The following is a 57,671-nucleotide window of genomic DNA, read 5'->3' on the forward strand; positions in this document are numbered from 1 at the left end:
AAACCTCCCATCTCGAGGACTTTATTTTCCAGTCCAAGAAATGGGAGGCAGTTCAATGCCGCCCGGCGCTTTTGTTGTTCGCTCCGTCGTCCGCCCGGCCGCCGGCATGGAAGAGAGCAGGTGCCATGATCGAGTTTTCGCACGTCATCTCCGATGCCGAGGGGTTGCATGCCCGGCCTGTGGCGCTTGTGGCGTCCGCCGTTCACCCATGGGAGAGCTCCGTGACCGTGACATGTCGGGGCGCGTCGACCTCTGCGCGCGACCTCATGGGGCTGATGGGGTTGTGCGCCCGCCGTGGTGACGAGCTTGCGGTGCGTGTTGAGGGGCCAGACGAGGAGGCTTGCGCCGCCGCGCTCCGCGAGGTGTTCACGTTCTAGCTCACGCGGCGCATGCGGCGAACGCCGTTTCAATCTCGTGTATATGGGGCACTCCATAAAGGTGGAGTGCCCCGCCGTGTCTATAATGGAACAATTGCATGTTCACCATCGAAAGGGGCGCCACATGGCACTCACTGAGGATGACGTGCGCGGGATCGCGGAATACGCGACCATCGCGCTCGATGAGTCGGAGCTCACGGAGATGACCGCGTACCTCAACGACGCGGTCGAGATGCTCGAGCCGATTCTCCAATACGCCGCCGAGGATGTGGAGCCTACGTTCCATCCCATCGGCGATTTGTCGAACGTGATGCGTTCCGACGCCGTGGACGCGGATCGCGCACTTGCGACCGAGGACGCCCTGGCGAACGCCGGCGCCGCGCGCGATGGGCAGTTCCGCGTTCCCTCGATTTTGGGCGGGGGCGATCGATAATGGGTATTTCGCTCGATACACTCACCGCCGCTCAGATTGCCGCCGGTGTCGCCGCAGGCAAGTTCACGGCAACGGAAGTCGCTCGCGCCGCCCTCTCCGCAATCGAAACGCGTGAGGCCGATGTCCAGGCCTTTTTGCAGGTGACTCCCGAGCTCGCCCTCGAGGCGGCCGCTCGCATCGACGTCGCACGTGCGGCCGGCGAGTCTCTGCCGCCGCTCGCCGGCGTGCCGCTGGCAATCAAAGACAACATGAATCTGGCAGGCACGCGCACCACCTGCGCGTCGCGCATGCTCGAGAATTACGAGTCCCCGTACACCGCGACGTGCGTGCGCCGCATGCTCGATGCGGGTTGCCTGCCTGTGGGCAAGGCGAATATGGATGAGTTCGCGTTCGGTTCCTCAACGGAGTCCTCCGCCTTCCATCGTACGAATAACCCGTGGGACCTCGAGCGCGTCCCCGGCGGATCCTCCGGTGGTTCTGCCGCTGCGGTCGCTGCGGGCATGACCGCGCTCGCCTTGGGCTCCGATACCGGCGGATCGATTCGCCAGCCCGCCGCCCTGTGCGGCGTGGTTGGCATGAAGCCCACGTACGGCGTGGTGTCGCGTTACGGCGTGGTGGCCTTTGGATCCTCGCTCGACCAGGTGGGTCCGTTCGGCCGTACGGTCGAGGACGTCGCGCTCGCGCTCGACGCGCTCACGGCGGGCGGGCGCGACCCGTTCGACGGTACGAGCCAGGAGGCCGAGGGCGGGTTCGCCGCGCACATCGATGACGACATCGCCGGCCTGCGCGTGGGCGTTATCCCGGCGTTCATGGAAGCAGAAGGGCTGGCCCCCGAGGTCAAGGCCGCCGTTGAGGGCGCTTTGCGTACGCTCGAGGCCCAAGGTGCCAAGCTGGTCGAGGTCGACCTGCCACACCTCGATGCCGCCATCGCCGCGTATTACGTGATCGGTCCCGCCGAGGCGTTCTCCAACCTCGCTCGTTTTGACGGCGTTCGTTACGGTTATCAGGAGGCCGGTTGCACCAATTTGGCCGAGCAGAGCTCCAAGAGCCGTGCCCATGGTTTTGGCGCGGAGGCCAAGCGCCGTCAGATGCTCGGTGCCTATTTGCTGTCGTCCGGCGTGTATGACAAGTATTACTACGCGGCGCAAAAGGCCCGCTCGCTCATCACCGAGGACTACGCGCGCGCCTACGAGCAGGTGGACGTGATCCTCATGCCGGCGAGCCCCACCACGGCGTTCAAGTTCGGCGAGCTGTCGGACCCCACGCAGATGTACCTCTCGGACATGTTCACCATCTCCATCAACATCGCGGGCAACGGCGGCATCACCGTGCCGTGCGGTGTGGGCGCGGATTCAGGCTTGCCGGTTGCCGTGCAGTTGGTGGGTCGCGCATTCGACGACCGCCGTCTGCTCACGTTCGCGCGCGCCGTGGAGCGCGGCCACGCACAGGCCGCCGGTGTGCCGGGGTGCGTTGTGGCACCTGATTTCGCCGGGAAGGGAGGCGAGCTCGCATGAGGGAGCTAACCGAGGTCCTTAAGGACTGGGAGGCCGTCATCGGTCTGGAGATCCATACCGAGCTGACCGCGCTCGACACCAAAATGTTCTGCGGCTGCAAGCTCAGCCACGACGACGCGCCCAACACCAACGTATGCCCGGTGTGTCTGGGCATGCCGGGTGCTTTGCCGGTGCCCAACCGCCGGGCCATCGAGAGCATCGTCAAGGCGGGTCTCGCCACCAACTGCGAGATCCAAAAGCACTCGATGTTCTATCGCAAGCACTATTTCTATCCCGACATGGCCAAGAACTTCCAGACCACGCAGGGCCCGGTCGCGTTTTGCATGCACGGCAAGCTGAATCTCGAGGTGACGGGTCGCGGGGCCGCGGAGCGCCCCTTGTGTGCGTTCGGCGATGGAGAGGCCGCGAGCCTGGCGAGTGCCAGCGCGAACGCCGAGGGGCTGTCGCGCCAGATGGCCGAGGGGCTTCCCGAGCGGGCGGGGGGCGCGCTCGCCGGCATGGCCGCCTACGACACGGCCGATCTCGCGGTGGCTGAGCGCCATGAGGACGGCTCCTATACCGTGCCCATCCGCATCCTGCGCATCCACATGGAGGAGGACGCCGCCAAGATGGTCCATGTGGGCGGCGAGGAGGGTCGCATTGGCGGCGCGGCAGAGAGCCTCATCGACTACAACCGCTGCGGTACGCCCCTCATCGAGCTCGTGACCGAGCCCGACCTGCGCACTCCCGAAGAGGCACGCCTGTTCATGGAGAAGCTCCGCCGCATCTTCCTCACCATCGGCATTTCCGATTGCTCGATGGAGAAGGGCTCCATGCGCTGCGACGGCAACGTCTCCATCCGCCGTCGCGGCGAGACGGGCCTGGGCACCAAGACCGAGCTCAAGAACCTCAACTCCTTCAAGGCGCTGCACGACGGCCTTGCATACGAGATCTGCCGCCAAGCCGAGGTCTTGGAAGAGGGCGGCACCATCTACCAGGAGACGCGCCACTGGGAGCCCAGTCGCAAGCGCACCGTGGTGATGCGCGTGAAGGAGACGGCCGACGACTACCGCCTGTTCCCCGACCCGGATCTGGCGCCGTTCGACCTTTCTGACGAGTTCATCGAGCATTGCCGCGCCGAGCTGCCCGAGCTGCCCGACGCCAAGCGCGATCGCTTCGAGGCGGACTTTGGCATCAAGCGCGCCGACGCCGAACAGCTGGCGGGCGACCCGGAGACGGCCGAATTCTTCGAGGCGGCAGCGGCGGGTCTTTCCGGCAAGGCGGCGCAGACGGTCGCCAACCTCGTCGTGAACGAGCTGGCTGCCTACCTCAAGGGCGTCGGTGTGGCGCTCGCCGCCAGCGGTATCGCGCCCGCGCAGGTGGCGTCCCTGGCGAAGCTGCTCGCCGAGGACGCGATCTCGAGCAACCAAGCTCACGAGGTCTTCGAGGCGATGGCCGAAAGCGGCGACGACCCGGCCAAGATCGTGGACGAGCGCGGCATGCGCCAGGTGAGCGACACGTCGGCGCTCCAGCCGATCGTGGACGAGGTCCTCGCCGCCTGCTCCGACCAGGCGCAGCAGTACCGCGACGGCAACCAGAAGGTCATCGGCTTCTTGGTGGGCCAGTGCATGAAGGCCAGTCGCGGCACGGGCAACCCCAAGCTCTTCAACGAGCTCCTGCGCCAGGCGCTGAGCTAACTCGACGTGCCGCCCGCCTCGATCTCCTCGCGGCAGATCGCGGTGAGGCGGCGCACCGTCTCCCACATGTCGTGCTCGGTCGCCTCCGGGTGCGGGGCGCAGATGCGCGCGTTGAGGGCGTCCCTCGCGGTCTCATCCATGCCCTCGGGGCTGTACCGGAAGTTGACCATGGCCATCTGCGCGGGCGAGACGACCTCGATGAGGGGATTGCGCCGCACCTCGTCGAATTCATCGCCGCGACCCGAGAGTTCTTTGGTGTGGAAGCGTGACCCCGCACAACAAGAGGCCTGCGCGCGAAGAGAATGCCGATGGGCAAGCAGCTCCCGAGCCCGTGATATTCGTTTCAAGATTCGGAAAATCACGAACGGATAATTCGGAACATCAATAACGAAACATTCGGAAAACCTTGAGTCGATAATTCGGAGCTGGTGGTAAGCGATTATGCCATAGTGAGATGGCGAGTTCGAGGACCCTTGCCCGGGGCGATTGTGTGAGCTCATCTGCGCTCGATGTAGGAGTGCGCAAACTCGGTTTTTGCAAAATGATCATTAAGCCTCGGGCGAGATGGGCGCATGTCATTATGATGCTGTTCGACGCTGTCCAGTGTTGACGCAGCCCTTCGAGAAGGGGTTGACTGCTTAAAGATGGGAGACACCATGAGCGATCAGCTCGTCATTCGATTGGCCACCGAGGCGGACGCTCCGGCGCTTGCGGCGATATACGCGCCCTATGTGCTGGAGACGGCCATCACGTTTGAGTACGAGCCGCCGACTGCGGAGGAGTTCGCCGAGCGCATGCGCGCGACCCTCGCGTTCTTTCCCTATCTGGTAGCGGAGCTGGACGGTCGTCCGGTGGGGTATGCCTACGCAAGCACGTTCAAAGGAAGGCCCGCGTACGACTGGGCGGTCGAGACCTCCATTTACGTGGCGCAAGGCTACTCAGGGCGCGGTATTGGCCGTGCGTTGCACGACGCATTGGCGCGAGCCCTCAAGGCGCAGGGCATCCTGAACATGTACGCGTGTATTGCGGTGCCGTGCGGTGCCGACGACGAGACCCTCACCCGCAACAGCGAGCAGTTCCACGCCCATTTGGGGTACCGATTGGTGGGCGAATTTGAGCGGTGCGGCTACAAGGGCGGTCGATGGTACAGCATGGTCTGGATGGAGAAGATGCTGGGGGAGCACCGCCCCGACCAGCCGCCCGTGACACCGTTTCTGCAGGTTGAAGCGCAGCAGCGTGTCTAGCGCACCAGTGCGCCCGGTGCGCCTGGTGTGCCCGGGGTGCCCGGGGTGCCTGTTGTAGTTGATGCGCCCAGTGTGCTCCGGATTGCCTATGATCGGCCGGGTATTTGCTTGAGGCTGAGGCATTGCAAGCACGGCGCGCACGCCATGCGACATTTTGCTTTTGCTGAGCATGCGCTTTAGCGTGGTGCGTTGGCTGCATGTTGGCCCTATGGTAAGGTTTTCGCGTCGGGGGGCCGACACGATGAACAAGTGATGCCGAGCGGCGCCCGGGTGGCGCGGACACCACGCTCGGGTGCGCGAGGAAGCCGGAATGGCCAGCGACGATCGCGAGTGTGCGGATGACATCAATACCGTCTGCACCATAGGGGACGTACGCGCCATGAAACGTGCATGCAAAGGGGGCACCCGGAAGTATTCCTGCGCCTGCAGGTCCGGTGTGCGATACGAGGGGGAAAGCGAGGCGTGGGCTCAATTGAAGGCCATGATCAAGGAGGAACTGGACAGGACCGAGGTCGGACAGGCAAATGCCGCCGAAGAGGCCGGGCAGACCAAGGTTGCCGCAAAGTCTGTGCTGGCCGGGGGCCGCAAAGCCACCACCGGCACTGAGCTCGGTGATCCCTTTGCGAGCAAGGATCCCGTTCCCGTACCGTCAGAGGACCGAGCGCCCGGCAAACTTCGTGGCGCCGGCGCACGGTCACCGCTGTTCTGGAAGTTCATGCTCGTCGCCATGGCCTTGGTTTGGGGTTATTCGTTTCTCACCATGAAGACGGTGCTCGACACCGTGCCTACGTTCATGCTGCTTGCGTGCCGCTTCCTTCTGTCGGCTGCCATCATGTTCGTTGTCTTCCATAAGCGTATTAAGGCGCACTTCAACCGCGAGTACCTGGGGTTCGGCGTGCTCATGGGCTGCGTCATCTGGTCGGCGTATGCCGCGCAGACCCTCGGCTTGGTGGACACGACACCCGGCAAGAACGCCTTCCTCACCGGCACGTACTGCATCCTGGTGCCCTTCATCGCGCTTGTGCTGTTCCGCGAGCGCGTCACCAAGTGGCATATCGGTTCGGCGCTATTGTGCCTAGTGGGCGTGGGCTTTGTTGCACTCGACAACTTCAGCATCCAGATAGGCGACCTCATGACGTTGGTGGGTGCAGTCTTTTTCGCTGTGGACATGGCGGTGGTGGGCCACATCGGCCGCACGCGCGACGTGAGCGTCCTCACCTCGTGGATGTTCCTATTCGTGGGCACGTTCTCGCTTATCGCGACCATCGCGGTCGAGCCGCGCGTTCCTGCCGAGCAGTGGACGCCCGAGATCATCGGTCAGCTTGTGTTTCTCGCCGTAGTGTGCACCACTATCGGCCTGCTCCTGCAGAATCAGGCGCTTTCGCACGTGCCGCCGGCGACCGGCTCGCTACTTCTTTCGCTCGAGAGCCCCTCGGGTGTGCTCTTCTCCGTCCTCATGGCGGGCGAGGTCCTCACCGGCAAGTTGATCTTCGGATTCGCGCTGATCTTCCTGTCGATTGTGCTGTCCGAGACGCACTTCAGCTTCTTGCGGAAATGGTTTCCCAAACGATAAAAGGAAAGGCGCCCGTCACAGGGCGCTTTTCTATGAGCGGTGTATGGTTCCGGTCCGTGGCCCATCGGTGCGCTAGAGGGCGGAGATGAACCCCAAAAGCTCCTCGACGTGCTCGGGCTGGCAGGCCCAGCTCGTCACAAAGCGCAGGACGACTCGGTCGCGCCCCGTGGGGTCCTTGGCGGGCGTGACTTCGGCACCGCTGGCTTCGACGATGCGGACGGCCGTATCGGAATCGAACCAGAAGAACTGCTGGTTGCCGGTTGTACGCACATATGGCTCGTAACCGGCGGCCTCGAGGCCATTGGCGAGCATGACGGCGCATTCGTTTGAGCGTTTGGCGTGGGTAAAGTAGGGGAGAAGCCCCTCGGCGTCGCGGAGCTCGGGGTCAAACACTGCCTCATACTGGATGCCCATGAGGCGGCCCTTGGCGGTCATGTGCCCGCTGCGTTTGGTGAGGTAGGGGATGCGCTCGATTGCGCGCCGCCCACGTGCGGTGCGCGGGCTCACTACGAGGGCTTCGCCGAACAGCATGCCCGCTTTGGTACCACCGAGCGTGAAGGCATCGGCGCGCGAAGCGAGATGCTCGAGCGTGAGGTCGCCGTCCGCGGCGGTCAGCGCGCTCGCCATGCGGGCACCGTCCACGTACACGGCGAGGTCGAGCTTCTCGGCGACATCGCACAGCGAATCGAACTCGGCGCGCGTGTAGACGTGCCCGAGCTCGCTGGTGTTGGAGAAGTAGAGCATCGCGGGGCGCGTGGTATGGCAGCCGCCGGCGATGGACGCGTGGTACACGCGCTCGACCTCAGCGGGGGCGAGCACGCCGAAGGCGTCGGCTGTGGCGAGGATGCGGCGGCCGCAGGCCTCGATGGCACCAGTCTCGTGCGCGGTGGGATGCGCGTCGGCGGCGAGAATCGGTCCCTCGAAGTCGTCGGTGAACGCGGAGATGCAGACGGCATTCGCCGCGGTGCCGCCGGGGATAAAGCGAACGTAGGCGTCGGGCTGCCCGCAAACCTCGCGCAGCAGCGCGGCGGCTCGCTCGCAATGTTCGTCGGTGCCGTAACCGGGCGTTTGCTCGGCATTGGTTTGAATGAGCGCCTCGAGGACCTCGGGGCAAGCGCCCTCGGAATAGTCGTTGCGGAATTGGTGCATGGTCGGCTCCATTTTGAATATGCCCTGACAGTCAGGGGCCTGCGGACGATCGAGTATGCCTCAATGGTACGCGCTTCCGCTTGGCTTCGCCAAGGTTCGTTGCATGGTGGGGTACCGTTACGATGGGCGGGGACGTCCGCCTCGCTCGTCCGCCTATGGTATTTCGGAGCCGCTCTTTACGGGCGGTTCCTTTTGTTTGCAGGTATACTGTCTTGATTGAATTCACCAATTCCGGCACCACCCGGGAGCGCATCGGCGCTCGTGGGCGCACGCGAAGGAGACACCATATGCAGGCACAGAAGGCCGAAGGCACCAAGGACCTCATCGGGCGCGAGATGCGCTCTTGGCTCAAGATGCAGGAAGTCGCGGCGGAGGTGTTCGGCCCGTTTGGGTTCGAGCCCATCGAGACTCCGGCGATCGAGCAGCTCGACGTATTCGTCCACGGCATCGGCCAATCCACCGACGTGGTGCGCAAGGAGATGTTCCGCGTTTTCTCCGGCGCGAATTTCGAGCGCGTCCTCACCGAGGGTACCGACGCCAAGCTCAAGGCCAAGCAGCGCCTGGCGCTTCGTCCCGAGGGCACGGCCGGCGTGGTGCGCGCCGTGGTGGAGAACAACCTGGTTCCCCAGGGCTCCGCTCCGTTCAAGGCGTGGTACGCGGAGGCGATGTTCCGCGGCGAGCGCCCGCAGAAGGGCCGCCTGCGTCAGTTCCACCAGGTGGGCATTGAGTGGCTGGGCGCTCCCGACGCCGCCGCCGATGCCGAGTGCATCATCATGCTCATGCGCTTTTACGAGCGCCTGGGCTTCGACCTCTCCAAGCTCCGCCTGCTCATCAACTCCATGGGCGACCCGGCGTGTCGTCCCGCGTATCGCGAGACCGTGCGCCAGTTCATCCTCGACCATGCCGACGAGATGTGCGATGAGTGCCGCGAGCGCGCCGAGATCAACCCGCTGCGCGCCTTCGACTGCAAAAACGAGCACTGTCGCGAGGTCATGAAGGGTGCCCCGCTTATGGGCGACAACCTGTGCGACGATTGCCGCGAGCATTACGAGCAGGTCAAGCGCCATCTCGACGCGGCGGGCATCGAGTATGTTGAGGATCCGACCCTCGTGCGCGGCCTGGACTACTACACCCGCACGGTTTTTGAGGTCGAGGCGCCGGGTGCGGGCGTGGGCTCCATCGGCGGCGGTGGCCGTTACGATGGGTTGGTCGAGCTTGAGGGCGGTAAGCCCACGCCGGGTGTCGGATTCGCCGTGGGCTTTGAGCGCGCCATGCTCGCCCTTGAGGCGTTCGGCAAGGAGATGGCATGCGACGATGAGGGCTGCGTCTTCGTGGCGAATGCCGGTGCCGACCTTCGCGACGAGGTGTTCGCGTTGGCACTCGATCTACGCGCCCGTGGCGTCCGCACCGAGTGCGACTACCAGGGCAAGTCGCTTAAGGCCCAGTTCAAGCTGGCGGATAAGTTGGGCGCGTCCCACATCGTGATCATCGGCGGCGACGAGCTCGCCGCGGGCAAGGTCAAGCTGCGCAACATGGCAACGCATGAGGAACGTTTAATCGATCGCGTTGGGGCCGCTGAAATCATTGCAGCTCTGTAGCGCATTCGACGATGGAAACCCAGGGCGGTGGGAACAAGTGTCCCGCCGCCCTTTCCGTTTGGGGCGGCTGCGCTGCCCGCCGAGAAGCTCATGCCGCCCGCCGAAGTGCGCGAGCCGTCTACCGATAATTTGTTGAAACGTAGGAGATGTACTCCACTTCACTAAAGTATGTGGTAGATACGGGAGAGCCTGCCTATAATAATGCGGTCTGCGAGGTTTATGCGCCTCGTGCTAAGCAATGAAGGAGGTAGTGTGGCAGAGAATACGCAAGCTGGCCAGCGCCTGAGCGAAGCGCTCACCGGCGACATGATCGCTGATGTCATGTCGGGCACCCGTCGTATCGACCTGACCGACCTTGAGGCGGCGGTCGAGGTTCTGTCCGACATCGACATCCCCGCCGAGCTCCGCGACAACCTGGCGCTGTTCCTGCGCCTCGAGCGCCGCATCCTGCGCGAGTACGACGCTCAAGTGCTCGATGTATTCGATGAGCTCATGGTGAGCGTCATTCGCGCGAACGCCGGCGATCCCGGTGCCGAGGCCGATGGCGAGGATGTTGACGAGCAGGGCATGCCCGCGGGGGAGACGCCCTCCGCCCGCGCCTTCCGCGACGCCGTCTCCCTCATCGACGCACTGCCCATCGACCAAGCTCAGGTCATCGTACGCGCCTTCACGGCGTTTTTCCACCTGGCGAACCTCTCCGAGGAGAGCTATCGCGTGGGTATCCTGCGCGAGCGTGAGCGCAGCGTCTCCACCGAGGACGCCGTCGACCCGGCGAACGCCCTCACCGTGGCGTTCCATCAGCTCACCGATGAGGTGGGCGGAGCCAAAGCAACCGAGCTGCTCTCTCGCCTGGAGTTCCATCCGGTTTTCACCGCGCATCCTACCGAGGCGCGCCGCAAGGCCGTTGAGGGTAAGATCCGCCGCATCGCCGGCCTGCTCGAGGAACGTGGGCGCCTGGGCGGCTCCGACCTCGTTGAGAACGAGCGCCACATGCTCCAGGAGATCGATGCGCTCGTGCGCACGAGCCCCATTGCCCTCAAGAAGCCCACGCCCGTCGAGGAAGCCGACACCATCATCGACATCTTCGACAGCACGCTGTTCGATACCATCCCCGTGGTGTACCGCCGTTTTGACGACTGGGTTTTGGGCGAGTATGCCGGCACGGTTCCGCCCGTGTGCCCGGCGTTCTTCCACCCTGGCAGCTGGATCGGCTCCGATCGTGACGGCAACCCCAACGTCACCGCCAAGGTGAGCCGTCAGGTTGCCGCGAAGTACGCCACGCACATGATCGCCAAGCTCGCCGACAAGTGCCGCCGCGTGGGCCGCAACCTCACGCTCGAGGCCGCATACACCAAGCCGTCCGATGAGCTGCTCAACCTGTGGAGCCATCAGGTGGAGATGAGCGAGGTCCTTACCGAGCGTGCCAGCGAGATCTCCAACTCCGAGCCCCATCGTGCCGTGATGCTCGTGATGGCAGCGCGCCTGGACGCCACCGTGGCCCGCAATGCCGACACGATGTACCGCACCTGCGACGATTTCCTCGCCGACCTGCGTGTGGTCCAGCGTTCGCTCGCCGAGGCCGGCGCCGTTCGCGCCGCATACGGACCGGTCCAGACCCTCATCTGGCAGACCGAGACCTTCGGCTTCCACATGGTGGAAATGGAATTCCGTCAGCACTCCGTGGTGCACACCCGTGCGCTCGCCGACATTCGCGAGCACGGCATCCACGGCGAGCTCGCCCCCATGACGCGCGAGGTGCTCGACACGTTCCGCGCCATCGGCTCCATCCAGAAACGCTATGGCACCAAGATGGCGCGCCGCTACATCATCTCGTTCACCAAGAGCGCCCAGCATGTGGCCAACGTCTACGAGCTCGCGCAGCTCGCCTTCGCGCATGCCGAGGACGTGCCGATGCTCGACGTGATCCCGCTGTTCGAGCAGCTGGAGGATCTCGAGGGCTGCGTGGACGTGCTCGAGGAGATGCTCAAGCTCCCCGCCGTTCAGGCGCGCCTGGCGCAGACCGGTCGCCGCATGGAGGTCATGCTTGGATACTCCGATTCCTCCAAGGACGCCGGCCCCACCACCGCCACGCTCGCCCTGCACTCCGCACAGGAGCGCATCGCCGCGTGGGCGGAGAAAAACGACATCGACCTCGTGCTCATGCACGGCCGCGGTGGTGCCGTGGGCCGTGGCGGTGGTCCTGCCAACCGCGCGGTGCTGGCCCAGCCCGCCGGCTCGGTGAACTGCTTCTTCAAGGTCACGGAGCAGGGCGAGGTCATCTTCGCGCGCTATGGCAATTCCACGCTGGCACAGCGCCATGTGGAGAGCGTCGCGGCGGCGACCCTGCTTAACTCTGCGCCCTCTGTGGAGCGCACCAACACCGAGACCACCGAGCGGTATGCCGACATGGCCTCTGTGCTCAACCGTGCGAGCCACAAGCGCTACCTCGACCTGCTTAACGCCGAGGATTTCACCCCGTGGTTCTCGACCGTCACCCCGCTTACCGAGGTCGGCCTGCTGCCCATCGGCAGCCGTCCGGCCAAGCGTGGCCTGGGCGCCAAGTCGCTTGACGACCTGCGTACCATCCCGTGGGTGTTCTCGTGGAGCCAGGCACGCATCAACCTGGCCGCGTGGTACGGCCTGGGTACCGCGTGCGAGGAGCTGGGCGATCTGGAGTTGCTGCAGCGCGCATACCGCGAGTGGCCGCTGTTCAGCACGTTCATCGACAACATCGAGATGTCGATCGCCAAGACCGACAACCGCATCGCTAAGATGTACCTGGCGCTGGGCGACCGCGATGATCTTGCCGCGAAGGTGTTTGATGAGATGATGCTCACGCGCTCGTGGGTGCTGCGCATTGTGGGCGACGCGTGGCCGCTGGAGCACCGCCGCGTGCTCGGCCAGGCGGTGCGTGTGCGCAACCCGTTTGTGGATGCCCTTTCGTTGGCGCAGGTCCGTGCGCTGCGTGAGGTCCGCGCCAACCAGGACGAGCTGTCCGAGGAAGCCAAGGCCGAGTACATGAGCCTCGTGCTGGAGACCGTGACCGGCGTCTCCGCCGGCCTGCAGAACACGGGGTAATCCGGAGTACGATGCTCCCACAGCGCCCCCGCAGGTTGCTTTGCCTGCGGGGGCGTTTTTTTGTTCGCGGCGGTACGTGGCGTCAGCAGGCACCGACCTCGACGCGTGCCGCGCCCGCAGGAGCCGGACCCCGCCACGTGCCGGACCTGTAAGAGCCGCACAACGCCGCGCGCCGGACCTACGGATTGACATTGCCTATGCTGCCCATAGGCAATCCCGGCCTGCCCATAGGCAATCCCGGCCAAGGGCGGAAGCTGATGACGAAACCCGGTTAGTCTATGCGCCACACGGGATCGGCAGCAGTGCCGGTGACCAGCAGCTCGGGTTGGTTTCCGTGCCATGCCAGCGCGTAGTCATCTCGCGCGACGGGGTCGACGCCGTCATCGCACCCGAATGCCGCGTAGTATTCACCGAATCCCACCCCGCCCGGCACGACGTATGCGGTCGTTTCCCCATAGAGCAAAAAGTTGTAATGGACGGCGACAACGCGGTCGCCTGCCGGGCTTGGCGGATTGAGGACGTGGGTAATTTTCAGAGATAGCAGAAGCCCTTCGGCGAATATCGTCCAGACGGATGCGCATAGGGCGCATGTGAGCATGATGCGACTCAGGTGTCGCATGAGATGGCCGGGGCAACGTGCGGCACGGCTCGCGTCTCGTGCGAAACGACCTCGGGGGCGTATGAAGCGGTCCATGCACCGCGCGGAGTGGTCGAGGCTCCGTACGAAATGACCCGTGTGTTGCGTGAAGCGACCCGGGCGCCGATCCCGGGATGTCGGTTCGGCGTCGTCTCGCCGGTGCTTCCGATACAAACGCGAGGCGAGCACCAGCGTGGGGCATGTGAGCGCCACCAGGAATATGGCGAGGCTTCTGCATGACGCGATTGCGACCGGTCCAATGAGGAGGGGCGCATCGAGGGTGCTCGGCACGGAGGCGTGCAGCGCAAGAGCCGCCCCGCCTGCGACGAGCGCCGCGAGATCAGCGCGCATCGGCGCCACGGGAATGGAAATCCCCGTCATGCTCCGGCACGTATTCCAGAATGTCACCTGGCTGGCAGTTGAACTCCCGGCATATGGCTTCGAGCGTGCTGAAACGGATGGCCCGGGCCTTACCGGTCTTGAGGATGGAGAGATTGGTGGTGCTGATACCCACGCGCTCGGACAGTTCGCCGAGCTTCATCTTGTGCCTCGCGAGCTCCACGTCGAGGTTAATCCGAATTCCCATGGCTACACCGTCAGATCTGCATCGTCTTTGAGCTCGGTCGCACGCATGGTGAGGTGGACGAGCGCGAATGCGATGGCACTCAGGCAAAGGCTTCCCATGAGGAGCGACAGGGCAACGATGAGCGAGTAGGGGGCCGCGGCGGCAAGTGGAATCCACAGGAGGGCGCATGCGAGCCACGCGGTCGCGGCGGCTCCGTACCAGAGCGTCGCCCGTGAGAGGAGTCCGGCTGCCCTGCGTTCGAATCCCCCATTATCGCCGACGAGCGTGAACACGCGCCAAATGTGGGAATGGTGCAATTGGGGACGTACCCCAATTGCACCATTTTGCCTTACAGCGCCAGCAATCCCTGGTCAAAGGCGCTGGGGAACAGGAACGTGCGGTGCTTGGGATTGCCGTGCTTGTCCAAGCCCAAGACGACCTCGATGCGTCCGCCCTCTCGGTCGATGTCCACGTTCACTTCTTGCTGCTCTCTATAGGGGCATTTGACTGCTGTCGTACTCGATGGACGCCGCAACGACCCCGTCAAAAGTGAAGTTCAACCGTACGTTGTCATGGGGAATCACATCATACTCCCAGGGTTTACCGTTGTGATCGGCGTTCCATTCGGTAACGGCTCGGCAGTACTCTCGCGCAGCCTTTGCCTTGGCACGAACGTCTTCATTGTCGACGTCCTTCGCCGCTTTGGTTTCGATCATGTAAATGCGATTGTCGGTCTCAACGATGAAGTCGGGCTCATACCGTTTCGTGGCGGCAGAGTCATAGTAGATATTGAACTGCTTCGGCGAGGGTCTCATCCATCGTAGAACAGCGCCATCATTTTCGAGGATTATAGCGAGTGTTCTCTCAGTGTTGCTGTCGAACTTGTATAGGGTGTGGCACGCCTTCTTGAACCCTCCAAAAACCTTTGAGTGCACCTCTCCAACGGGCACGTTGGAGTGCAGGTCGAAAATGTCTTCGGCTGCCATCTTGCTGCCAAAGCCGCTCTCTATCTTCGAGAACGGACGCATCTGGACGGTCTCGTACCCGGTCTCCTCTCGGTAGAAGTGCTCATTCATTTGAAGGTAGATCATCTCGGCGATGCCCTTCTGATGTTCGCGCATCACCTGCTCGGCATCGTCTTCATTGAGGTAGGTGAGAAGGTGTTCCTTGAGCTCGCCGATGAGCGAGTACAGCAGGTCGGCGCACTCGCCGTATTCGATGTTGTCGCGCACGATGATGTGGCGAACGATTCCATTTTCCGGGGTATCGACGTGCGTCTCGGCAGCACTGCTGACGTCCAAGCTTACGGTGCGGCCACCTTCTATGAGTTCGGTGCCAACGAGTTTGTCTCCCGTCGGCCTCCAATTCATGTTTCGCGTGTTCAAATGGAACGGGTGGTAGCCGCGCTTCACTTTGGCGAATGGCAGAACAACAGCCCGGGGGATTGGGATGATGCTGTCGGTGAGCGCCTGCACGCAGGCTTTCATGGTGGTTTTAACGACGGATGTTAGTCTTTCCTCGGAGAGGCTGAGTCCCGGGAACTGGCGCATGGTCTCGTGGGCTACGCTTGTCGTGGCTATCTCGAGGGTTCGCTCATCGCTGATCGCATCGAACGTCCGGACCTGCTTGTTGAGCTCCTCTGTCGTTTTCGATGAGAGGGCGGCGACGAACCGAGCGACTTCTTCCATCTTCTCGGCAGTTTCCGTCTCTTCGGGCGAGGTTGCGCCGACGGCGTCTTTCAACGCCAGGGCGACATGGCCGACAAAGCTCTCATCGCCGGTGGCGGTGTCATAGACCGTGGGCATCTCGACCGTTGTCTGCGCTTGGGGGACATTGCCTCCAAGGGAGGGATCAATGAAGTAGACTTTGCGGACGAGCGAGTTTGGGTCATTCGCCTGCTTGATGATCTCGGCGTATTTGTTGTGGCTCACAATGGTGAGGCGGTCGATATGCTCATCTCCCGTGCGGCTGCCGTAAGGCAGGCGAAGGCCGCGGCCAATCGTCTGCTCAGTGAGGGTGTCGGAGGCGGAGGTGCGCAGCGGAACGATGGTGTAGAGGTTGGTGACGTCCCAGCCCTCTTTGAGCATGTTCACGTGGATGACGATTTCAACTTTGTTGTCCGGTCGCTCGAGGGAGAGCAGAAGCTCAATGTTCTCGTCCTTCTCGGCGCCCTTCTTTGTGGAGTTAACCTCTATGACCTTGCCGTGGTAATAACCCCCGAAGAAATCGTTGGACGTAACGTACTCCATGATGTGCTTCGAGTGCTCCGTGTCTTTTGCGACCACCAATACAAATGGCTTGACGAATGGTTTGCCGAAGGTGCGGGAGTAAACCTCGAGACGGCTTTTTGTGTCCTCGTGGAGGCGCAGACCGTCAAGGAGCTTGATGCGGTCGAGTTGCTCTTCGGTGTAGTCCTCGGGTCGGAAGTTCTCTCGAGTGGCAACGAGGGGCACCTTTACGTACATCCCGTCGTTGAGGGCATGCGCCAGCGAATATTCGTATACGACGTTTCGGAAGTCGATTTTCTTCGCGCCCTTTTGGATCTGAGGGGTCGCGGTCAGCTCCACGCCGAGAATCGGACGCAGGTCGTTGATGACCTCGAAACTCTTGTCGGCATGATAATGGTGGCTCTCGTCCATGAAGATACAGAGGTCGGGAAGGGATTGGAGGTACTCGAAGTAGGACTGGCCGAGTATCTCGTTAAGCCTTTTTGTTCGAGCACCGCCCTTCTTGCCGTCCTTGCTTTCGGAATTGAATTTGGCGATGTTGAAGACGTTGATGACGACGTCGTTGACGCCGAGGGCGCCCTGTCTGAAGTCTCCGTAGTTATCGCCGTCGATGATTCGGGGAGGGTTGACGAACTTGTCGAGCCCGCGGAACACGTACTTTGGGTTTGCAGGGTTGCCGAGATCGTCCTTGAGCTTGCGGTAGATCGTCAGGTTGGGGGCCATGACGAAGAAGTTCCTGATTCCCTTCTCATAGTGTAAGTAGGCGATGCAGGCGCCCATCAGCCTCGTCTTGCCGATGCCTGTGGCGAGGGCGAAGCATATGGAAGGGAAATCGCGCTCGAAGGACGTGAGCGTGGGGTAATGCTCGCGTACATTGCGCAGGTCCTCGTCATAGAACGAGGAATCCGCGTCTGCAGGCTTCTTTGTGAGGCTCAGAATGTCGCAGATCCGCGCGAACACCTCGAGACTCTCGTGCTGAGGGGTGCGTAGAGAGAGCACGTTGCTGATGTACTTTGAGCTATAGCTGTAGTAGCGCTTGCTATAGGGTTCCTTAATCATCTTCCCGCTCCTCGTCGTCGCAGACGGGCAGGTCGACGATGTTCAGGTTGTAGTTGTCCACGCCGTACTCGCACTTGGCGAGGACGGACTGCGGGATCTTCTTAACGGTGATATTGTCGTACCGCTTGTTGAGATCGAGGTCGAATGCCGGGGCGCACACGAGAAGGCTCTCCAGCGGATCCATATCGGAGGCGATCCCATCGAGCATTCCTGCGGTCAGGTATTGCGTGGTGACGTAGATGTAGCTCTTGTCCTGGCTGTAACCCTGTTTCCAGAACACGTCTGGATCCGGGGCGTAGCGGAAGCCGTTGAGCTTGGTGACGGCTGCAACGAGCATCTCAGGGCTGTATTGCTCGGAGAATACAGGGTTGCCGCGACTATCGATTGCTATGAGGCTGGGAGCAAGTTCGAAAAAGCGGTATCCTCCACCTCCACGCCAGCTGACCAAATCGGTAATTCCCGTTTCGTCATTTCCATCGATGACCTTTTTCAATCTCGGTATGCAATGCGTATATGCATGGCCCCCCAGCTCGATGCCAATCCATCTCCTGTTCATCTTCTGCGCAACAGCGGCGGTTGTTCCCGAGCCGAGAAAAGAGTCGAGAACAAAATCGCCCTCATTTGTGCAAAGCGAGATTACTTTCTTGATCAGCCTTTCTGGTTTCTTGCTGTTCGCAAACAGGACTCCGCCCTCTTGGCCGACTCCACCAGTGGTCTTTATATCCAACCAGAGGTCTCCCTGATTCTGAGACAAATTATCCGATGCGAATATCACTTGGACGCGCGGCTGCTTTGCATTCATGTCGACACGCGTATTGACGAGATAGATCAGGCCCGATGATGATGGGACTGCCATAACATCTTGGTCTAGCAGATGTGTGTTCTTTGCTATCTTAAAAACACTTGTCGAGCCTACCGCCTGGATAATGTACTTCGCATGCGCGAACTTCCAAGACTCCTCTTCTTCTTTCGGAAGTCCCAATCCCTTGAAATGCTTTGCGAGCGATACAACCTTGCCTCTTGATAGTATTGAATTGCATCTGTTTAACGTCGCTTCCGTTGCCCCTTCAGAGGAATGCAGTATATTATGCAGCTCGTCGATCTCGTCATCGGAGATGCCAGTGAGAAGCTGCTTGTATTCGTTGTTCCATTCCTGCAAGGGCACTTTTTCAGGAGTAATTAACGGTGGTTGCGCCTTATAATAGACAAGGATGTATTCTTTCAGTTTTGGGAGGCGCTTGTCGGCGTGTGCCATTTTCACGCCAGAAGCCTCACTCATTTTAACGGTTATAGTGTTGAGTCGATTCTTTCTGCCGAATATCTCATCGAGCAGAACCGTCAAATAGGCCTGCTCGTTATCATCTATTTGAACGAACAAGAGGCCATCATCGGCTAATAGACTGCGGAGAATCTCAAGTCGGGGCTTCATGAGATCAAGCCAAATCGAGTGCTCTAGATTGTCGTCATAATATTCGAACGCAGCTCCAGTGTTGTACGGCGGATCGATATAGATGCATTTCATTTTGCCGGCATAGTCCTGTTCAAGCGCCTTGAGCGCGAGCAGGTTGTCGCCGTGGATGAGCATATTACCAGTATCAGGATCTCCGTAGTCCATCGATGGATCGTGGATAAGGATGCGAGGCTCAACCTCAGGCTCTTCGCCCTTACCGATCCAAGTTAGCTCGAGTCTCTGCATATTATTCTCCTATTCAACCTCAAAGGAAATGGTCATGATTCGTTCGAGCTCGCTGTTGCCGCGAAGCTTCTCGCGCATCTCGGCTTGGAGCTGCTCGTTTTGTGCTTCGATTTCGTCCTCACGGTCATAGAGGTCTCGCTGCATCCGCTTTCGCTTACGCTTCAACTCTTCCAGCTCGTCCTTGACGGCAAGCATTTCGTCTAGGGGGAGGTCGGTGCTGTTGCGGAATTCACGGTTCTTTTCGGTGACCGCCTTTTTTATGTCGTTCAGCTCGCGCTGGAGACCTTCCTTTAGGTCCTCGCTGTACGCGTCCAACTTGGCGCATTCGTCTAAGTAGTACTGCTTGTTTGCCGCCTCGATGGCTCGCTGACGCTGTTCGACGCGCTCCTTGCGGAGTGCTTCCACCTCACCGTTAACGGCACCCGCCGCATCGGTCAATTCGGCGGGAAGTTCGAAAAGGGTGTTTACGAGGTCTTCGTCTAGCTGGCGCCCATCGTCCGTGACGGCGGTGATGACCAAATGCTCTTCCTCTCCAATGCCGGAGTAGGAGAGCTTGTCGATCGTGATGACACCCCTGATCCCAGGGTGCTCATCGAGATAAGAGACTCGCCTGTCGCTGTTGCTGTAAAGGAACTTGACCGATCCAAAAGGCAGGTCAATGGACTTCGCCTCATCAATCCAGTGAAGATACCTTGGGTCATCTCGACGCAAGAAGGTGTCGCCTTCATCCTCAGCGTCTCGCCACTGCAGGTTGTACACACGCCCGCTCGGGTCTCCGCCGAATCGGAATCTCAGCTTGTTTTCGGGGGTAACGCGCTCGGCCCCGTGGGCAAGCAGGAAGAACAACGTCCATTGACTGAACTTGTCTAGGCTGGCGACGGTGCTCGTTTGACAGTCCTTGAGACGGGCTGCCACATCTTCGTCGAAGTTCTCGAGGATTGAGTGACGGGCCTCGACCATCTTCTCATCGATGCTCTCGGCGAGCTCGTCCTGCAGCGCGTCGAACTCCGCCTGTATCTCGTCGGAGGTCTTGCACTTCTGATAGATCCCGGCGATGCGTTTCTCGAAGTCGACGCCGGACTCGATGGACCCGATGACCTCGTCCGAGGAGCCGAAGACTCCATTGAAGAGGTTGAACTTCTCGGACAGCAGCTCGTAAACACGGACGTCCGCGGCGTTCCTCTTGTTGAGGAAGTTGATGACCACGACGTCGTTCTTCTGGCCGTAGCGGTGGCATCGTCCGATGCGCTGCTCAATGCGCTGGGGGTTCCAGGGGAGGTCGTAGTTCACGAGCAGGCTGCAGAACTGGAGGTTGATTCCCTCGGCAGCCGCCTCGGTGCCAATGAGTATGCTGGCACGGTCGCGGAATTCCTCGACGACGGCCGCCTTCATATCCGCCTGCCGCGATCCCGATATTGCTCCGTCGCCGTCGTGGCGTTGCTTCCAGTCCTCGTAGATGCGCTTTGACACCTCGTCATTGTTCGAGCCGTTGAGGAATACGATCTTGTCCTCGTAGCCGTTGTCCGAGAGCAGCCTTAGCAGGTATTCCTGCGTGCGTCGCGACTCGGTGAAGATGACCGCTTTGCGTTTTCCACCGAGCTCCTCAATCTTCGCGAAGCCTTTCTCAAGCGCGAAGAGGAGGTTATCGCCCTTTGCGTTGTGTGTGATGCTGTTTGCGAGTGAGGCATACTCGTTCAGTCGCTCGAGCTCGAGGAGTATCTTGTCGCGCTCTTGCACAAGGTTGGGGGCGCCGATGTCTTCCTCGTCTTGATTTCCGTCCATAAGGTCGCCGTACGCGTCGTAGTCACTCATATCCAGATCGCCTTCGACGCCTGCCAGTAGTCCCTCCAGGCGTTCGATCAGCGAAGATAGCGTGCCGGAGATGGCGAACGACGACGAGGCGAGCAGCTTCCGCAGGACCATCGTGATGAGGGTGCGCTGACCTTGCGGGAGCGCATAGAGCTTGTCTGATTGGAGGTAGTCGGAGATGCCGTTGTAGAGTTCTTCCTCCTCGGCAGAAGGAGCGTATTCCTGCAGGATGGCGTGCCTGTTCGTGTAGCGGATGTATTCAGTTACCTGTTTGCGCAGTGTGCGGTGGCAAATGTGCTGGAGCCTGTCCTTAAGGTTCTTGTTCCGCAGATCAACGTTCGAGGCCGTAACATACATGTCTCGGAACGTCCTCGCGTCGCCAAATGCGTGATCATCGATGATGCTGGCGAGGCCATATAGCTCCATGAGGTTGTTTTGAAGCGGCGTTGCCGTGAGAAGTAGTTTTTTGCGGCCGTCTAGGGCGCGCTTGAGCTTCTTACCAGTGACGTTGCTCTTTTTGTAGACGTTTCTCAGGCGGTGCGCCTCGTCCATGATGACAAGGTCCCATGGGACCGTGCGGATTTCGGCATCCTTCCTTGCGGCGAAGTTGTATGAGCAGATCACCACGCGGCCATCGATGTCGAAGGGGTTGGGCTTGCCCTCACGCTTTGCCTTATTGAACGGAGTCGCCTCCATGAGGATGGAGTCGATAAAGAATTTCTCGGTGAGCTCTTGTCGCCACTGCATGCGCAGTGACGCCGGAACGATGAGCAGGATTTTTCTTTTGCGTTCAGCCCAGAACTGGGAGAGCACGAGTCCCGCCTCGATGGTCTTTCCGAGTCCGACCTCATCGGCGAGAAGCGCTCCAGAGGACAACGGGGACCTCAGTGCAAAGAGCGCGGCGTCAACTTGGTGTGGGTTGAGATCGACCTTTGTGCCCGACATTGCGGACGCGAGATTGTCGACGCTGGACTGCGGCCTCTTGAGCGAAAGTTGTTCGGCGAAGTAGCGCGTCTGATATTGGGTGTACTTGGGGGCTGCCATTACCGCATCGCCTCCACCTGCTGAATCGGTCCCTGGCGAACGGGTGCGTTGGGATTCATGTCGAGCATGGCGTTTACCTCGCGCTCGTTGGTAAACACCTCGCCGTGGTCTTGCACCCGCTGCTTTGATTTGACCTGCTGAGCCATGCCATTTCTCCATGTGTACGATATATAGTACAGCAGTGTAGCCCAATTCTGGTATGTACGAAATATCAGACACTGTACGGAATATGAGTCAATACGATGGACTCATGAAGAGAGACGAGACATGTGAGTACGTATGCAAGAAGGTGGGCGAGAACATCGGCCGTCTTCGGGAAGAGCATGAAGTTTCACAGGCTGAGCTTGCCCGGCGAATCGAGGTAAGCCGTCCTAATCTCAATAAGGTTGAAAGCGGCAATCAAAACTTCTCGCTCGACTATCTCGTCCTGATCGCAAATGGTCTGGACATTCCCGTTATCGAGTTCTTCTCCGGCTTGGAAAAAGATTCCCCGCGGGTCATCCTCGAGAAGAGCAGGGCCGCCGACCGGCAATAGGGCCTGTCCGTCGTCCGGTGACAGCGCATTGTCCCTTTATAGCAGCGGATTCTCCCTGCTCATGTGCTCCTAATGTCGAATGGTGGAAGTTCCTAATGTCAGATTTGGGAACATTGCCAACCATTTAAATGGAGCTGGATTAGACCCATGTGCACACAAGCGATGGCTGTTGCAATGTCGAACGTGTCGGCTCGGTTTCAGTCTATGTAGGTCCGATAATGTATCAAATCGTGATTTATATAATCGTGATATGATGAATCCAGATTCTCAAAAAGAGGGTGGGCAGCATGGGCTTGATCGAGTGGAACTTGTTGACGCCGTTGACCTCGTGAGCTGATGTTCGGGGTGTTGGGGCGGTTGACCTGCTGGGCAAACCGTTCGGGGCTCTTGCCGCCATGTAATTCTGCCATTGGCATGCCCGACCCCACCCTCCAATGTTCCCAGCGTGTTAAGACCGCGTGAGCCGGGCGCTCTTCTGTGATGGAGTGCCCTGCTTTCCGCTATCCTAGTGAGCTGTCGCGCGCGGAGGGCCGCTGTGGCGAGGGGCGATTTCATCGTCGATCCCGGCAGCCGGAATCCGTGTTCGCGATATGCCGAGCCGCGCTGTCTACGCGCCCCGGCAGTCTGTACACCAGCCGCCCGCTTACGGCACGGGGCGGCACAGATCAACAAGGAGGAAGCAGTGGCACAAGACTGCACCACCAACCCCGCCAACATGCATTCCATGCACACCCGCACCTGTGGCGAGCTCCGCTCCGCCAATATCGGCGAGGAGGTTACCCTCACCGGTTGGGTGAGCCGTCGCCGCGACCACGGCGGCCTGATCTTCTGCGACCTGCGCGACCGTGAGGGCATCACGCAGATCAACTTCGACCCCGAGCACTCCGACGGCGACGCCTTCAAGATCGCCGAGACCATGCGTCCCGAGTGGCCCATCCTCGTGCACGGCATCGTGCGCGACCGCGGCCACGACGCGGTGAACCCCAAGCTCGCCACCGGCGAGATCGAGGTCCTCGTCGACCACGCGCAGGTGCTCAACCGCTCCAAGACCCCGCCGTTCCAGATCGAGGACGGCATCGAAACCGCTGAGGACACGCGTCTGCGTTACCGCTACCTGGACCTCCGCCGTCCGGAGATGGCCGCGCGCCTGCGCCTGCGCTCCGATTTCACCTTCGCCATCCGCTCGGCTCTCCACGACCGCGCCTTCACTGAGGTCGAGACGCCGGCCCTGTTCAAGTCCACGCCCGAGGGCGCTCGCGACTTCGTGGTGCCCAGCCGCCTGCAGCCCGGCAACTTCTACGCCCTGCCGCAGTCCCCGCAGCTGCTCAAGCAGCTGCTCATGGTCGGTGGCGTCGAGCGCTACTACCAGGTTGCCAAGTGCTTCCGCGATGAGGACCTGCGCGCCGACCGCCAGCCCGAGTTCACGCAGGTGGACATCGAGATGAGCTTCGTGGAGCAAGACGACGTCATGGCGCAGCTCGAAGACGTGCTCGCCGACGCGTTCGCCAAGGTGGGCGTCGAGATGCCCACGCCGCTGCGCCGCATCTCCTACTGGGACGCCATGGACACCTACGGCTCCGACAAGCCCGACACCCGCTTTGGCATGGAGCTCGTGGAACTCACCGACGTGTTCGCCGGATCCGCCTTCAAGGTGTTCGCCAGTGCCGCGAACACGCAGGGCCACGTGGTCAAGGCCATCAACGCCAAGGGTGCCGGCAGCTGGCCGCGTGCTCAGATCGACAAGCTCGCCAAGGTCGCCGCGACCTTCGGTGCCAAGGGCCTGGCATGGATCGCCTTCCGCGAGGACGGCTCCATGAACAGTCCCATCGTCAAGTTCTTCACCGACGAGGAGATGGCCGAGCTCCGTCGCCGCTGCGACGTCGAGCCCGGCGACCTGGTGATGTTCGCCGCCGGCCCGCGCCTCGAGGCAAACGAGATCCTCGGCGGCATGCGCTGTCACATGGCCGACGCGCTGGAGCTCCCGCGCGAGGGCCACGACTTCCTGTGGGTCGTGAACTTCCCGCTGTTCCATTGGGACGAGGAGGGCAAGCGCTACGAGGCGGAGCACCAGCCCTTCACGCTGCCCCACATCGACGAGCTGCACCTGCTCGACGAGGACCCGCTCAAGATGGGCTCCTGCACCTACGACTTCGTCATGGACGGCTTCGAGGCCGGCGGTGGCGGCATGCGCATCCACGACTCCGAGCTGCAGCTCAGGATGCTCGAGTTTATGGGCTTCACCGAGGAGCGCGCCCGCGCGCAGTTCGGCTTCCTCATGGAGGCCCTCGAGTTCGGCGCCCCGCCGATGGGCGGCTTCGCGCTCGGCCTCGACCGCGTGTGCATGCTGCTTGCCGGCACCGACTCCATTCGCGACGTCATGGCGTTCCCCAAGACCAGCAGCGGCTCCGACCTCATGTCCGCGGCTCCGTCCGAGGTGAGCCTAGCGCAGCTCAAGGAAGTCGGCCTGCGCCTGGAGTAGCCTCGCTTTTCCAGGCACCCCACCTCGCCCTTCAATCGTCGGGCGCCGCACGCAAGGCGTGCGCCCTCCTCTTTCAGAGCGATCTGGGGCACCTGGAAAACCGAGCGGCTGCGCGAGGCGCCCGACCTTGCCCCTCAATTTGGGGACAGACACGTAATTGAGGTTCAAATCTTGCACTTGATGGGGAGGCAGCCAGTTGGCCGCCTCCCCATCTTACAAATAACGACAATTTGTACCAATGGGGCGCGATGTTGGAACTCTCGGCGCCGGTGGTTCTAAAGAAGACGAACAAATAATGGAAATATGTCCAATATCGTCATCGCGTGGCATCGCTTAGGGAGTCTCAATCGCGTCTGTTTCTCAAAAATGTCTTCGCCGACGTTGATTTTGGTACAGATTATCGATATTTGTATATGATGGCGCCGAGATGACATAAGGAGTCGGGCTGCGCCTGGGGTAGCTCGCATGTTCGTATCTCAATTTAGTGCCTGTTCCTCAAATGAGGTACCAATCACCTCCGTTGACCATATGGACGGGTATTGGAGTTTTATACTGGGGTGACGGATGAAGCCGACCCGAGGGAGGGCGTTATGGACCAGCAGTTGATCGGTGCGATCGAGGCGGGTGGCACCAAGATGGTGCTGGCGACCGGCTATGCCGATGGAACGATCGTGGAACGTGCGAGCATTCCCACCGAGGAGCCAGCGAAGACGGTTCCCGCCATGGTCGAGTGGTTCGCCGATAAGGGGATCGCCGCTCTGGGTATCGCTGCCTTTGGTCCCACGGCGGTCAATCCCAAATCGCCCGACTACGGTCACATCCTGCAAACGCCTAAGATCGCTTGGCGCGGCTATGACTTCCTTGGCGAAATGGCCCGTGGGCTCAACGTACCCTGCGGCTACGACACCGACGTGAACGGTGCATGCCTGGGCGAGGTCATATACGGTGCGGGCAAGGGCCTCGACAACGTGATCTACATCACGGTGGGCACCGGCATTGGCGCGGGCGTGTACGTTGGCGGGCATCTGCTCCACGGCATGCTGCATCCCGAGGCCGGGCATATCGCGCTTGCGCGCGTGCCGGGCGATGAGGGCGTCGCGTGCAACTGCCCGAGTCATGAGAGCTGCTTCGAGGGCCTCGCCGCCGGTCCCGCCGTGGTCGCCCGGTACGGCGTGGAGCGGGCGTCCGACATGGCCGACGATGAAGGATTCCTCGAGCTCGAGAGCACGTACATCGCCCAAGGTATATGCACGTATATCTATACACTCTCGCCGCAGCGCATCGTGTTGGGCGGTGGCGTGCCCGATCACGCCCCCAAACTCATGGCCCGCGTGCGCGCCAAGGTACTCGAGCAAATCAATGGGTATCTGGCGACGCCCGAGCTCGCGGATATCGATACCTATATCGTGTCGCCCGCCTGCGACGGCAACCAGGGCGTGCTTGGTGCCATCGCCTTGGGCGCCAGAGCACTCGAGGGCTAACACGGGGTTCCCTGCTTCTAACACGAGCACGGTGCCGTAAGGATATCGGATGGCGCCGCGCGGCCAGTTAGATGGCCGCGCGGCGCCCCCGTAAAACGCGCTTTTGTTGCATTAGCGCTCGAGCGCTGCCAGGTAGTCGTCCACGGCCGCCCCAAGGGCACCGAGAGTCCCTGGTTCCGGCGTCAGGACATCGCTGCTCCACTCTTCGGGCGTGAGGGAGATTCCCAGACTCGGCCCGCCGATGATTTGAACACCCATGGCGCTGAACAGCCGTTCTAGATCCTTGCGCATGCCGGCGGTGGCGTTTCGTCCGCCAACGCCGCTGATGGCAGCGCGCTTGCCCTTGATGGCGGACGGGCTGGTGCGGTCATGCTCGTCGAGGGGGCGCGAGAGCCAGTCGAGGAGGTTCTTGAGCCCTCCCGGAATCTGGTAGTTGTATTCGGGCGAGAAGAACCACAGGCCGTCGGCGGCGAGTACGGCGTCGCGAACGCGTTGCACCGCCTCCGGGGCTGGCCACTCGATGTCCTGGTTCATGAGGGGCACATCGCCCCAATCGAGGAAAGTGACCTCGGCGCGATCGCCGATAATGCGTTCGATCTCACGTGCGAGTTGATGGTTAAACGACTGCTTGCGCAGCGAACCGACGATCATGAGGATACGGGGCATGCGAGCTCCTTTCGGATGGTGGGCGCCTTCGCGCGCCCGTATTCACATGGTTCCCGCAGGGCATCAATCAATACCTACCGAATAGGTATACATAAAACGTACGCGAGAGAAGCGTGGGTTCATCATGATGGGGGTGCCTGGCCTACGGGACCCTATCGGCCGCGTGCGCCCCATCGCTTCGCGCGATTCCGCCATCCTGTGACGCTGGGGGGGGGTGCGTGCGGAGGCCCCGCGGCGCTGTGCCGTCGATTCTCTCAGCGTACGTAGTGGGGCGTGAGTACAATAGAGGTCGGATCGGGCGTGCGTGCCTTCGATCCGAATGTCGATTCGCAGGAGAGGATGTAGGCGATGGATTCGATCATCAAGCTCGTGCCCGATTTCAAGGGCAAGATCTGGGGCGGACGCCGCATGGCGAGCGATTTTGGGTATGACATCCCGGATGGCCCCGTGGGCGAGTGCTGGGCCATCTCCGCGCATCCCAACGGCGATGACGTCATCGCCACGGGCGAGTCCGCCGGCAAGACCCTCTCCTGGCTGTGGGCCAACCACCGCGAGCTGTTCGGCAACTGCGAGGGCGACGTGTTTCCGCTGCTCGTGAAGATCATCGACGCCGCCGCCGACCTGTCCATCCAGGTGCATCCCGACGACGCGTACGCCGGCGAGCACGAGAATGGCAGCCTCGGCAAGAAGGAGTGCTGGTACGTCCTGTCCGCCGACGAAGGCGGCACCATCGTCGTCGGTCAGAACGCGCGCTCGCGCGAGGAGTTCGCCCAGATGGTCGAAGAGGGCCGCTGGGATGAGCTGCTCAACGTGATTCCGATCCACGCCGGCGACTTCTTCCAGATCGACCCCGGTTGCGTGCACGCCATCAAGGGCGGCACGGTGATCCTCGAGACGCAGCAGTCGAGCGACGTGACCTACCGCGTGTACGACTACGATCGCCCTGGCGACGACGGCAAACTGCGTCCTCTGCACCTCGAGCAGTCCCTCGACGTCATCGACTACGCCATGGATGCGCCCGAGTCCGGCGAGATCACCGCGCCCGAGGTCGACGGCGTAACGGTGCTCGTGTCCAACGACTGCTACACCGTAGAGCGCCTGCGCGTCGACGGTGAGCTGAAGTTCGCGACGCCCTTCCCCTTCACCTGCGTGAGCGTCATCGAGGGCGACGGCTCGATCAATGGCGAGCCAGTCGTCAAGGGTAGTCACCTGCTGGCACTTTCCGCCTGCGATGAGCTGGTGCTCACGGGCGACATGACGATCATTACCTCGCATCTATAGCGTTTTCATCACGCCGCGGCGCATCGTCGCCATTTCTGCCCGAAAGGGCTCCCGGGTTTCCGAGGTCTTTCCTGTCTTCAATCGAATGCGGCCTTCGGTCGCGAAATCGTCTCGATTTCGTAGCTGAAGGCCACTCTCGGCACGAGCCGGCGAGATATGCGAGCGAGGGCGGTCTTCAATTGCGCGTCCTGGCTGTCCCTCAGCGCCTTGTTGTCCTATACTCACCTGTGTACCAACGGGGAGCTGGCGGAGGCCGGCTGAGAGGAAGCCCGTGGGAGCGGATGCGCTCGCCCGTCAATCGCGGGGTGCCGCGCGTCCATCGGCGATATGCAGCGTCGTCGCCTTTCCCGCACCGCTTCGACCCACAACCTGATCCGGGTAATGCCGGCGTAGGGATTGAGCAGCCTTGCTCCGAGTGAACAGATGCGAGCGGGCCCCTACGGAGATGAGGGGCCCGCTTTTTTGTGACCCCGGAAAGGAAGGCCTATGGAGGCAAGCGTCGCGATCCAGGTCCTGCCCCAGCGCGTGGGCGGCAACGACGAGGTGTGTCGCATCGTCGACGAGGCAATCGCCTACATTCAGACCAAGTTCCCCGACGCATATGTGGGACCCTTTGAGACCACCATTCAGGGCGACTACGACCTGTGCATGGAGGTCGTCGCGGGCGTGAACCGCATCTGCGTCGAGGCGGGCGCGCCCGAGGTCGCCACCTACGTCAAGATTTTCTTCGCACCCGAGGAGGGCGTCCTCACCACCGAGGAGAAGATTTCCAAGTACCACGAGAACGATGCGTAAGGACGCGGGCACATCGAGCACCAAGGCGTGCGGGGGTACCGACGTTCGCGATGGTTCCGCATCACCGGCGACACGAAGTGCGGATATGAACAAGGTTCATGTCGCTGATGGTGCGCATCTGGAATGCAAGGCGGGGTCCCGGACGCGGTCTGCGATGCTCACGAAGCTTGTGGCACCGTTGACCATCGTTGCGCTGCTTGGGCTGTGGCACCTCGCATGCTCGACAGGCCTGGTGCCTCCGTTCATGCTGCCGAGTCCGGTGCGCGTGGTGCGGGCGCTCGTAGATGACTGGCCCTTGCTCGCGGGTCACGCCGCGACCTCGCTTGCCGAGGCGGGCATGGGCTTGGCCACCGGCGTCGCGCTCGGCTTTGTCGCCGCGCTTGCGATGGATCGCTTCGATCTGCTGTACCGCGCGTTCTACCCCATTGTGGTGCTCACTCAGACCATCCCGACCGTCGCCATCGCACCGCTGTTGGTACTGTGGTTTGGCTACGGGATGTTGCCCAAGGTGGTGCTCATCGTGGTCGCCACGTTCTTTCCCATCACGGTGGGATTGCTGGAGGGGTTGCGCTCCGTCGACCCGGACGAGATCGACCTCATGCGTGCCATGGGCGCCTCGCGCCTGCAGATCCTGCACCACGTCAAGCTGCCCGCCGCCCTGCCGCAGCTCTTTAGCGGCCTCAAGATCTCGGCGGCGTATGCCATCGTGGGCGCCGTGATTGCCGAGTGGCTCGGCGGTTTTTCGGGTCTGGGCGTGTACATGACGCGGGTGCGCAAGGCGTATTCGTTCGACAAGATGTTCGCGGTGATCTTTTTGATTTCCGGTCTGAGCTTGGTGCTCATGTGGGTAGTGGATGCGCTTCGCCGCGCGCTCATGCCCTGGGAGCGCCTGTCGCGTGAGCCGTAAGGGACCCGTCGCCGTGGTGTGCCTGCCGTCGTGGACGAGAGGGGTAGGAATGTCGAAAATACCCCTCGTTTTGAAGCGATTTTTCGTCATTCCTGCCCATTTGCTGATCGACACCATATCGCAATGATTTTTTAGAAAGAGGTTTTCCATGTTTACAGATGAAAACAGCCTGATTGTTTCACGCAGGGCGGCGTTGGGCGCCGGTGCCGCGGTTCTAGGCACTGCCGGCGTTTTGGCGCTTGCGGGCTGCGGCGGTGGTAGCTCCCAAGGATCCGGTTCCTCGTCGGGAGAGGGCTCCGGCCTTCGCAAGGTGACCTTTGCCCTGGACTGGACGCCCAACACGAACCACACGGGCGTGTACGTTGCCGCGGAGCGCGGCTACTACAAAGAGGCGGGCCTCGAGGTCGAGATCGTGCAGGCCCCCGAGAACGGTGCCGATGCGCTCGTGGCCGCAGGCGACGCCGAGTTTGGTGTGAGCTTCCAGGACACCATGGCAGCCTACGTTTCCGGCGATGACAAGCTGCCGGTGACGGCCATCGCTGCGATCATCCAGCACAACACCTCGGGCATCATCAGCATGAAGGACAAGGGCATCACGAGCCCCGCCAAGATGGCAGGTCACACGTATGCCACGTGGGAGATGCCCATCGAGCAGGGCGTGATCGAGCGCTGCGTCGAGACGGACGGCGGAGATTTCAGCCAGGTCGAGATGATTCCCTCCACGGTGACCGACGAGGTCACCGCGCTTTCCACCGATCAGGTTGACTCGATTTGGATTTATTGGGCCTGGGCGGGCGAGAAGTGCAAGCTCGCGGGCCTCGATACCAACTACTTCGCCTTCGCCGACATCGACTCGGTCTTCGATTACTACACGCCGGTGATCATTGCCAACGATGATGTCATCAAGCAGGATGCAGATATGGTGCAGGCCTTTGTCGATGCGACCCGCCGTGGGTACGAGGATTGCATCGCCGATCCCGAGGGTGCGGCCGAGATCCTGCTGAAGGCTGCTCCGGAGCTTGAGAAGGAGTTGGTCGTTGCGAGCCAGACGTACCTGGCCGAGCAGTATCAGGCCGATGCAGAGGCTTGGGGCGTGATTGACCAGGACCGCTGGGATGCGTTCTTCGAGTGGGTGGGCGACCAGGGCTTCGCCGATGCGATTGAGCCTGGTGCCGGCATGACAGACCAGTTCTTGTCGTAGCGCGGCGGTATCGGCGGATGCTTGCATTTCGATAGGGCATGAGATCAAAGAGCGGCTTTTGGGGAAGGTTTACTGGTATTCGTTACCTGCGGTTTCTTCTGCAAACGATGCAGGATACTCGAAAAACAGCGAAAAACTGCCCCCCAAAGCCGCGCTTTGCTCAGAGGGAGTGAATTTTAAAGTGGCGCACTTGGAAATACAGGGGGTGTCAAAGGGTTTCGACGGTGTCGATATCCTTGAGGGCATCTCGATGACGGTCGAATCTGGGCAGATCGCCTGCCTACTCGGCCCTTCCGGGTGTGGCAAGACCACGCTGTTCAACGTGGTGGCAGGGCTTTCTTCTCCACAATCGGGGCGGGTCTTGCTCGATGGCGAGGACATCACGGGGAGCCCAGGGCACCTATCCTATATGCTGCAGAAAGACCTACTTCTGCAGCACAAGCGCATTATCGACAACGTTTCGCTGCCGTTGGTGCTGCGTGGTGTCCCTCGCGATGAGGCACGTGTCCAGGTCGCGGGACTCTTTGAGACGTTTGGGCTTGAAGGTACGCAGATGCGCTGGCCCAGTGAGCTCTCGGGCGGGATGCGCCAGCGTGCCGCCCTGCTACGCGCCTACCAGTATTCACGCAATTTCATGCTGCTCGACGAGCCGTTCTCGGCACTTGACGCCTTCACGAAGGCGGACATGCACACGTGGTTCCTCGACGTCGCCGAGCGCATGGGCACGACTTCTCTTATCGTGACGCACGACATCGATGAGGCGATCATGCTGGCAGATCACATTTACGTGATGCGCGGAAACCCCCAGGCGGGAGTGCCCACCACCATCGTGGGGGAGGAGCTCATCGCTTGTCCCCGCTCCGCCCGCGCCGAATTCGCCGTGAGCGAGACGTTCCTCGTCCATAAGCGCCGGATTATGGGACTGCTCGGTCGATAGCCCCCTCCTTTCCTCTCTTTTGTTCACGCTTGGCACATGATGTTGAGGTTTTTCGTACTGTTCTTGCATACTTCTGAGTAGCGATCGATTATGTCCCAACGCGACCTGCGGTTTTATCGACTCAAATGAGGGTGTACGTGCCAATTCGCAAAAGTAATACGAAAAACCTCAACTTCTGGCGAGAAGTGGCATGTGGGTCCGTTGTGCCGCGCCCGTCAACGCCCGCGAGAAGTGATTGCGTGTTATTCCGATGCAACCTGCAGCACTGGTGTGAAGTGACGCATGAGCAGTTGAACGCCTCAAAAGAGTGAGGTATTTCAAAAATGTAACAGATGGCAAACTTTCTAGTGCCAATGTGCTTCCGTTGTGTTAGTTTACTTAGGTGAACATTCCAATGGAGGTGCTTCGTCATGCAGAAGATTGGTCAGACTTTGCCGTTGTCGCTGGTACGAGCTGGTGAGACGGTCACTGTATGCCGGGTTCGCGGCAACGAGGACATGAAGCGCCACCTGCAGGAGATCGGCTTCGTCGATGGAGCCGAGGTGCATGTCGTCTCATCATCGGGGTCGAACATCATCGTCCTCGTTAAGGGGGCACGGTTTGGCATTGACGCCAAGGTTGCACAGCACATCATGGCGGCCTAGCCGCGCGTGTGAGGCTTGCATCGTGCAACGGAGTCGGGCACACCGGTGCGTCTGTGCTCACGGGTACGCCCGAGACCTCTGTGCGTTCGATCGGTATGACGAGACCGCCTACGCCCGGGATGTTCAAGATCTGCAGAAAGGGGGAAGTATGAAAACGCTGGCAGAAGTAGAGGTGGGGGATAGTGCCACGGTGGTTAAGCTCCACGGCGACGGTGCCCTTCGCCGTCACCTTATGGACCTGGGGCTCATCAAGGGCACGCCGTTCAAGGTCGTGAAGGTCGCTCCGCTGGGCGATCCGGTGGAGATCACCGTGCGCGGCTACGAGCTGTCCATCCGCAAAGAGGAGGCCGCGATCGTCGAGGTCGTCTGATGCGCCGGATGCGCATTGTCATATCGGTAGAGTTAGCCATATCTAACAAGTGAGAGGGAAACGGGGACATTTCCAAAAGGTGCATTGAGTCGCAACCGATCAGCATCTCGTGAAATCGCTCCCGTCCTCACCTGGGCGAACTCAGCAACGAATACGTTTCAAAGCCAAGAGAGAAGAAGGATCGCATGGCGAATCCAACACTGCATATCGCGCTTGCCGGCAACCCCAACTGCGGCAAGACCACCCTATTCAACCTCATCACCGGTGCCAACGGGTACGTGGGCAACTGGCCGGGTGTCACGGTTGAGAAGAAGGAAGCACCCCTGTCGCGCGACAAGGGCGTGATCATCACCGACCTCCCCGGCATCTACTCGCTGTCCCCGTATAGCCCCGAGGAGCGCGTGAGCCGCGACTACCTTATGAGCGGCGAACCCGACGTGGTCATCCAGGTGATCGACGCGACGAACCTTGAGCGCAACCTGTATCTCGCGCTCCAGGTCATCGAGACGGGGCTGCCCGTGGTCGTGGCCCTCAACATGGCTGACCTCGTGGAGAAGAGCGGTGACCGGATCGATGTCTCCGCCCTCGAGAAGAGCCTGGGTTGCCCGGTCGTCATGATCTCCGCACTCAAGAACAGGGGGGTGGACGAGCTCATCGCCGCCGCCCGCAAGGCCGCCACGGCGAGATGCGGGACGTCGGAGGCCACCGCATGCCGACATGCCTTCGACGCCGCGATCGAGGGCGTTCTCGAGCGGATTGAGGCGCAGATTCCCGCGTCGGTCGAGGTTGGCAAGCGCCGCTACTACGCGGTCAAGTTGTTCGAGCGCGACGCCGAGATCTTGGCGGAGCTCTCCCTGCCGCAGGCGTCCGTCAAGCGGATCGAGGAGCTTGTGGCCGCGTGCGAGCGCGACTGCGACGATGACGCCGAGTCCATCATTACCGGCGAGCGCTACGCCGTGATCGCGCATATCGTGGATGCGTGCCTGCATCGCGCTCCGGCACGCATGAGCACCTCGGAGAAGATCGACCGCATCGTCACGAATCGCTGGCTCGGCCTGCCCATCTTCGCCCTGATCATGTTCGGCGTGTATTACCTGGCAATTTCCACGTTCGGCACCGCCATGACCGACTGGGTGAACGACAGCCTCTTCGGCGATGGTTGGGAGCTGCTCGGTGCCGCTATGCCGAGCGTGCCCGCCCTGTTCGAGGGCTGGCTCACGGCCGCCGGCGCATCCGACATGGTCATCTCCCTGGTTTGCGACGGCATCGTGGCCGGCGTGGGCGCCGTGCTCGGCTTCATCCCGCAGATGTTCGTCCTGTTCGTGCTCCTGTCCTTCCTCGAGGACTGCGGCTACATGGCTCGCGTCGCGTTCGTGATGGACCGCGTGTTCCGCCGTTTCGGCCTCTCGGGTAAGTCGTTCATCCCCATGCTGGTGTCCACCGGCTGCGGCGTGCCCGGCGTGCTCGCCACCAAGACGATCGAGAACGAGAAGGACCGCCGCATGACGGTCATGACCACGACGTTCATCCCGTGCGGCGCCAAGCTGCCCGTGATTGCGCTCGTCATGGGCGCGCTCATCGGCGACGCCGAGTCCACGTGGATCGCGCCGCTCTTCTACTTCCTCGGTGTTGTAGCGGTCATCGTCTCCGGCATCATGCTCAAGAAGACGCGTCTGTTCGCCGGTCGTCCCACGCCCTTCGTCATGGAGCTGCCGAGCTACCACATGCCGAGTGCGCGCAGCTGGGCTTTGCATGTGTGGGAGCGCGTGAGCGCCTACGTCAAGAAGGCCTTCACGATCATCTTCGCCTCCACCATCGTGGTGTGGTTCCTGTCCAACTTCGGCTTGTTCGACGGCGCCTTCGGCTACCTGCCCGCCATGGCGGGAATCCCCGAGGAGTTCACGGACCACTCACTGTTCGCCATGGTTGCGGGTGCGGTGAGCTGGATCTTCGCCCCGCTCGGCTTCGATACCTGGCAGGCCACGGCAATGTCCGTCACGGGTCTCGTTGCCAAGGAGAACGTCATGGCCACCGCCGCGTCGCTGCTGCACCTGACCGACGCCACCGAGACCGACCCGAGCCTGTGGTCCGCGTTCGCGGCGCTCTTCCCCAGCGCGGGCGCCATTGCCGCGTTCGGCGCGTTCAACCTGCTGTGCGCTCCGTGCTTTGCCGCCATGGGTACCATCCGTGCCCAGATGAACTCCGCAAAGTGGACCGCCATCGCACTCGGGTATGAGTGCGGCTTCGCCTGGGTGGTCGGCCTCATGATCAACCAGTTCTACCTAGCGGCGACCGGCGTGGTCGGCGTGTGGACCATCGTCGCCGTCGCATTCGCTGTGGCGATTGTGTTCCAGCTCGTGCGCCCCATGCCCTCGTATGCGTGGGATGACGCGGGCATAGGATGCGCCTGCGCCACAAAGGCTTAGCCCCTTTTTGGCAGCTGGGTCGAATGTGCAGCTATCCACCGTGATGGTTGGGATGCAATCCGGCTGCCTGTGCGGGCTCGCGGCTCGTTTCGACGCGGTGCTCGACGGACATGCTTGCATGCTCGGGCATCCGCTTGCCGCAAATACGGCGTTTTTGTAACGAGTTTTTTGACAGCTCGAGTAGACCCCTGTTTTTGCCAACAAAACCCCAGTTGGCAAGTGCGCAAAATGGGCCTGTACGTAGGAGCCTTCGGATTTCGTTACAAAAACGTCCGATTTCGGGCATGATGGGTTTGTCTTTAGAAAAAGGAGTTGTATGTCGGCTATCGACTTTGTGATTCTCACGTTGGTCGCGGTGGCGTTCATCGCGGTCGTGCGTCGTATTCGCAAAAAGGGGACGTGCGCTGATTGCGCGAGCGCGGGATCGTGCAGCGGGTCATGCTCCAGCTGCTCCTCGTCTGGGCACGCGGCTTGCCCCGCCTGCGAGGGCGTGGACCGCGTGGCCGAGAAGCTCGCTCGCAACGTCGACAAATCGTGAATCCGCGGCGTCCCGTGCTAAGCTGGGCGTGAACGCTCTGCCAGCCAGCGGGAAGGAATAACCGTGAATTCGTTCGGTCGGACCGACCAATCCCTCAAGTACTTGCGTCTTCTTTCCCAGCAATTCCCCACGCAGCAGTCCGTCTTCACTGAGATCATCAACCTGCAGGCAATCCTCAACCTGCCCAAGGGCACCGAGCATTTCATGAGCGACCTGCACGGCGAGTACGAGGCGTTCCTGCACATCCTGAACAACTGCTCGGGCGTGGTACGGGAGCACGTCGACGACATCTTCGGCGACACGCTCGCCGAGGAGGAGAAGGCGGACCTCTGCACGCTCATTTACTATCCGCACGAGAAGCTCGAGCTTGCGCATCGCATGCACCTCGATTCGCCGAGCTGGTACAAGACCACCCTCGACCGCCTGCTGGTGGTGACGCGCTCGCTTTCCAGCCGGTACACGCGATCCAAGGTGCGCAAGGCGATTCCCCACGATTACGCCTACATTATCGACGAACTGCTGCACACGCACCCGGACGAGAACAACTACCGCGTCCGCTATCACGAGCGCATCATCGATTCGATCTTCGAGACCGATGCGGGTGAGGACTTTATCTGCTCGCTTTCCGACCTGATCAAGCGCCTGGTTATCGATCATCTGCATCTGGTGGGCGACATCTTTGACCGCGGCGGCGGGGCCTCGAAGATCATGGACCGGCTTTCGAGCTACCACTCCTTCGACATCCAATGGGGTAACCACGACCTGCTATGGATGGGTGCCGCAGCGGGCCAGCCCGCCTGCATCGTCACGGTGCTGAGGAATAACCTGCGCTATGGGAACTACGAGATTCTCGAGAACGATTACGGCATCTCCCTGCGCGAGCTCGTCGCGTTCGCGGAGCGTACGTACCGTCCGGTTCCCGAGGGCGTGTCGGGATTGGCGACGACGCTCACGCCACTCATGAAGGCCGTGAACGTCCTGCTTTTCAAGCTCGAAGGCCAGATCATCATGCGTCATGCCTGCTTTGACATGCACGATCGGTTGCTGTTGGAGCGCATTGATTTGGAGGCGGGTACGGTCCGACTGGCGGATGGTCGGGATTACGCGCTCGCGACGTGCGATTTCCCCACGTTCGACCCAGAGCGCCCCTATGAGTTGAGCGAGGACGAGCAGCACATTGTAGACCGCCTGGTGGCGGAGTTCACCACCGCGGATCACCTGCATCGCCACGTCAACATCTTGTACAGCCACGGATCCATGTATCTGGCGCATAATCGCAACCTGCTCTTCCACGGGTGCGTTCCCATGAACGAGGATGGAACGTTTTCGAGCATGAACTGCCTGGGCACGTGGCGGAGCGGTCGTGACTACCTGGACTTCTGCGATGAGATTGCCCGTCGCGCATGGCGTACGCACGACCAGGATGCCCTGGATTGGATGTGGTACCTGTGGATTGGCATGAAATCCCCTGCGAGCGGGCGCCTGGTCAAGACGTTCGAGCGCACGTATATCGATGACCCTTCCTGCTGGCAAGAACCCATGGATCCGTATTTTGAGCTGACGCGCGACGAGGGCGCCTGTGACGCCATCATGGCGGAGTTCGGCTTGGCATCCGGAACGGGACACATCATAAATGGGCATACGCCCGTGCACACCTCCGAGGGCGAGCAGCCCATCCGTGCGCACGGACGCCTCTTGGTGATCGATGGAGGGTTTTGCAGCGTATATCATCCTAAGACGGGGATTGCGGGGTACACCCTGATCTCGAGCTCACGCGGGTGCCGCCTCAAGGCGCATCAGGCATTCGAGAGCGTTGAGGCGGTGCTCACACGTAACGCCGATATCGTGAGCGAGACCGATCGGTTCGATGTCGCCGAACGTCGTCGTATGGTGAGCGACACCGATACCGGCGTGCAAATTCGCGAACAGATCGCCGACCTGCGCGCCCTGCTTGAGGCGTATCGCACAGGTGTGTTGGAGGAACGCCTGTAGGTGACTTTCCCATCGGGATCGAAGCGGCTTTGTTGCACCAGGGTTTGGCTACCGGAGCAACTCCCAGGGTTCTTTGCCGAGGGCGAAGGCGAGTCGGTCGAGTGTCGAGAGCTTGAGGTTATCGCGTCCCTGTTCGATAAGGTCGAGCGTGACCCGGCTGATGCCGAGCTGCAAGCTGAAATCGACCTTTGACAGGCCGAGATCTTTGCGAATGGCGCAGATGTTCCTGCCCAGGGTATGTTGCGAGCTCTCATTCATGCTACGAGCATGCCCGCGCAAAAAAGCGAAACGTAAACTGCGCTTTACGTTTCGGCCTTTCGCATAGGGATTACAGAAGTGCGGCGAGGGGCGTCCCTTCCTGTCATTGCGCATCGAGTCGTCGCCGTTCATGGCGACGCGGGCTTTGCTGCATGCGGAGTTATCCACATGAGGGATACGCCGAGATGCTCCAACCTTACGGCGACCCGACAATAATCTGCCGTCTGTCCGCCTTCTTTCAACACTGACGGAATTGTAGGTATCTTCGAAAATGAATAGGGGGTACGTAAAGTGCGCCTACAGCGATATGAAATGCAGAAAGTATGCGCAAAGATAGAAATATAGCCACAATTCATACAGAACGGGAGGTTGGCCTGGAATTGCGGAAAACCTGACACGCATCTGACGCAATGCCAAGCGATCAGACATATACCTGACGTTGTGCCATCGACGTTTCGTACCGTTGTAGACGAGCGGTATCGGAAAAAGGAGAGCGGATATGGCACAGGTAAAGACGTGCGATTTGGTCGAAACCGAGCAGAAGGCACCAGAGGGTGAGACGGGTGGAGCCCAAGAGGGGGTGTCAGTTCCAACGCTGAGGAGAGCCGTCCATCGTGCTCGCATCTTGAGGGACATTAAGCTGCGCACGAACGAGGTCAGTGCGACCATTGTGATAGCGCCCGACGGGTTTGGAAAGACGACCCTGCTTTGCCAGCGCGTGGCGGAGGTCCAACGGGACTCCAGTCGCGGCGTCGCACGCATGATCGATGCGGCGGGGATGGATGGCGAGGAGCTGTATGGGCTGCTGGGAGAGTTGGAGATGCATCTTGATGCCCGCATGCGCCCGCTGGTTGCAATCGACAACCTTCCAACGCTCCACGGCGCGGCACTCGAAGGAGTTGCGGGAAGGATGCGCTCGCTTCATCGGAGGGGCTTCGAATTCTTGCTGGCGTGCCTTCCTGGCAATCGCGCATTCGCGAACGGTATGGGCGATGCCTATAAAGTCACGCCTCAGGCCCTCGTGGTCCGTCCGCGCGAATACTCGGATTGGACGCGGATGCTCGGAATCTCCGGTGAGCTCGACGTGTACGATTTGACCCAGGGGATACCCGCGCTCGTCGCGATGCTCGGCATTGTCGACGGTCGGCAGCTGAGCTTGGAGGCGTTTTCTCGCGCAGCCGCGGCGTTGTACCGGGGCGCGCTCGAGGAGATGCGTCGCGGAAGGGATTCCCTGTACCGAACGGCTTGCCTGCTCGTATTGACGGGCGCGGGATCGCTCCGCGACTTCGAGCGCATCGGCATGCGTGTGCGCGTGCAGAGCTGGTCGCGCATCGCGCGCGAATACCCGTTGTTCGGAGTGGATGTTGAGCAGGGGACGTATCGCTGTCTGGTGCAGGGAAGCAAGGCAATGGGCGAGCTATGTTGTCAGATGACGCGCGCACGCCCACTTTTCGCGGTGCGTGCCATCAAGATCCTCATGGCGGCGGACAACGTCGACCGTGCCGTGCGCATCGCGGGCATGCTCGAACATACCGAGGATGCACTGGGGGTCCTGACGGAGCACCCGACTTCGTTTGCGTTGAGCGGCAATGTGGCGTTCGTGCGCGACATGATGGAGTCGATGGGGGATGTCTCCGCGGCGTCGACGCCAGTGGGAGGCGTGCTGGCGCTGTATCTCTCGGCATTGATGAGCGGGGAATTTCGTCTCGCCCGTGCATTGGGCAGTGAGCTCAGGCGCAGGAGGAACGAGATCAAAGGGGAGGTTGCGCCGGAGTCATGGGCGCAAGCACGTGCCTTGTGCAACATGTGGCAGGATTGTAGGGGCATCGGCCTGCCCGAGATCGACGCCGCGTTCACGCAGGGGCATGCGACCGTCGCATCCCAAGATCTAGAGCTTCATGCCAGGATATATGCGGAGCTCATCGGTGGATCTGGGGACGTCACGCTCGAAAGTCACATACAGGGCTTTACTGAGCTGTCCGGCGAAGGAGTATCCATTCCTCGGGTGCTGCTTGCGTGCGATCGTGCACTCGTCGATGCGATGTGTGGGGATATGGGCGATGTCCGAGCGATGGATGCGAACATGCAAAGGATGGCGACGAGGCTTTTGGAGCGCAAGGTAGCGCCCATAGCCACGCATATTCGCATGGTTGCCGCGACGTGCAGATTATTCTCCGGTCTTCCCGTTGCCGATGAGCGCGCGTTCATCGATGCCGGCACGCTTTCCGTTCGCACCTCGGATCTTGCGACGCAATTGTTCTGCCTGGTGGGAGAGGGTTGGCAGGCCCTTGTTCTCGGGCAATGCTCCAACGCCCTGTTTCGCGCACATCAGGTGCTCAAATTGGCAACTGAGGACCAGCGTGTGGTGATGGCATGGGCTCGCATGCTCGAATGCTGTGCGCATCTCGCCGACACACCCCGTATGGCACTTGATGGCGAAGCGGACCTGCTTGATCTTGCAGAACCGGCGCAGACACCGGCCGAGGCTTGGACGGCTGCGTTGAGACTCGCTGCGGCCCATAGATCGTCGGAGCTCAGCGCATGGTGCTCGCTGAACAAGAAGATGCTGCTCACCAAGGGCTTCACCGCGTTCGCCCGTCAGGCGGTCGCCGTGCTGGGCGATAAGGTGGGGCTGATCACCCGGGTGCTCCCCGGCGATTATGCGATGGCCGCCGGAATGGATTCGGAGCCCGCGCCGCGGGAAGGCGAAGCGCCTTGGGAGGGCTCAGACGATGCGGATCTGCTGTTAGGCCAGGTGAATGTGAGGCTCTTTGGAGGATTCCAAGTTGAGCGCGGTGGCCATGTGGCGACCGACGCAATCTGGCGACGCAGGAGGGCGTGCATCATTGCCGCCCGCCTCGTCTTGGCTGCGGGGGCCTTTGTGGGGCGCAAGGAGATCGGAGAGGAGGTGTGGCCCGACAAAGACTATCTTCATGCGCGTGAGACGCTGTACGCCGGCCTTTCGTCGTTGCGGTCGGCTTTTGGCCAAAGTGACGATGGCCCCCAATATGTGCTGACGCAAGGCGAGGGGGTTGCCATCAACACGGAGTATGTGGTTTCGGATACGATGCGTTTCGATGCTCTTGCCAGGGACATTCTTCTCGGCCGCGCGAGGACGACGGGCAGGCAGCTCATCGAGGCGTGTTTGCGGCTGGATGAGCTTTATACCGGCCCCTTGTACGTCCCGAACTTTGGAGATACCTCATTCTATGTGCGGCAGCGGCGCCTGTACCAAACCAAGTTCGTGGACTGCATGATGCGCGGCGCGCATGTGGCGCTGGAGCTGGATGATCTGCCCGTCGCGTCATGGCTTATCGATGCTGCTTTGCGCCAAGCCCCGCTGCGGGAGGACGTCATCCGTGCCGCGATGCACATATACGACAAGGGCGGGCGTCGTCGCGAGGTGGTCGAACTGTACAACAGCCACGTGCATGTGCTGGAACAGGAGCTGCACTCCCTGCCCGAGAGGGAAACGCAAATGGCGTACGAGGCGATAATTCACGGTGATAGAGAGGTGGAACTCTTGGCTTAGCGTCACCAGGGTCCACTGCAGAGCGAACTCGTGCAAAAAGGGGCGACCCGCTGGCCGCCCCTTGAGTTGATCGAGCAGGTAATCGAGTAATTAATCGAGTGTGATGTGCTCGATGTCCTTGCGGCTGCTGACGCGGTACAGGGCAAAGCGATGACCGATCACCTGGACGACTTCGGAGCCCGTGCGCTCGGCGAGTTGGTCGGCCGCCTCGCGGCAGGAGAGTAGGCTGCCATCTTGGACGGCGCACTTGATGAGCTCGTGCGCCTCGAGGGCCTCTTCGGCCTGCTTGGCGATCGCGTCGGTTACGTCGGCTTTACCGATGAGGACGACGGGGTTGAGGTGATGGGCGAGGGCGCGAAGCTGACGGACCTGCTTGCCGGTGAGTGCCATGTATCTACTCGCTTTCTGCGGGAGCGGTTTTTGCAGGTCAACGATACCGCACCCAGCCTCGTCCGACAAGCTGTTTGCATATGAAGACCACGTGGGTGAGCATTTAAAATACGATTTCGAGGCGAGCGAGAATACCCGACTACATGGTCCGCGTGTGCGGTTTTGATTTTGGCGCGCGGCAATCTCGTTGCTTCTTGTGTTTCCACTTGTTCCGGTGCGCAGGTGGGAAAGCGCGCGCGCTAAAATAGAGAGAACGCAAAACATGAACGTACGATCCGCAAAGGAGACCGCCATGTCCATTACGCCCCAGGAGATCGCCGAGACACGCGGTATGGTCTCAGAGCACAATTTGGACATTCGCACGATCACCATGGGCATATCGCTCATGGGCTGCGCCGACGAGAATCTGGATCGCATGTGCACCAAGGTGTACGACCACGTTACCCGCACGGCGGAGCATCTTGTCGAAACGGCAGAGAGCCTTGAGCGTGAGTACGGTATCCCCATCGTGAACAAGCGCGTTTCGGTGACCCCGGTCGCCCAGATCGCGTCGGCGTGCCCCGATGAAGATCTTGTGCCCCTCGCGTATGCCCTCGACCGCGCCGCCGAATCCCTTGGCATCGATTACCTCGGCGGTTATTCGGCGCTCGTCCACAAGGGCATTGGCAACGCCGACCGCCGTCTCATCAGCTGCGTTCCGCGTGCGCTTGCTGAGACGAGCCGCGTGTGCTCCAGCGTGAACGTCGCCACCCTGCGCGCTGGCATCAACATGGATGCGGTGCTCATGGCGGCCCAGACGATCATCGATGCCGCCAAGCTCACCGCCGATCGCGAGTGCGTGGGCGCGTCCAAGTTCGTCTGCTTTGCCAATATGGTCGAGGACTCGCCCTTTATGGCGGGTGCCGTGCATGGTTCCGGCGAAGCTGACGCCGTCATCAACGTGGGCGTATCCGGCCCCGGCGTCATGGCAGCCGCCCTCGAGGAGCTGCCCGAGGACGCCGATATGATGCAGGTCGCGGAGCGCATCAAGCAGACCGCCTTTAAGATTACGCGCGCTGGCGAGCTCATGAGCCGCGAGGCCGCTCGCCGTCTGGGCGTCGACAAGGGCATCGTCGACCTCTCGCTTGCCCCCACACCCGCCATCGGCGACTCCGTTGCCCGCATCCTCGAGATCATTGGTGTCGGCCAGTGCGGAGGCCCCGGCACCACGGCGGCACTCGCACTGCTCAACGACTGCGTTAAGAAAGGCGGCGTTATGGCGAGCTCCTCGGTGGGTGGCCTGTCTGGTGCCTTCATCCCCGTCTCCGAGGACGCCGGCATGATCGAGGCAGCGGAGGCTGGTGCGCTCTCCCTCGAGAAGCTCGAGGCCATGACCTGCGTGTGCTCTGTGGGCCTCGATATGATCGCCGTTCCTGGCGACACCGATGTCGAGACCATCGCGGGCATCATCGCTGACGAGATGGCCATCGGCGTCATCAACAACAAGACCACCGCCGTCCGCATCATCCCCGCTATCGGAAAGGGCGTCGGCGAGTCGGTCGATTACGGCGGCCTGTTCGGTCGGGCTCCCATCATGCCGGTCAACAGCCATGCCGGCACGGTGTTCGCCCATCGCGGCGGCCGTTTCCCGGCACCCATGAATTCGCTCAAGAACTAGCGAAGCGTCGAGGTAATCTCGGTTGATGCGCAGGTGAAGTCAAGCGCGGACGGGGTCTTAGGACCGGCCCGTCCGCGCTTTTGTCCGCTTAGGTCGATTGCGGCGTTGATTCGACAAAGATGTTGAGGTTTTTCGTATTCATTTCGGGTTTTGTCAGGTAGCAGCCCCAAATCCCCAACATGTACCTGCGTGTTTGTTGGGAAAAACCGAGCTCTACTTGGCAAAACCGGAAAACGATACGAAAAACCTCAACTTCCAAGCTGGATTGCGTTAGCCGAAGACTTTTGCGGCGATGCGTGCGGACTCCGCGGCGTCTTTGGCATAGAAATCGGCGCCGATCTGCTCTGCATATTCGGGCGTGAGCACGGCTCCGCCCACCATGACGAGCGTTCCTGGGGCCTCGCGGTGCAACAGGTCGATGGTTTTCGCCATATTGGGGACGGTCGTGGTCATCAGTGCGGACAGGCCCACGAGTTTAATGCCGTGTTCGCGCACCGCATCGAGCACGGCCTGCGGCTTTACGTCGCGTCCGAGGTCGATCACCGTGTATCCGTAGTTGTCGAGCAGCATTTTGACGATGTTCTTGCCGATGTCATGGATATCGCCCTCAACGGTGGCCACGCAGATCGTTCCCTTGTCGAGCTCCTTACTGGCGGGCATCTGCTCCCGTATGATGTCAAAGCCCGCACGCGCCGCTTCCGCCGAGGCCATGAGCTGCGGCAAGAACAGCTCTCCTCGATCGAAGCGCGTCCCAACTTCGTCAAGGGCGGGGATAAGGTGAGCATCGATGAGGTCGAGCGGGGGGAGGGTGTTCAGCAGTTCGCGTGTGAGCTCGGCCGTCTCGCGTTTGCGCCCGGTGAGCACGAAATGGCCGATTGACCGCTCGGAGTTCGGGGAAGGCGCGCTCGGCGCATTCCCATCGACGCGTGTGGAGGCGGTAGCGTCCGGCAAACGGATGGCCTTGTCGTCGGACTTCGCGTATGGATCGCGCCATCCCGCGTAGCGCTCGATGTAATCGCGTGCGCCGGCATCCTCGCCATTGAGGACGCGGAAGGTGCGCACGGCGTCCATGTAGCGATCCGAGCCGGGGTTGAGGATCGGGGTGTCCAGTCCGGCTCCGAGGGCAGCGGCGAGGAACGCGCCGTTGAGCAGGGGCCGCTGCGGCAGTCCAAAGCTGACGTTCGACACGCCGAGCGTGCACTTGACCCCCCAGGCGTTCCTTGACCATCGAGATGGCACGGAGCGTCTCGAGCGCTTGACGCTGATCGGTCGAGACGGTCATGGCGAGGCAGTCGATGAGGAGGCGCGTGCGCGGGATGCCGTGTCGCTCGGCTTCTCCCACGATGCGCGTGGCGATTTCGAACCGCTGCTCGGCGGTGGTGGGGATGCCCGCCTCGTCGAGCGTGAGGCCAATGACGTTGGCTCCGTATCGCGCGGCGATGGGCAAAATCTCGTCCAGGACCTCTTGCTTGCCGTTGACGGAATTGATGATCGGCTTGCCGGGGTACCGCCGGACGGCGGCCTCGAGCGCGGCGGGGACGGTGGAGTCGAACTGGAGCGGCAGTGTGACGGCCCCCGAGAGGCGTTCACCGGCGACCTGTAAGGCATCGACCTCGTCGATATCGGGGAGTCCCACGTTGACGTCGAGGATATCGGCCCCCTGCTCCTGCTGCGCGATGCCCTCGCTTACGAGATAGTCGAAATCTCGAGTGCGGAGCGCCTCCTTGAGCCGCTTCTTGCCCGTGGGATTGATACGTTCGCCGATGACGGCGATGGCTCGGCTTTCGGTGGGAAGCGAGATGAGTGCTTGGGCGCTCGTGACGGTGAACGCCTGGGGCACCTCTCGCTTGCGCGGGGTGCGCCCCCGCAGCACATCGGCGATGAGGGCGATGTGACGGGGATCGGTGCCACAGCATCCTCCGAGAATACCAATGCCGTCGTCCACCATGCCACGAACTGCCGCGGCGTACTCCTCGGGCCCGATGTCAAAGACGGTGCAGTCGTGTTCGACATGGGGAAGACCCGCATTCGCCTGGACAATCAGCGGCTTTTCCGTGACGGCGAGCATGCGCTGGGCAAGTGCGCGCAGCTCGTGCGGCCCTTGGGAGCAGTTGATGCCCAGCGCGTCGACCCCAAGGGCATCGAGGGTGACGGCGGCGACTTCTGGGGAGGTGCCCAGGAACGTACGGCCATCCGCCTCAAAGGTCATCGTCACGAAGATGGGAAGCCCGGTGTTTTCGCGGCAGGCAAGGATGGCGGCCTTGACCTCGAGTACGTCGGTCATCGTCTCGATGATGAAGAGGTCGGCGCCGGCGTCCGAAGCAGCTCGAGCCTGCTCGGCGAATGCGTCGTATGCCTCATCGAAGCTGAGCGTGCCCAAAGGGCGCAAGAGCGCGCCGAGCGGACCGATATCGGCGGCGACCAGGTGAGCGCCGGCAGCACGAGCGCACGAAACGGCGGCAGCGTAGACCTCGTCGACCGTGGCACGGCCATCGAGCTTCAATCGGTTCGCCCCAAAGGTGTTGGTGGTGATGACATCGCTGCCTGCCTCGACGTACGCGCGATGGATGGCCTCGATGTGCTCGGGGTTCGTGAGGCAGAGCAGTTCGGGAAGTTCTCCGGCAGCTAGTCCGGCGGCTTGGAGCATGGTTCCCATGCCGCCGTCGAATAGCAGGTGACAGTCTCCGCTGATGGCTTTGTGCAGCAAGGTGTCCATGAGTCTCCTTGTCGTTGGATGGTCTTTCATCCTAACAGGTGGTGCCGCGTTTGCGCATGGAGCAGGAGGCGCGCATGCGGCAGATGGCGCATCGCGCCGGCGCATCGGCGGCACGGGGCGGCCCCTCAAAAACGCCGATCATGGCGCTTACGGATTTACTGGGCACCATGAGGTTGGTGGGTGTGACGGTGAGCCCGATGCGTCGGGTGGCGTCAAGGGATGCGAGGAGCCGCCCCTGCGCCTCGAGCGGGCAATCGCCATATCCGCACGAGAAGCGCCAGTTGCATGAAAGGCCGGCGGCGGATGCCGCGTCCTGCACCATGGAGTCGAGATGTCCGACGGCGGACTCGATGAGCGCGGAGGACGCTGCATCGTAGATTGCGGCATCCAACGGGCTTTGTGCGCCGAGCGCGCGCAGGCGCCGCTCGTTGTCCATGCCGAGCGTGCATGCGAGCACCGTGCACCAGCGTGCGTCCTTGAGGTGGCGGTAGATGTCACGCCCCTTGAGGGTTGCGACCGTTCCCGTGAGGCGAATACACGCCTTCCCCTCGTCGTCAAGGGTGGAGGCGTCTACGGGAAACGTCGCGAAGACGCCTCGCGCCCGTCCATGGGCTTCGACGTCGCGTGCGACCCGCTCGATCCTGCACGCCAGGTCGTCTTCGATGTTCTGTCCCGTATGCCCCAGATATCGCAGCATTTCATTGCGGTCAATCGCGAGGGGATCCTCCGTGCCTCCAAGCGTGACGACGCGCGGCCCCGCAAGCGCGCCGGGGAGTTCGCGCATGTTCGACGACGTGGCCTCGGTTTGCGTATCCACGGCTAGCGGGTCTCTTGACGAAGGGCACTCATAGCGGCACGGGCGACGCTCGGTCGGTTCATGGTGTAGATGTGCAGGCCGTCCACGCCGTGGTCGGCGAGGTCCTCAAGCTGGCGGCACGCATATTCGATGCCGGCGGCACGCAGGCTGTCCGGATCGTCTTCAAAACGCGCGAGCAGTTTGATAACGGGAGAGGGAAGCGAGGCGCCGCACATGAACACCATGCGGCTGATCTGCTGCTTTCCCATGAAGGGCATGATTCCGGCGGTGATGGGGACGGTGATGCCCGCGGAGTCCGCAAGCTCGCGGAAGCGATAGAAGTAATCGTTGTCGAAAAAGAGCTGCGTCACGAAGAAGCTCGCTCCCGCATCCTGCTTTTGCTTGAGATGGCGCATGGAGCGCGCGAGGTCGTCGCATTCCAGGTGGCCTTCCGGATACGCCGCCGCGCCGACGCAAAAGCCCGCCTCGACGAGCGGCGGGATGATGTCCTTCGCATAGCGGAAATCGGCGCAGCCCGGGCCGGTCGGGGCTCCTTCGGGGACATCCCCGCGCAGCGCGAGCACGTTTTCCACACCCGCCGCGCGCATCTCGTCGATCTTCGCGGCGAGGTCCGCGCGCTTGAGCGAGATGCAGGTGAGGTGGGCGACCGAGGGGATAGCGAGTTCCGTATCGATCATCTGGGCGATCTGCGTGGTGGCGGCGTTGTTGCCCGATCCTCCAGCCGAATAGGTGACGCTGATGAAGTCGGGCCCCAGGGGCGCGAAGGAGGCGGCGACTTCTCGAGCTCGCTCGAGCGTGAGCTCGCCTTTGGGCGGAAACATCTCGAACGAGACGGGGAGCCTGCGGAGCCGCTGCGCCGTTTCGAAGATATCGGATATATACATGGTGAGCCTTCCCCTTGCAATGGTAGCGATTCACTATAGCGCAGCGGAGCGCTGGTGGGCGGGAGGGGCATCCACGATATATATTGGTTACGAAGGGAAGGATGCCGCGCGCAGCCAGCTTTGATTGCCGCTGTGCTCACCATAATCTAACTGGTATTTTGTGTGTAATGCCAATCTTGCCCCGCATAACCGTTCACCGTTCGATGGCGCACGCTGGCGGCTCCGCCGGGAAGCGGACGGTATAAAACTGACATGCTGTACCTCATATATGGCGAAGCTATGCGTCGACATCGGGTCGACGATAGAAGGAGGTTGCATGAGTACATTGCACACCCAAAGCCGCCCCAGGAAGGGGGCGCACCGTACGCGTGCGAAGCGCGTGCTGTGCGCGGCGCTGGTGGGCGCTTTGGCGCTTGGTGCTCCTGCGGTGTCGGCGGTCGCGGCGGGGCTGGGTCCCTCGCTGCGTTCGCAGTCGACGACGCAGATGAGTTCCAAGCCCGAGGTCGTCTACATCAACAGCGTGACCGATCCGGCTCAGCGCGTGCAGGGGTTCAACGAGAACTGGAAGTTCAAGTTGGGCGAGGTCTCGGGTGTAAACACCGAGGCGTTCGACGATTCCTCGTGGGATGTCGTCGACCTGCCGCATGATTACAGCATCGACCAGGATTACACCAAGACCGGCGAGGCGGAGAGCGCCTACAAGCCGGGCGGTATCGGCTGGTACCGCAAATCCTTCGAGGTGGGCAACGACCTTGCCGGCAAGCAGGTCCGCATCGACTTCGACGGTGTCTACATGGACGCGACCGTCTACATCAACGGCCAGGAGCTGGGCAGCCATCCGTACGGTTACACGCCCTTCTCCTTCGATCTCACGCCCTATCTCAAGGTGGGCGAGCAGAATGTCATCGCCGTTCGCGTGAACAACCAGATCCCGTCGTCCCGCTGGTACTCCGGTTCCGGTATGGGCCGCGACGTCGACCTGGTCGTGACCGACCCCGTCCACGTTGCCAAGGACGGCGTTCAGGTGACCACCCCGCAGCTGGAGTCCCAGAAGGGCGGCAACGTCACCACGCATCTGAAGACCTCCGTTGCCAACGCGGGCAAGTCCGAGGCCGCGGTGACCCTCGTCCAGACCGTGTTCAAGCGCGGTGAGAGCGTCGAGCAGGCCATCGGCACCCAGACCACGCAGGTCACGGTTGCCGCTGGCGAGACGAAGGCCGTCGAGGCCGACCTCACAGCGACCAAGCCCGAGCTGTGGAGCACGGATAGCCCGGTGCTCTACACCGTGCGCACGCAGGTAAAGATGGGCGACAAGGTCATCGACACCTACGATACCGATTTCGGCTACCGCTTCTTCAAGTTCGACGCCGCCAAGGGCTTCTCGCTCAACGGCGAGTCCATGAAGATCAAGGGCGTGTGCATGCATCACGACCAGGGCGCCCTGGGCTCCGTCTCGACGCGCGATGCGCTCGAGCGCCAGGTGAAGCTCCTGAAGGAGATGGGCTGCAACTCCATCCGCACATCGCACAACACGCCGGCCCGCGAGTTGGTCGAGATCTGCAACGAGCAGGGCATGCTGCTCGACCTCGAGTTCTTCGATGGCTGGACGTCGCAGAAGAACGGCAACTCCAAGGACTACGCTCGCTTCTTCAACAAGGCCATGGGTGAGTCCGAGCTCATCGGCGCCTCCGCGGACAAGACCTGGGCGCAGTTCGATCTCGAGCAGAGCATCGCGCGCGACTACAACGCGCCCGCGATCATCATGTGGTCCATCGGTAACGAGATGACCGAGGGTACCGGTGGCATCTCCAACTTCAACCAGGTGCAGCAGAACCTGATCGATTGGGTCAAGGCCGTCGATACCACGCGCCCCGTCACCACGGGCGACAACCAGTACAAGAACAATGGCAGCACCACGCTGAACCCGCAGGGCATCGCGAACGCCAAGGGCATCGTCGGCCTCAACTACGCCGACGGCAACGTGTATGACAAGGCTCATCGCGAGCATAGCGATTGGATCTTGATCGGTTCCGAGACCGCTTCCGCCATCAACAGCCGCGGCATCTACAACACGCATGGTCAGGATGGCAGCGCCCAGCAGCTCACCGCTTACGATTACAGCGCGGTCGGCTGGGGCCACGTGGCCTCGAAGGCTTGGTACGATGTGCTCACCCGCGACTTCATGTCCGGCGAGTACGTGTGGACCGGCTTCGATTACCTGGGCGAGCCCACGCCGTGGAACGGTACGGACTCCGGTGCCAAGGGCACCTGGCCGTCTCCGAAGAACTCCTACTTCGGCATCATCGATACCGCCGGCCTTCCCAAGGACTCCTACTATCTGTATCAGAGCCTGTGGAACGAGGACGTCAACACCCTGCACATGCTGCCCGCATGGAACAGTGATGTGGTGAAGAAGGACGGCCAGAACAAGGTCGATGTCGCGGTGTACACCGATGCAGCAGCCGTCGAGCTGTTCTTCACGCCGAAGGGTTCCACCGAGCGCCAGTCGCTGGGTAAGAAGGCCTTCACGACCAAGACCACCGAGGGCGGCGTTTCCTATCAGATCTACGAGGGCGATGGCGCCTACACCGGTAACGATATCCATCGCAACCTGTACCTCACCTGGAAGGTCCCCTATGCCGACGGCACCATCACCGCCGAGGCATACAACGCCAAGGGCGAGAAGATCGACACCTCGACGTGGCAGGGTCGCCAGAGCGTGACCACCACCGGCAAAGCCGCGAAGCTCAAGGCCGAGGTCAATCGCGAGGGCATGACCGCGAACGGTACCGACCTCGCATACGTTACCGTGAGCGTGACCGATGCCGAGGGCAACGTCATTCCCAACGCGACCAACAACGTGACGTTCAAGGTGACCGGCTCGGGTAGCCTCGCCGGCATCGACAACGGCAGCTCGCCCGACCATCAGTCTTATCGCGATGACAACCGCGATGCGTTCTCCGGCCAGCTGGTGGGTATCGTGCGCGCGGGCGAGAAGGCTGGCGATGCCACCGTTACGGTGAGCGCCGATGGCCTCGAGTCCACCACCATCACGATCCCCGTCGCCGCCTCCTCGGATGCTCCCGAGGCGAAGACGGCCGACAGCCTGTACTTCGCGCGCTACCACTACGTGAAGACGGGCTCCGCGCTCGAGCTTCCCGCCGCCGTTCAGGTGCGCTATAGCGACGGCGCGTCTGAGAACAAGGCTGTTACCTGGGATAACGTTCCTGCTGATAAGCTGGCGACCCCCGGCAGCTTCACCGTAAGCGGTACGGTCGCCGATACGCCCGTTCGCGCTACCGCCGTGGTCACGGTCGTCGACGATATCGCTGCGCTGCTCAACTACTCCACCACCGTGAGCAAGGGCGCCGAGCCCGTGCTGCCCGATAGCCTCCCGGCCGTTATGGCGGACGGCACCGTGCTCAACGCCAATTTCCCGGTGACGTGGAGCGCTGCCGAGGACGGCGCGTACGACAAGGCGGGCACCGTGATGCTTGCCGGCACGTCCAACGTGTTCGGCAAAGATGTCACCGTTACCGCTTCGATCCGCGTCCAGGAGGAGACCATCACCATCGGCGGCAACATCGCCAAGGATGCGATGAAGATTACGCAGAGCGTGCCCGAGGGCAAGCAGAGCGATACGCTGATGGCGATCGTAGACGGCAAGACCGAGCCCGGTGCGAATACCGGCGGCGGTGCAAATCCCACGCTGTGGTCCAACTATGATTATTCTCAGGATGGCAACAAGACCGCGCAGGTTACCTTCGAATATGCAACTCAGCAGCGTTTCGGCCAGTTCAAGGTGACCTTTGCCAAGGACAGCTGGTCCGCTCGCTTCCCCGATGACAACGCGACGAAGTTCGAGGTGTCTGAGAACGGTAAGGATTGGACGCCGCTGACCGTTACCGAGACGCGCGCGGATGCCCAGGGCAATGCTCGCCTCTACACTTATGACTTCGCTCCCGTCACGGCGACCTTCGTCCGCATGACGGTGACGAACGCCGACGTGCAGACCGGCACTACTGCAAAGCCCTGCACCGCGATCACCGAGGTCGAGCTGAATACCGCTCAGGGTAGCTTCGTGACGAACGCGACCGCGAAGCTCGCCTCGCTCAAGGTGAACGGCACCGCCGTGCCGGACTCCGCCCTGAAGCAGGGTGGCTATAACACGCCCGCCGAGACCGCTAAGGTCGAGCCGGTCGCCGCCGATAACGCCGCCGTGACCGTGCTCCCCGCGCACGACGACAAGGTCCTGATCATCATCGAGTCCGAGGACCACAAGACCCGCAGTACCTTCACCGTCAACCTCGGTGCCCCCGAGACGATGGATCCCGCCGACGATTCGCGCGACTATCCGGTCGACAAGATCGTCAATACGGAGACCGGCAGCGTGCATGAGCCCGCTTCGGGCAACGAGGGTCCGCTGTCCTTCGCCTTCGATAAGAACAACGAAACCTACTATCACTCCCACTGGACCGCGACCACGCTCGACAACCTGTGGGTAACCATGGAGCTCGAGGAGCCCACCGCCATCGACGGCCTGCGCTATCTGCCGCGTCCTGCCAGCAGCGGTAGCCACAACGGCACCTTGTTCGGCGCCAAGCTCCAGTACAGCGAGGACGGCAAGACCTGGAAGGACGCCGGAACCGCAACCTGGCTTTCTCCCGAGGATGCCGACTACACGCGCGATTGGAAGCTGCTCCAGCTCGCCAAGCCCGTGACGGCCAAGTACTTCCGCCTGCAGGCTACGGCCACCTATGCCGACGGCGGCCGTAACAATGCGTTCCTGAGCGCCGCCGAGCTGCGCTTGACGAAGGCGAAGAGCACGACGACCGACATCGCCAGCGATGCCGTCTCCATCGAGGTTCCCGCTTCCGTTACCGTCGACCGTGTCGACGCCGAGCATCCCGTGGATGCCTCCGTGGTATCCGTCGTGGTCAAGCATGGCGAGAAGACCTTGGAGAACGGCGTGGATTACACGCTCGAGTTCGCCGACAACACCGCTGCCGGCACCGGCAAGGTGACCGTCAAGGGTATGGGCAAGTACGCCGGCTCTGTCGAGCGCACCTTCGAGATCAAGGTTGCCGAGCCCGTGCTCGAGGGCATCGCCATCAAATCGGCTCCCTCGAAGACCACGTACAAGGTCGGCGAGAAGCTCGAGCCCGCAGGCTTGGTGCTGATGCTGAGCTACTCCAATGGAGACGCCGTCGATGTTGAGTACGGCGCCGATACTGCTGCGGCGTTCGCGTTCACGCCGGGTCTGGACGAGGCTTTCGCCGAGGAAGCCGCCGCGCTCGAGGTAACCGTTGCCTACGAGGGCAAGACGGCTGTGTTCGACGTTCGCGTCGAGAAGTCCGCCGAGCCCGAGCCCGAGCCCGAACCCGAGCCCGAGCCCGAACCCGAGCCCGAGCCCGAACCGGAGCCCGAGCCTGGCGTCAACTACGCCGGCAAGCTCAAGGAGCTGCTGGCGAACAACGCGAACCTGGTCGAGTCTGATTACAAGCCCGAGGCCTGGGACCGCTTCGTCGCCGCCCGCGACGCCGCGCAGGCTTTGCTCGGCAGCGGATCGGCTACCGACGAGCAGCTCAAGGATGCTTTCAACGAGCTGAACGCGGCTGTGAAGGGCCTGCTGGAGAACCCCTCCGACAAGCCGGCTACCGGTGACAAACCCGCCGCGGGCGACAAGCCCGGTGCGGGCGGTGGCCTGGCGCAGACGGGTGATCCCGCCGGCATTGCCGCCGTCATCGCCATGGGTGGTGCCACAGCCATCGCTGCAGCCCGCCGCCGTCGTCGCTAAACGACGATCATGCAACGGGGGAGGGCGCAACCGCGCTTTCCCCCGCTTTTTATTCAGAGCCCCCTGCCTCAAGTAGCTGGGGGAGCGAAAGGTTGGACAGGGTCATGAAGATGACACGAATGATTAAGGGGGCGAAGTTTCCCCTGAAGGCGGCGACCGCGGTGGTCCTAGCGGCGACCGTGGCGCTTCCGGGTGTCGGTTGGGCAGCGTCTCGCAATGCCGACGCGTCCGACGTCACGGTGAATGCCGTGACCGTCGGCAACCCCTTGAGGCTTCGCTATGACGAAGCCGCGTCGGCCGCCGGCGATGCAGCGGGCGATGTGTGGCAGAAGCGCACGCTGCCCATCGGCAACGGCGACATGGGCGCGAACGTGTACGGCGAGGTGCAGACCGAGCACCTCACCTTTAATGAGAAGACGCTGTGGACCGGTGGTCCGAGTGATTCCCGCAAGAACTACAACGGCGGCAACAACGTCTCGAAGGGTGCCAACGGCGCTACGATCAAGCGCATCCAGCAGCTCTTCTCCGAGGGCAAGAACACCGAGGCCGCCAATATGTGCGACCAGCTCATCGGTGACCAGGAAGGCTACGGCGCCTATCAGGCCTGGGGCGACATCTACTTGAAGTACACCGACCTGGGCAATGGCTCCGCGTCCGATTACGAGCGCTCGCTGGATCTTACGACCGGTATCGCGGGCGTCGAGTTCGATGCGGCCGGCCGGCACATCGCGCGCGAGTTCTTCGCCAGCCATCCCGACAAGGTCGTCGTAGGCCGTCTCGAGGCGAGCGGCAAGGCAGGCGTCAACGTCGAGATCACCTTCCCGTCCAAGCAGGCGGGCGCCAAGGTCAGCGCATCGGGCAACCAGATCACCATGACCGGTGCGGTGCAGGATAACCAGCTCAAGTACGCTTCCGTGCTCAAGGTGGTGGCAAACGGCGGCAACGTGAAGGCCCAGGGCGACAAGCTCGTGGTCTCGGGTGCCGACGACCTTACGTTCTACGTTGCAGCGGCGACGGATTTCAGGAATGATTATCCGGTCTATCGCACCGGTGAATCCGATGCCGAGCTCCTGGCGCGCGTGCAGAAGACGGCGGACGACGCCGTGGCGCGCGGCTACGACGCCGTCCGTGCCGACCACGTCGAGGACTTCTCCGCGCTCATGAACCGCGTGGACCTCGACCTGGGCTTTGACGGCGTGGTGTCCGAGCGCGCCACCGACGACCTGCTCACCGCGTATCGCAATAAGACCGCGACCGCGGCCGAGCGCCGTCAGCTCGAGACCATGCTGTTCCAATACGGCCGCTATCTCACGCTGGGTTCTTCCCGCGAGGACTCGCAGCTGCCCAGTAACCTGCAGGGCGTGTGGAACAACGTCAACAACCCGCAGTGGGCGTCCGACTACCACATGAACGTCAACCTGCAGATGAACTACTGGCCCGCGTACTCCACGAACCTCGCCGAGTGCGCCACGCCGCTGCTATCCTACGTGGATTCCCTGCGCGAGCCCGGTCGCGTGACCGCCGCCGTGTATGCAGGCGTCGAGACTCCCGAGGGCGACACCCAGGGGCAGGGCTTCATGGCCCATACGCAGAACACCCCGTTCGGCTGGACCTGCCCCGGCTGGTCCTTCCAATGGGGCTGGTCGCCCGCTGCCGTGCCCTGGATCCTTCAGAACACCTACGATGCCTACCGCTACAGCGGCGACCTCGAGCTCCTGAAGAACGACATCTACCCCGCCCTGCGCGAAGAGGCCCAGCTGTACAGCAAGACGCTCATCAAGGACGAGAGCGGCAAGTACATCTCGTCTCCGGCGTACTCGCCCGAGCAGGGTCCGCGTACGGCGACGAACACCTACGAGCAGGTGCTCGTGTGGCAGCTCTTCCACGATGCCATCGAGGCCGGCAAGCTGGTGGGCGAGGATGAGGCGGTGCTCGCCGTATGGCAGGACCGTTTCGACAACCTGCGCACGCCCATCGAAATCGGTTCGGACGGCCAGATCAAGGAGTGGTACATCGAGGACGCGTACAACAAGGACGCTGATGGCAACACCTTGGGCGAGGGCTATGGCCACCGCCATCTCTCGCATATGCTCGGCCTGTTCCCCGGAACGCTCGTGTCCCAGGACACGCCCGAGTGGTTCCAGGCGGCGCGCACGTCCATGAACCTGCGCACCGATTCCAGCACGGGCTGGGGCATGGGCCAGCGTATCAACACGTGGGCGCACCTGCGCGACGGCGACCGTGCGCTCAAGTTGATCGGCGACCTGTTCAACAGCGGTATCTATCCCAATCTGTGGGACACCCATCCGCCGTTCCAGATCGACGGCAACTTCGGTGCGACCTCCGGTATCGCCGAGATGCTGCTGCAGAGCTCCAACGGCTACATCGACCTGCTGCCTGCCCTGCCGAGCGAGTGGGATCACGGTAGCGTATCGGGCCTGGTGGCACGCGGCGACTTCGAGGTCGCGATGACGTGGGCTTCCGGTGCGCTGGTCACGGCCGATATCACGTCGAACAACGGCGGCGTGGCCACGGTGAACGTGCCCGATGCCGCGCTCGCCACCGTGACGGATGGCACGGGCGCCCCCGTGGCGTTCACGGCGCTCTCCGCCGATCGCATCAGCTTCGATACCACCGCTGGCGGTACGTACCGGATCGCCCAGATTCCCGCTGTCGAGCGCCCCGCCGTGCCGCAGAACGTCGCCGTCGCCGCAACGGGCGAGGGCGAGGCTACGGTCACCTGGGATGCCGTGGCGGAGGGCGCCCTCTATACCGTCGAGCGCCGCGTCGACGGCGGCGACTGGACGGCCGTGGGCAACAGCGTGTCCACGACCACGTTCGCGGACGAGGCCTGCCCCGCGGGCTTTGGAACGGTTGAGTACCGCGTCCAGGCGATTCTTAACGGCCTGCGCGGTCCCGCCAGCGAAGCGGTCGCGCTGCCCGAGGCGCCCGCCGTGTGCGAGACGCTCGGCCGCGTCGACGACCAAGACCCGCATGTGATCTACAGCGGCGCTTGGGCCAATTGGAACAACAGCACCGACGGCAACTACGGTGACACCATCAAGTACCTGCAGAATCCGACCGGCACCGAGACCGCGAGCCTCACGTTCCGCGGAACGGGCATCGAGGTCGTCACGGTGACGAACTACGACCGCGGCTACTACGAGGTGACCATCGACGGCAAGGTCGTGGCAGAGCGGGTCGACACCTACTCCGCGACGAGCGTGCGCCAGAAGATCGTCTACTCCAAGACGGGTCTCGAGCCCGGCGTGCACACGATCGTGCTGCGCGCGACGGGCACCAAGAACACCTCGTCGTCCCTGGCCAAGGTGGAGCTCGATGCATTCAACGTGATCGATACGTCTGCCAAGCCGGTGACGGGCGTGACCGTGCGTTCGGAGAACGGCATGACGCTGCTGGCAAAAGACGGCTCGACGCTCCAGATGGTCGCGGACGTGAAGCCTGCCGACGCACGCGTGCAGGACATCGCGTGGTCGGTTGCCACGAAGAGCGGTTCCGCCACGGGCACCATCTCCGAGGACGGTCTGCTCGCGGCGAGCGGCGAGGGCGTGCTTACGGTCACGGCTGCGTGCGGCGACATATCCGGCTCGCTCGATGTGACCCTGGCTCCTGCCGGGACCGTGTCCACCGCGGTCGAGGACTGCAAGGGCACGCCTCCCGTGGATGC

General features: G+C 61.9%; 42 protein-coding genes and 1 riboswitch (1 of these 43 running past the window's edge). Of the genes, 25 read left to right on the forward strand and 17 right to left on the reverse strand.

What is annotated here, in order from left to right; translation table 11 throughout:
- The 4 genes from Q5Q88_RS01255 to gatB all read left to right on the forward strand — a co-directional run.
- A partial coding sequence (locus Q5Q88_RS01255; protein WP_302741309.1) for an HPr family phosphocarrier protein occupies positions 1 to 377 on the forward strand: 377 nt, incomplete at its 5' end.
- Between the two features lie 124 nt (positions 378 to 501).
- Complete coding sequence (gatC, locus tag Q5Q88_RS01260) at positions 502 to 810, forward strand: Asp-tRNA(Asn)/Glu-tRNA(Gln) amidotransferase subunit GatC (protein WP_118653492.1); 309 nt, start codon at positions 502 to 504, stop codon at positions 808 to 810.
- Positions 810 to 2,324 carry an Asp-tRNA(Asn)/Glu-tRNA(Gln) amidotransferase subunit GatA gene (gatA, locus tag Q5Q88_RS01265; protein WP_294123452.1) on the forward strand — a complete coding sequence of 505 codons (1,515 nt, stop codon included), beginning with the start codon at positions 810 to 812 and terminating at the stop codon, positions 2,322 to 2,324. The genes gatC and gatA overlap by 1 nt, the downstream gene beginning before the upstream one ends.
- The gene (gene gatB, locus Q5Q88_RS01270) at positions 2,321 to 4,000 is read left to right on the forward strand and encodes an Asp-tRNA(Asn)/Glu-tRNA(Gln) amidotransferase subunit GatB (RefSeq protein WP_118653494.1); all 1,680 of its coding nucleotides are present in this window, start codon (positions 2,321 to 2,323) and stop codon (positions 3,998 to 4,000) included. Before gatA ends, gatB begins: the two co-directional genes overlap by 4 nt.
- Here gatB and Q5Q88_RS01275 read toward each other — a convergent pair.
- The gene (locus Q5Q88_RS01275; protein WP_118653495.1) at positions 3,997 to 4,218 is read right to left on the reverse strand and encodes a hypothetical protein; all 222 of its coding nucleotides are present in this window, start codon (positions 4,216 to 4,218) and stop codon (positions 3,997 to 3,999) included. The two genes, gatB and Q5Q88_RS01275, sit on opposite strands and share 4 nt — an antisense overlap.
- A 438-nt stretch (positions 4,219 to 4,656) precedes the next feature.
- On the opposite strand from Q5Q88_RS01275, the gene Q5Q88_RS01280 reads away from it, so the two are divergent.
- Positions 4,657 to 5,244 carry a GNAT family N-acetyltransferase gene (locus tag Q5Q88_RS01280; protein WP_302741315.1) on the forward strand — a complete coding sequence of 196 codons (588 nt, stop codon included), beginning with the start codon at positions 4,657 to 4,659 and terminating at the stop codon, positions 5,242 to 5,244.
- Positions 5,245 to 5,554: 310 nt separating this feature from the next.
- Positions 5,555 to 6,817, forward strand: a complete 1,263-nt coding sequence (locus Q5Q88_RS01285) for a DMT family transporter (RefSeq protein WP_302741317.1) — start codon at positions 5,555 to 5,557, stop codon at positions 6,815 to 6,817.
- Between the two features lie 72 nt (positions 6,818 to 6,889).
- Here the strand turns inward: Q5Q88_RS01285 and Q5Q88_RS01290 are convergent, their stop codons facing one another.
- Positions 6,890 to 7,966 carry a low specificity L-threonine aldolase gene (locus tag Q5Q88_RS01290; RefSeq protein WP_302741319.1) on the reverse strand — a complete coding sequence of 359 codons (1,077 nt, stop codon included), beginning with the start codon at positions 7,964 to 7,966 and terminating at the stop codon, positions 6,890 to 6,892.
- A gap of 287 nt (positions 7,967 to 8,253) precedes the next feature.
- Between Q5Q88_RS01290 and hisS the strand changes: the two genes are divergently transcribed.
- Positions 8,254 to 9,564: a histidine--tRNA ligase gene (gene hisS / locus Q5Q88_RS01295; RefSeq protein WP_118653499.1), complete on the forward strand. Its 1,311-nt coding sequence runs from the start codon at positions 8,254 to 8,256 to the stop codon at positions 9,562 to 9,564.
- A gap of 321 nt (positions 9,565 to 9,885) precedes the next feature.
- Positions 9,886 to 12,642 carry a phosphoenolpyruvate carboxylase gene (locus Q5Q88_RS01300; protein ID WP_302741509.1) on the forward strand — a complete coding sequence of 919 codons (2,757 nt, stop codon included), beginning with the start codon at positions 9,886 to 9,888 and terminating at the stop codon, positions 12,640 to 12,642.
- Positions 12,643 to 12,913: 271 nt separating this feature from the next.
- On the opposite strand, the gene Q5Q88_RS01305 is transcribed toward Q5Q88_RS01300, so the two are convergent.
- The 8 genes from Q5Q88_RS01305 to Q5Q88_RS01340 all read right to left on the reverse strand — a co-directional run bounded on the left by Q5Q88_RS01305 (position 12,914) and on the right by Q5Q88_RS01340 (position 21,826).
- Positions 12,914 to 13,063, reverse strand: coding sequence for a hypothetical protein (locus Q5Q88_RS01305; protein ID WP_158574811.1), 150 nt, complete (start codon positions 13,061 to 13,063; stop codon positions 12,914 to 12,916).
- Positions 13,064 to 13,619: 556 nt separating this feature from the next.
- Positions 13,620 to 13,865, reverse strand: a complete 246-nt coding sequence (locus Q5Q88_RS01310) for a helix-turn-helix transcriptional regulator (protein WP_294159219.1) — start codon at positions 13,863 to 13,865, stop codon at positions 13,620 to 13,622.
- Positions 13,866 to 13,867: 2 nt separating this feature from the next.
- The gene (locus Q5Q88_RS01315) at positions 13,868 to 14,161 is read right to left on the reverse strand and encodes a DUF2975 domain-containing protein (protein WP_302741321.1); all 294 of its coding nucleotides are present in this window, start codon (positions 14,159 to 14,161) and stop codon (positions 13,868 to 13,870) included.
- A gap of 32 nt (positions 14,162 to 14,193) precedes the next feature.
- Positions 14,194 to 14,316, reverse strand: a complete 123-nt coding sequence (locus Q5Q88_RS01320; RefSeq protein ID WP_294159223.1) for a hypothetical protein — start codon at positions 14,314 to 14,316, stop codon at positions 14,194 to 14,196.
- A gap of 19 nt (positions 14,317 to 14,335) precedes the next feature.
- Positions 14,336 to 17,131, reverse strand: coding sequence for a DEAD/DEAH box helicase family protein (locus tag Q5Q88_RS01325; protein WP_302741323.1), 2,796 nt, complete (start codon positions 17,129 to 17,131; stop codon positions 14,336 to 14,338).
- A complete protein-coding gene (locus Q5Q88_RS01330; protein ID WP_294159226.1) occupies positions 17,124 to 18,827 on the reverse strand; it encodes a site-specific DNA-methyltransferase in 1,704 nt (567 codons plus the stop codon). Before Q5Q88_RS01330 ends, Q5Q88_RS01325 begins: the two co-directional genes overlap by 8 nt.
- 9 nt (positions 18,828 to 18,836) lie before the next feature.
- Complete coding sequence (locus tag Q5Q88_RS01335) at positions 18,837 to 21,680, reverse strand: SNF2-related protein (protein WP_302741325.1); 2,844 nt, start codon at positions 21,678 to 21,680, stop codon at positions 18,837 to 18,839.
- A complete protein-coding gene (locus Q5Q88_RS01340; protein WP_294159230.1) occupies positions 21,680 to 21,826 on the reverse strand; it encodes a hypothetical protein in 147 nt (48 codons plus the stop codon). The genes Q5Q88_RS01335 and Q5Q88_RS01340 overlap by 1 nt, the downstream gene beginning before the upstream one ends.
- Before the next feature lie 143 nt (positions 21,827 to 21,969).
- On the opposite strand from Q5Q88_RS01340, the gene Q5Q88_RS01345 reads away from it, so the two are divergent.
- The 3 genes from Q5Q88_RS01345 to Q5Q88_RS01355 all read left to right on the forward strand — a co-directional run bounded on the left by Q5Q88_RS01345 (position 21,970) and on the right by Q5Q88_RS01355 (position 26,175).
- Entirely contained in the window at positions 21,970 to 22,215 is a 246-nt protein-coding gene (locus Q5Q88_RS01345) for a helix-turn-helix domain-containing protein (RefSeq protein ID WP_233546117.1), read from the forward strand.
- 724 nt (positions 22,216 to 22,939) lie between these two features.
- On the forward strand, positions 22,940 to 24,694 hold the full coding sequence (gene aspS, locus Q5Q88_RS01350; protein ID WP_302741511.1) for an aspartate--tRNA ligase: 1,755 nt from the start codon (positions 22,940 to 22,942) through the stop codon (positions 24,692 to 24,694).
- Between the two features lie 590 nt (positions 24,695 to 25,284).
- Positions 25,285 to 26,175, forward strand: coding sequence for an ROK family protein (locus Q5Q88_RS01355; RefSeq protein ID WP_302741329.1), 891 nt, complete (start codon positions 25,285 to 25,287; stop codon positions 26,173 to 26,175).
- Positions 26,176 to 26,286: 111 nt separating this feature from the next.
- Here the strand turns inward: Q5Q88_RS01355 and Q5Q88_RS01360 are convergent, their stop codons facing one another.
- Positions 26,287 to 26,841: an NADPH-dependent FMN reductase gene (locus Q5Q88_RS01360; protein ID WP_118654412.1), complete on the reverse strand. Its 555-nt coding sequence runs from the start codon at positions 26,839 to 26,841 to the stop codon at positions 26,287 to 26,289.
- 348 nt (positions 26,842 to 27,189) lie between these two features.
- Between Q5Q88_RS01360 and Q5Q88_RS01365 the strand changes: the two genes are divergently transcribed.
- From Q5Q88_RS01365 to Q5Q88_RS01410, 10 genes are all read left to right on the forward strand, one after another.
- On the forward strand, positions 27,190 to 28,122 hold the full coding sequence (locus Q5Q88_RS01365) for a type I phosphomannose isomerase catalytic subunit (protein ID WP_302741332.1): 933 nt from the start codon (positions 27,190 to 27,192) through the stop codon (positions 28,120 to 28,122).
- Between the two features lie 226 nt (positions 28,123 to 28,348).
- Positions 28,349 to 28,535: riboswitch (TPP riboswitch) on the forward strand.
- Between the two features lie 73 nt (positions 28,536 to 28,608).
- Positions 28,609 to 28,917 carry a thiamine-binding protein gene (locus Q5Q88_RS01370; protein WP_118654414.1) on the forward strand — a complete coding sequence of 103 codons (309 nt, stop codon included), beginning with the start codon at positions 28,609 to 28,611 and terminating at the stop codon, positions 28,915 to 28,917.
- Between the two features lie 154 nt (positions 28,918 to 29,071).
- Positions 29,072 to 29,824 (forward strand): ABC transporter permease, encoded by a 753-nt coding sequence (locus Q5Q88_RS01375; RefSeq protein WP_302741335.1) that lies wholly within the window; start codon positions 29,072 to 29,074, stop codon positions 29,822 to 29,824.
- Between the two features lie 148 nt (positions 29,825 to 29,972).
- Positions 29,973 to 31,025 carry an ABC transporter substrate-binding protein gene (locus tag Q5Q88_RS01380; RefSeq protein ID WP_294159239.1) on the forward strand — a complete coding sequence of 351 codons (1,053 nt, stop codon included), beginning with the start codon at positions 29,973 to 29,975 and terminating at the stop codon, positions 31,023 to 31,025.
- Between the two features lie 205 nt (positions 31,026 to 31,230).
- Positions 31,231 to 31,962, forward strand: coding sequence for an ABC transporter ATP-binding protein (locus Q5Q88_RS01385; protein ID WP_294159241.1), 732 nt, complete (start codon positions 31,231 to 31,233; stop codon positions 31,960 to 31,962).
- Between the two features lie 410 nt (positions 31,963 to 32,372).
- Entirely contained in the window at positions 32,373 to 32,606 is a 234-nt protein-coding gene (locus Q5Q88_RS01390) for a FeoA family protein (protein WP_118654417.1), read from the forward strand.
- A gap of 148 nt (positions 32,607 to 32,754) precedes the next feature.
- Positions 32,755 to 32,976, forward strand: coding sequence for a FeoA family protein (locus Q5Q88_RS01395; RefSeq protein ID WP_302741339.1), 222 nt, complete (start codon positions 32,755 to 32,757; stop codon positions 32,974 to 32,976).
- A gap of 185 nt (positions 32,977 to 33,161) precedes the next feature.
- On the forward strand, positions 33,162 to 35,402 hold the full coding sequence (gene feoB / locus Q5Q88_RS01400; protein WP_302741341.1) for a ferrous iron transport protein B: 2,241 nt from the start codon (positions 33,162 to 33,164) through the stop codon (positions 35,400 to 35,402).
- Between the two features lie 316 nt (positions 35,403 to 35,718).
- On the forward strand, positions 35,719 to 35,940 hold the full coding sequence (locus Q5Q88_RS01405; protein ID WP_118654420.1) for a hypothetical protein: 222 nt from the start codon (positions 35,719 to 35,721) through the stop codon (positions 35,938 to 35,940).
- 63 nt (positions 35,941 to 36,003) lie between these two features.
- Entirely contained in the window at positions 36,004 to 37,932 is a 1,929-nt protein-coding gene (locus Q5Q88_RS01410) for a fructose-1,6-bisphosphatase (protein ID WP_302741346.1), read from the forward strand.
- Between the two features lie 48 nt (positions 37,933 to 37,980).
- Here the strand turns inward: Q5Q88_RS01410 and Q5Q88_RS01415 are convergent, their stop codons facing one another.
- Complete coding sequence (locus tag Q5Q88_RS01415) at positions 37,981 to 38,190, reverse strand: helix-turn-helix domain-containing protein (RefSeq protein ID WP_302741348.1); 210 nt, start codon at positions 38,188 to 38,190, stop codon at positions 37,981 to 37,983.
- Positions 38,191 to 38,689: 499 nt separating this feature from the next.
- Between Q5Q88_RS01415 and Q5Q88_RS01420 the strand changes: the two genes are divergently transcribed.
- Positions 38,690 to 41,722 (forward strand): BTAD domain-containing putative transcriptional regulator, encoded by a 3,033-nt coding sequence (locus tag Q5Q88_RS01420; RefSeq protein WP_302741350.1) that lies wholly within the window; start codon positions 38,690 to 38,692, stop codon positions 41,720 to 41,722.
- A 90-nt stretch (positions 41,723 to 41,812) separates the two neighbouring features.
- On the opposite strand, the gene yhbY is transcribed toward Q5Q88_RS01420, so the two are convergent.
- Positions 41,813 to 42,112, reverse strand: a complete 300-nt coding sequence (gene yhbY, locus Q5Q88_RS01425) for a ribosome assembly RNA-binding protein YhbY (protein WP_118654423.1) — start codon at positions 42,110 to 42,112, stop codon at positions 41,813 to 41,815.
- A gap of 292 nt (positions 42,113 to 42,404) precedes the next feature.
- On the opposite strand from yhbY, the gene Q5Q88_RS01430 reads away from it, so the two are divergent.
- On the forward strand, positions 42,405 to 43,769 hold the full coding sequence (locus tag Q5Q88_RS01430) for a PFL family protein (RefSeq protein WP_302741355.1): 1,365 nt from the start codon (positions 42,405 to 42,407) through the stop codon (positions 43,767 to 43,769).
- 270 nt (positions 43,770 to 44,039) lie between these two features.
- Here Q5Q88_RS01430 and Q5Q88_RS01435 read toward each other — a convergent pair whose 3' ends face one another.
- From Q5Q88_RS01435 to Q5Q88_RS01450, 4 genes are read right to left on the reverse strand one after another with little or no spacing between them, the layout of a single operon-like run.
- On the reverse strand, positions 44,040 to 44,633 hold the full coding sequence (locus Q5Q88_RS01435) for a corrinoid protein (protein WP_302741356.1): 594 nt from the start codon (positions 44,631 to 44,633) through the stop codon (positions 44,040 to 44,042).
- Positions 44,530 to 46,485 carry a homocysteine S-methyltransferase family protein gene (locus Q5Q88_RS01440; RefSeq protein WP_302741358.1) on the reverse strand — a complete coding sequence of 652 codons (1,956 nt, stop codon included), beginning with the start codon at positions 46,483 to 46,485 and terminating at the stop codon, positions 44,530 to 44,532. The genes Q5Q88_RS01435 and Q5Q88_RS01440 overlap by 104 nt, the downstream gene beginning before the upstream one ends.
- Before the next feature lie 31 nt (positions 46,486 to 46,516).
- Positions 46,517 to 47,302, reverse strand: a complete 786-nt coding sequence (locus Q5Q88_RS01445) for a vitamin B12 dependent-methionine synthase activation domain-containing protein (protein WP_294122449.1) — start codon at positions 47,300 to 47,302, stop codon at positions 46,517 to 46,519.
- Positions 47,303 to 47,304: 2 nt separating this feature from the next.
- Positions 47,305 to 48,186, reverse strand: a complete 882-nt coding sequence (locus tag Q5Q88_RS01450; RefSeq protein WP_118654426.1) for a methylenetetrahydrofolate reductase — start codon at positions 48,184 to 48,186, stop codon at positions 47,305 to 47,307.
- 316 nt (positions 48,187 to 48,502) lie between these two features.
- Between Q5Q88_RS01450 and Q5Q88_RS01455 the strand changes: the two genes are divergently transcribed.
- Together Q5Q88_RS01455 and Q5Q88_RS01460 are read left to right on the forward strand one after the other, a co-directional pair.
- Positions 48,503 to 53,983, forward strand: a complete 5,481-nt coding sequence (locus Q5Q88_RS01455) for a sugar-binding domain-containing protein (RefSeq protein WP_302741363.1) — start codon at positions 48,503 to 48,505, stop codon at positions 53,981 to 53,983.
- 104 nt (positions 53,984 to 54,087) lie between these two features.
- Positions 54,088 to 57,671, forward strand: partial view of a glycoside hydrolase N-terminal domain-containing protein gene (locus tag Q5Q88_RS01460; protein ID WP_302741365.1) — the 5' portion only. The gene runs 1,861 nt beyond the window's last position; 3,584 of the gene's 5,445 nt are visible here — the first part of the coding sequence; the start codon lies at positions 54,088 to 54,090; the stop codon falls past the right edge of the window.

This window comes from uncultured Collinsella sp. (assembly GCF_959026545.1).
GTDB lineage: Bacteria > Actinomycetota > Coriobacteriia > Coriobacteriales > Coriobacteriaceae > Collinsella.

Coding starts and splice junctions, on each gene's coding strand:
- Q5Q88_RS01420 (WP_302741350.1), top strand. CDS start 38,690: ATGGCACAGGTAAAGACGTGCGATTTGGTCGAAACCGAGCAGAAGGCA.
- gatB (WP_118653494.1), top strand. CDS start 2,321: ATGAGGGAGCTAACCGAGGTCCTTAAGGACTGGGAGGCCGTCATCGGT.
- Q5Q88_RS01355 (WP_302741329.1), top strand. CDS start 25,285: ATGGACCAGCAGTTGATCGGTGCGATCGAGGCGGGTGGCACCAAGATG.
- Q5Q88_RS01390 (WP_118654417.1), top strand. CDS start 32,373: ATGCAGAAGATTGGTCAGACTTTGCCGTTGTCGCTGGTACGAGCTGGT.
- Q5Q88_RS01365 (WP_302741332.1), top strand. CDS start 27,190: ATGGATTCGATCATCAAGCTCGTGCCCGATTTCAAGGGCAAGATCTGG.
- Q5Q88_RS01335 (WP_302741325.1), bottom strand. CDS start 21,680: ATGGCAGCCCCCAAGTACACCCAATATCAGACGCGCTACTTCGCCGAA.
- Q5Q88_RS01300 (WP_302741509.1), top strand. CDS start 9,886: ATGTCGGGCACCCGTCGTATCGACCTGACCGACCTTGAGGCGGCGGTC.
- Q5Q88_RS01405 (WP_118654420.1), top strand. CDS start 35,719: ATGTCGGCTATCGACTTTGTGATTCTCACGTTGGTCGCGGTGGCGTTC.
- gatA (WP_294123452.1), top strand. CDS start 810: ATGGGTATTTCGCTCGATACACTCACCGCCGCTCAGATTGCCGCCGGT.
- Q5Q88_RS01430 (WP_302741355.1), top strand. CDS start 42,405: ATGTCCATTACGCCCCAGGAGATCGCCGAGACACGCGGTATGGTCTCA.
- Q5Q88_RS01380 (WP_294159239.1), top strand. CDS start 29,973: ATGTTTACAGATGAAAACAGCCTGATTGTTTCACGCAGGGCGGCGTTG.
- Q5Q88_RS01370 (WP_118654414.1), top strand. CDS start 28,609: ATGGAGGCAAGCGTCGCGATCCAGGTCCTGCCCCAGCGCGTGGGCGGC.
- Q5Q88_RS01340 (WP_294159230.1), bottom strand. CDS start 21,826: ATGGCTCAGCAGGTCAAATCAAAGCAGCGGGTGCAAGACCACGGCGAG.
- Q5Q88_RS01280 (WP_302741315.1), top strand. CDS start 4,657: ATGAGCGATCAGCTCGTCATTCGATTGGCCACCGAGGCGGACGCTCCG.
- Q5Q88_RS01290 (WP_302741319.1), bottom strand. CDS start 7,966: ATGCACCAATTCCGCAACGACTATTCCGAGGGCGCTTGCCCCGAGGTC.
- Q5Q88_RS01310 (WP_294159219.1), bottom strand. CDS start 13,865: ATGGGAATTCGGATTAACCTCGACGTGGAGCTCGCGAGGCACAAGATG.
- Q5Q88_RS01450 (WP_118654426.1), bottom strand. CDS start 48,186: ATGTATATATCCGATATCTTCGAAACGGCGCAGCGGCTCCGCAGGCTC.
- aspS (WP_302741511.1), top strand. CDS start 22,940: ATGCACACCCGCACCTGTGGCGAGCTCCGCTCCGCCAATATCGGCGAG.
- Q5Q88_RS01325 (WP_302741323.1), bottom strand. CDS start 17,131: ATGATTAAGGAACCCTATAGCAAGCGCTACTACAGCTATAGCTCAAAG.
- Q5Q88_RS01415 (WP_302741348.1), bottom strand. CDS start 38,190: ATGAATGAGAGCTCGCAACATACCCTGGGCAGGAACATCTGCGCCATT.
- Q5Q88_RS01375 (WP_302741335.1), top strand. CDS start 29,072: ATGCTCACGAAGCTTGTGGCACCGTTGACCATCGTTGCGCTGCTTGGG.
- feoB (WP_302741341.1), top strand. CDS start 33,162: ATGGCGAATCCAACACTGCATATCGCGCTTGCCGGCAACCCCAACTGC.
- Q5Q88_RS01395 (WP_302741339.1), top strand. CDS start 32,755: ATGAAAACGCTGGCAGAAGTAGAGGTGGGGGATAGTGCCACGGTGGTT.
- Q5Q88_RS01330 (WP_294159226.1), bottom strand. CDS start 18,827: ATGCAGAGACTCGAGCTAACTTGGATCGGTAAGGGCGAAGAGCCTGAG.
- hisS (WP_118653499.1), top strand. CDS start 8,254: ATGCAGGCACAGAAGGCCGAAGGCACCAAGGACCTCATCGGGCGCGAG.
- Q5Q88_RS01360 (WP_118654412.1), bottom strand. CDS start 26,841: ATGCCCCGTATCCTCATGATCGTCGGTTCGCTGCGCAAGCAGTCGTTT.
- gatC (WP_118653492.1), top strand. CDS start 502: ATGGCACTCACTGAGGATGACGTGCGCGGGATCGCGGAATACGCGACC.
- Q5Q88_RS01440 (WP_302741358.1), bottom strand. CDS start 46,485: ATGGACACCTTGCTGCACAAAGCCATCAGCGGAGACTGTCACCTGCTA.
- yhbY (WP_118654423.1), bottom strand. CDS start 42,112: ATGGCACTCACCGGCAAGCAGGTCCGTCAGCTTCGCGCCCTCGCCCAT.
- Q5Q88_RS01285 (WP_302741317.1), top strand. CDS start 5,555: ATGGCCAGCGACGATCGCGAGTGTGCGGATGACATCAATACCGTCTGC.
- Q5Q88_RS01455 (WP_302741363.1), top strand. CDS start 48,503: ATGAGTACATTGCACACCCAAAGCCGCCCCAGGAAGGGGGCGCACCGT.